Source organism: Sphingobacterium sp. NPDC055431, assembly GCF_053644255.1.
In genome coordinates this window covers 1-57,671 of sequence record NZ_JBSHLH010000015.1, presented here as the reverse complement: position 1 = coordinate 57,671, position 57,671 = coordinate 1, and the positions used below count along the sequence as shown (strand labels likewise).

The 57,671-nt window shown below is 37.7% G+C and carries 53 protein-coding genes and 1 tRNA gene (1 of these 54 running past the window's edge); 35 read left to right on the top strand and 19 right to left on the bottom strand.

Going from position 1 to position 57,671, the window contains the following annotated elements; translation table 11 throughout:
- The 3 genes from ACWIB3_RS13580 to ACWIB3_RS13570 all read right to left on the bottom strand — a co-directional run.
- Positions 1 to 953, bottom strand: partial view of a cytochrome ubiquinol oxidase subunit I gene (locus ACWIB3_RS13580; RefSeq protein WP_185217358.1) — the 5' portion only. 388 nt of this gene lie to the left of the window's left edge; 953 of the gene's 1,341 nt are visible here — the first part of the coding sequence; its start codon is at positions 951 to 953; its stop codon lies beyond the left edge, outside the window.
- A gap of 151 nt (positions 954 to 1,104) precedes the next feature.
- On the bottom strand, positions 1,105 to 2,427 hold the full coding sequence (locus ACWIB3_RS13575) for a DNA recombination protein RmuC (RefSeq protein WP_454291881.1): 1,323 nt from the start codon (positions 2,425 to 2,427) through the stop codon (positions 1,105 to 1,107).
- A 26-nt stretch (positions 2,428 to 2,453) separates the two neighbouring features.
- Complete coding sequence (locus ACWIB3_RS13570; RefSeq protein ID WP_254529004.1) at positions 2,454 to 3,641, bottom strand: formimidoylglutamase; 1,188 nt, start codon at positions 3,639 to 3,641, stop codon at positions 2,454 to 2,456.
- A 111-nt stretch (positions 3,642 to 3,752) separates the two neighbouring features.
- On the opposite strand from ACWIB3_RS13570, the gene ACWIB3_RS13565 reads away from it, so the two are divergent.
- Positions 3,753 to 4,718, top strand: coding sequence for an NAD-dependent epimerase/dehydratase family protein (locus ACWIB3_RS13565; RefSeq protein WP_185217361.1), 966 nt, complete (start codon positions 3,753 to 3,755; stop codon positions 4,716 to 4,718).
- Between the two features lie 23 nt (positions 4,719 to 4,741).
- On the top strand, positions 4,742 to 6,037 hold the full coding sequence (locus tag ACWIB3_RS13560) for an HAD-IB family phosphatase (protein WP_454291880.1): 1,296 nt from the start codon (positions 4,742 to 4,744) through the stop codon (positions 6,035 to 6,037).
- Between the two features lie 300 nt (positions 6,038 to 6,337).
- Here the strand turns inward: ACWIB3_RS13560 and ACWIB3_RS13555 are convergent, their stop codons facing one another.
- The 7 genes from ACWIB3_RS13555 to ACWIB3_RS13525 form a co-directional block, all read right to left on the bottom strand.
- On the bottom strand, positions 6,338 to 6,907 hold the full coding sequence (locus tag ACWIB3_RS13555) for a 5-formyltetrahydrofolate cyclo-ligase (RefSeq protein ID WP_454291879.1): 570 nt from the start codon (positions 6,905 to 6,907) through the stop codon (positions 6,338 to 6,340).
- Between the two features lie 71 nt (positions 6,908 to 6,978).
- Entirely contained in the window at positions 6,979 to 7,539 is a 561-nt protein-coding gene (efp, locus tag ACWIB3_RS13550) for an elongation factor P (RefSeq protein ID WP_454291878.1), read from the bottom strand.
- Positions 7,540 to 7,608: 69 nt separating this feature from the next.
- Positions 7,609 to 8,229 carry an ABC transporter ATP-binding protein gene (locus ACWIB3_RS13545; protein ID WP_185213900.1) on the bottom strand — a complete coding sequence of 207 codons (621 nt, stop codon included), beginning with the start codon at positions 8,227 to 8,229 and terminating at the stop codon, positions 7,609 to 7,611.
- A gap of 19 nt (positions 8,230 to 8,248) precedes the next feature.
- Positions 8,249 to 9,043 (bottom strand): acyl-ACP--UDP-N-acetylglucosamine O-acyltransferase, encoded by a 795-nt coding sequence (gene lpxA / locus ACWIB3_RS13540; RefSeq protein ID WP_185213899.1) that lies wholly within the window; start codon positions 9,041 to 9,043, stop codon positions 8,249 to 8,251.
- Positions 9,044 to 9,053: 10 nt separating this feature from the next.
- Positions 9,054 to 10,448 carry a bifunctional UDP-3-O-[3-hydroxymyristoyl] N-acetylglucosamine deacetylase/3-hydroxyacyl-ACP dehydratase gene (locus ACWIB3_RS13535; RefSeq protein WP_185213898.1) on the bottom strand — a complete coding sequence of 465 codons (1,395 nt, stop codon included), beginning with the start codon at positions 10,446 to 10,448 and terminating at the stop codon, positions 9,054 to 9,056.
- A 40-nt stretch (positions 10,449 to 10,488) separates the two neighbouring features.
- Positions 10,489 to 11,526, bottom strand: a complete 1,038-nt coding sequence (lpxD, locus tag ACWIB3_RS13530) for a UDP-3-O-(3-hydroxymyristoyl)glucosamine N-acyltransferase (protein ID WP_185213897.1) — start codon at positions 11,524 to 11,526, stop codon at positions 10,489 to 10,491.
- 21 nt (positions 11,527 to 11,547) lie between these two features.
- On the bottom strand, positions 11,548 to 12,810 hold the full coding sequence (locus tag ACWIB3_RS13525) for an HD domain-containing protein (protein WP_454291877.1): 1,263 nt from the start codon (positions 12,808 to 12,810) through the stop codon (positions 11,548 to 11,550).
- A gap of 653 nt (positions 12,811 to 13,463) precedes the next feature.
- Here ACWIB3_RS13525 and porX point away from each other — a divergent pair.
- The 6 genes from porX (at position 13,464) to ACWIB3_RS13495 (ending at position 18,722) form a co-directional block, all read left to right on the top strand.
- Positions 13,464 to 15,017: a T9SS response regulator signal transducer PorX gene (gene porX / locus ACWIB3_RS13520; RefSeq protein ID WP_185213895.1), complete on the top strand. Its 1,554-nt coding sequence runs from the start codon at positions 13,464 to 13,466 to the stop codon at positions 15,015 to 15,017.
- 12 nt (positions 15,018 to 15,029) lie between these two features.
- Positions 15,030 to 15,440: a tRNA (adenosine(37)-N6)-threonylcarbamoyltransferase complex ATPase subunit type 1 TsaE gene (tsaE, locus tag ACWIB3_RS13515; protein WP_185213894.1), complete on the top strand. Its 411-nt coding sequence runs from the start codon at positions 15,030 to 15,032 to the stop codon at positions 15,438 to 15,440.
- A gap of 63 nt (positions 15,441 to 15,503) precedes the next feature.
- On the top strand, positions 15,504 to 16,052 hold the full coding sequence (locus tag ACWIB3_RS13510) for an RNA polymerase sigma factor (protein WP_185217365.1): 549 nt from the start codon (positions 15,504 to 15,506) through the stop codon (positions 16,050 to 16,052).
- On the top strand, positions 16,049 to 16,795 hold the full coding sequence (locus tag ACWIB3_RS13505; RefSeq protein ID WP_454291876.1) for a hypothetical protein: 747 nt from the start codon (positions 16,049 to 16,051) through the stop codon (positions 16,793 to 16,795). Before ACWIB3_RS13510 ends, ACWIB3_RS13505 begins: the two co-directional genes overlap by 4 nt.
- Position 16,796: 1 nt before the next feature.
- Positions 16,797 to 17,615 carry an outer membrane beta-barrel protein gene (locus ACWIB3_RS13500; RefSeq protein WP_454291875.1) on the top strand — a complete coding sequence of 273 codons (819 nt, stop codon included), beginning with the start codon at positions 16,797 to 16,799 and terminating at the stop codon, positions 17,613 to 17,615.
- Between the two features lie 60 nt (positions 17,616 to 17,675).
- Positions 17,676 to 18,722, top strand: a complete 1,047-nt coding sequence (locus tag ACWIB3_RS13495; RefSeq protein WP_185213890.1) for an ABC transporter ATP-binding protein — start codon at positions 17,676 to 17,678, stop codon at positions 18,720 to 18,722.
- Positions 18,723 to 18,731: 9 nt separating this feature from the next.
- Here the strand turns inward: ACWIB3_RS13495 and ACWIB3_RS13490 are convergent, their stop codons facing one another.
- Both ACWIB3_RS13490 and ACWIB3_RS13485 read right to left on the bottom strand, forming a co-directional pair.
- Positions 18,732 to 19,598 carry an alpha/beta hydrolase gene (locus ACWIB3_RS13490; protein WP_454291874.1) on the bottom strand — a complete coding sequence of 289 codons (867 nt, stop codon included), beginning with the start codon at positions 19,596 to 19,598 and terminating at the stop codon, positions 18,732 to 18,734.
- A gap of 3 nt (positions 19,599 to 19,601) precedes the next feature.
- Positions 19,602 to 20,813: an alanine dehydrogenase gene (locus ACWIB3_RS13485; RefSeq protein WP_185213888.1), complete on the bottom strand. Its 1,212-nt coding sequence runs from the start codon at positions 20,811 to 20,813 to the stop codon at positions 19,602 to 19,604.
- 129 nt (positions 20,814 to 20,942) lie between these two features.
- Here ACWIB3_RS13485 and ACWIB3_RS13480 point away from each other — a divergent pair, with 129 nt between their 5' ends.
- The 4 genes from ACWIB3_RS13480 (at position 20,943) to ACWIB3_RS13465 (ending at position 25,149) form a co-directional block, all read left to right on the top strand.
- Positions 20,943 to 22,868, top strand: coding sequence for a polysaccharide biosynthesis protein (locus ACWIB3_RS13480; RefSeq protein ID WP_454291873.1), 1,926 nt, complete (start codon positions 20,943 to 20,945; stop codon positions 22,866 to 22,868).
- An 82-nt stretch (positions 22,869 to 22,950) separates the two neighbouring features.
- The gene (locus ACWIB3_RS13475) at positions 22,951 to 23,628 is read left to right on the top strand and encodes a tetratricopeptide repeat protein (RefSeq protein ID WP_185213886.1); all 678 of its coding nucleotides are present in this window, start codon (positions 22,951 to 22,953) and stop codon (positions 23,626 to 23,628) included.
- 170 nt (positions 23,629 to 23,798) lie between these two features.
- Entirely contained in the window at positions 23,799 to 24,287 is a 489-nt protein-coding gene (ribH, locus tag ACWIB3_RS13470; protein ID WP_185213885.1) for a 6,7-dimethyl-8-ribityllumazine synthase, read from the top strand.
- A gap of 142 nt (positions 24,288 to 24,429) precedes the next feature.
- On the top strand, positions 24,430 to 25,149 hold the full coding sequence (locus tag ACWIB3_RS13465) for a hypothetical protein (RefSeq protein ID WP_185213884.1): 720 nt from the start codon (positions 24,430 to 24,432) through the stop codon (positions 25,147 to 25,149).
- A gap of 57 nt (positions 25,150 to 25,206) precedes the next feature.
- On the opposite strand, the gene ACWIB3_RS13460 is transcribed toward ACWIB3_RS13465, so the two are convergent.
- On the bottom strand, positions 25,207 to 26,079 hold the full coding sequence (locus ACWIB3_RS13460; protein ID WP_454291872.1) for a LysR family transcriptional regulator: 873 nt from the start codon (positions 26,077 to 26,079) through the stop codon (positions 25,207 to 25,209).
- 87 nt (positions 26,080 to 26,166) lie between these two features.
- Here ACWIB3_RS13460 and ACWIB3_RS13455 point away from each other — a divergent pair, with 87 nt between their 5' ends.
- On the top strand, positions 26,167 to 26,883 hold the full coding sequence (locus tag ACWIB3_RS13455; protein ID WP_454291871.1) for a class I SAM-dependent methyltransferase: 717 nt from the start codon (positions 26,167 to 26,169) through the stop codon (positions 26,881 to 26,883).
- A gap of 105 nt (positions 26,884 to 26,988) precedes the next feature.
- Here ACWIB3_RS13455 and ACWIB3_RS13450 read toward each other — a convergent pair whose 3' ends face one another.
- Positions 26,989 to 29,475, bottom strand: a complete 2,487-nt coding sequence (locus ACWIB3_RS13450) for a beta-N-acetylhexosaminidase (RefSeq protein ID WP_454291870.1) — start codon at positions 29,473 to 29,475, stop codon at positions 26,989 to 26,991.
- 114 nt (positions 29,476 to 29,589) lie between these two features.
- Here ACWIB3_RS13450 and ACWIB3_RS13445 point away from each other — a divergent pair.
- Positions 29,590 to 29,661, top strand: a tRNA-Glu gene (locus tag ACWIB3_RS13445).
- On the opposite strand, the gene ACWIB3_RS13440 is transcribed toward ACWIB3_RS13445, so the two are convergent.
- Both ACWIB3_RS13440 and ACWIB3_RS13435 read right to left on the bottom strand, forming a co-directional pair.
- Positions 29,624 to 31,186 (bottom strand): recombinase family protein, encoded by a 1,563-nt coding sequence (locus ACWIB3_RS13440; protein WP_454291892.1) that lies wholly within the window; start codon positions 31,184 to 31,186, stop codon positions 29,624 to 29,626. The genes ACWIB3_RS13445 and ACWIB3_RS13440 overlap by 38 nt on opposite strands.
- A gap of 59 nt (positions 31,187 to 31,245) precedes the next feature.
- Positions 31,246 to 31,407, bottom strand: coding sequence for a hypothetical protein (locus ACWIB3_RS13435; protein ID WP_454291869.1), 162 nt, complete (start codon positions 31,405 to 31,407; stop codon positions 31,246 to 31,248).
- 489 nt (positions 31,408 to 31,896) lie between these two features.
- On the opposite strand from ACWIB3_RS13435, the gene mobA reads away from it, so the two are divergent.
- From mobA to ACWIB3_RS13395, 8 genes are all read left to right on the top strand, one after another.
- Complete coding sequence (mobA, locus tag ACWIB3_RS13430) at positions 31,897 to 32,331, top strand: conjugal transfer protein MobA (RefSeq protein WP_454291868.1); 435 nt, start codon at positions 31,897 to 31,899, stop codon at positions 32,329 to 32,331.
- 4 nt (positions 32,332 to 32,335) lie between these two features.
- On the top strand, positions 32,336 to 33,598 hold the full coding sequence (gene mobB / locus ACWIB3_RS13425; protein ID WP_454291867.1) for a conjugal transfer protein MobB: 1,263 nt from the start codon (positions 32,336 to 32,338) through the stop codon (positions 33,596 to 33,598).
- 73 nt (positions 33,599 to 33,671) lie between these two features.
- Positions 33,672 to 34,226 carry a TetR/AcrR family transcriptional regulator gene (locus ACWIB3_RS13420; RefSeq protein ID WP_454291866.1) on the top strand — a complete coding sequence of 185 codons (555 nt, stop codon included), beginning with the start codon at positions 33,672 to 33,674 and terminating at the stop codon, positions 34,224 to 34,226.
- A complete protein-coding gene (fabF, locus tag ACWIB3_RS13415; RefSeq protein ID WP_454291865.1) occupies positions 34,226 to 35,470 on the top strand; it encodes a beta-ketoacyl-ACP synthase II in 1,245 nt (414 codons plus the stop codon). Before ACWIB3_RS13420 ends, fabF begins: the two co-directional genes overlap by 1 nt.
- Before the next feature lie 154 nt (positions 35,471 to 35,624).
- Positions 35,625 to 36,002, top strand: coding sequence for a nuclear transport factor 2-like protein (locus tag ACWIB3_RS13410; RefSeq protein ID WP_075168334.1), 378 nt, complete (start codon positions 35,625 to 35,627; stop codon positions 36,000 to 36,002).
- A 23-nt stretch (positions 36,003 to 36,025) separates the two neighbouring features.
- Positions 36,026 to 37,162, top strand: coding sequence for a tetracycline-inactivating monooxygenase Tet(X) (tet(X), locus tag ACWIB3_RS13405; RefSeq protein WP_410114064.1), 1,137 nt, complete (start codon positions 36,026 to 36,028; stop codon positions 37,160 to 37,162).
- 17 nt (positions 37,163 to 37,179) lie between these two features.
- The gene (estT, locus tag ACWIB3_RS13400) at positions 37,180 to 38,040 is read left to right on the top strand and encodes a macrolide hydrolase EstT (protein ID WP_104483794.1); all 861 of its coding nucleotides are present in this window, start codon (positions 37,180 to 37,182) and stop codon (positions 38,038 to 38,040) included.
- 147 nt (positions 38,041 to 38,187) lie between these two features.
- Positions 38,188 to 39,033: an RteC domain-containing protein gene (locus tag ACWIB3_RS13395; protein WP_286480946.1), complete on the top strand. Its 846-nt coding sequence runs from the start codon at positions 38,188 to 38,190 to the stop codon at positions 39,031 to 39,033.
- Positions 39,034 to 39,204: 171 nt separating this feature from the next.
- On the opposite strand, the gene ACWIB3_RS13390 is transcribed toward ACWIB3_RS13395, so the two are convergent.
- On the bottom strand, positions 39,205 to 39,390 hold the full coding sequence (locus ACWIB3_RS13390; RefSeq protein ID WP_286480944.1) for a hypothetical protein: 186 nt from the start codon (positions 39,388 to 39,390) through the stop codon (positions 39,205 to 39,207).
- A 152-nt stretch (positions 39,391 to 39,542) separates the two neighbouring features.
- On the opposite strand from ACWIB3_RS13390, the gene ACWIB3_RS13385 reads away from it, so the two are divergent.
- The 13 genes from ACWIB3_RS13385 (at position 39,543) to ACWIB3_RS13325 (ending at position 53,365) form a co-directional block, all read left to right on the top strand.
- Positions 39,543 to 40,091, top strand: a complete 549-nt coding sequence (locus ACWIB3_RS13385; RefSeq protein WP_286480939.1) for a DUF6922 domain-containing protein — start codon at positions 39,543 to 39,545, stop codon at positions 40,089 to 40,091.
- Positions 40,092 to 40,093: 2 nt separating this feature from the next.
- Positions 40,094 to 40,741: a nucleotidyl transferase AbiEii/AbiGii toxin family protein gene (locus tag ACWIB3_RS13380; RefSeq protein WP_454291864.1), complete on the top strand. Its 648-nt coding sequence runs from the start codon at positions 40,094 to 40,096 to the stop codon at positions 40,739 to 40,741.
- A gap of 171 nt (positions 40,742 to 40,912) precedes the next feature.
- Positions 40,913 to 41,128 carry a helix-turn-helix domain-containing protein gene (locus ACWIB3_RS13375; RefSeq protein WP_435659248.1) on the top strand — a complete coding sequence of 72 codons (216 nt, stop codon included), beginning with the start codon at positions 40,913 to 40,915 and terminating at the stop codon, positions 41,126 to 41,128.
- Positions 41,128 to 41,556: a very short patch repair endonuclease gene (locus ACWIB3_RS13370; protein WP_286480927.1), complete on the top strand. Its 429-nt coding sequence runs from the start codon at positions 41,128 to 41,130 to the stop codon at positions 41,554 to 41,556. The genes ACWIB3_RS13375 and ACWIB3_RS13370 overlap by 1 nt, the downstream gene beginning before the upstream one ends.
- Positions 41,557 to 41,565: 9 nt before the next feature.
- Complete coding sequence (locus ACWIB3_RS13365; protein ID WP_454291863.1) at positions 41,566 to 42,660, top strand: DNA cytosine methyltransferase; 1,095 nt, start codon at positions 41,566 to 41,568, stop codon at positions 42,658 to 42,660.
- The gene (locus ACWIB3_RS13360) at positions 42,647 to 44,281 is read left to right on the top strand and encodes a TIGR02391 family protein (protein WP_454291862.1); all 1,635 of its coding nucleotides are present in this window, start codon (positions 42,647 to 42,649) and stop codon (positions 44,279 to 44,281) included. The genes ACWIB3_RS13365 and ACWIB3_RS13360 overlap by 14 nt, the downstream gene beginning before the upstream one ends.
- Before the next feature lie 112 nt (positions 44,282 to 44,393).
- The gene (locus tag ACWIB3_RS13355; protein ID WP_454291861.1) at positions 44,394 to 45,557 is read left to right on the top strand and encodes a hypothetical protein; all 1,164 of its coding nucleotides are present in this window, start codon (positions 44,394 to 44,396) and stop codon (positions 45,555 to 45,557) included.
- A 2-nt stretch (positions 45,558 to 45,559) separates the two neighbouring features.
- The gene (locus tag ACWIB3_RS13350) at positions 45,560 to 49,162 is read left to right on the top strand and encodes an ORC-CDC6 family AAA ATPase (RefSeq protein ID WP_454291860.1); all 3,603 of its coding nucleotides are present in this window, start codon (positions 45,560 to 45,562) and stop codon (positions 49,160 to 49,162) included.
- Positions 49,163 to 49,525: 363 nt separating this feature from the next.
- Positions 49,526 to 50,083, top strand: a complete 558-nt coding sequence (locus tag ACWIB3_RS13345; RefSeq protein WP_454291859.1) for an Arm DNA-binding domain-containing protein — start codon at positions 49,526 to 49,528, stop codon at positions 50,081 to 50,083.
- A 190-nt stretch (positions 50,084 to 50,273) separates the two neighbouring features.
- On the top strand, positions 50,274 to 50,840 hold the full coding sequence (locus ACWIB3_RS13340) for a Crp/Fnr family transcriptional regulator (RefSeq protein ID WP_454291858.1): 567 nt from the start codon (positions 50,274 to 50,276) through the stop codon (positions 50,838 to 50,840).
- Positions 50,841 to 50,950: 110 nt separating this feature from the next.
- The gene (gene def, locus ACWIB3_RS13335) at positions 50,951 to 51,535 is read left to right on the top strand and encodes a peptide deformylase (RefSeq protein ID WP_454291857.1); all 585 of its coding nucleotides are present in this window, start codon (positions 50,951 to 50,953) and stop codon (positions 51,533 to 51,535) included.
- A 149-nt stretch (positions 51,536 to 51,684) separates the two neighbouring features.
- Positions 51,685 to 52,095, top strand: a complete 411-nt coding sequence (locus tag ACWIB3_RS13330) for a GNAT family N-acetyltransferase (RefSeq protein WP_454291856.1) — start codon at positions 51,685 to 51,687, stop codon at positions 52,093 to 52,095.
- Positions 52,096 to 52,519: 424 nt separating this feature from the next.
- Complete coding sequence (locus ACWIB3_RS13325) at positions 52,520 to 53,365, top strand: RteC domain-containing protein (protein WP_454291855.1); 846 nt, start codon at positions 52,520 to 52,522, stop codon at positions 53,363 to 53,365.
- A gap of 360 nt (positions 53,366 to 53,725) precedes the next feature.
- Here the strand turns inward: ACWIB3_RS13325 and ACWIB3_RS13320 are convergent, their stop codons facing one another.
- Both ACWIB3_RS13320 and ACWIB3_RS13315 read right to left on the bottom strand, forming a co-directional pair.
- A complete protein-coding gene (locus tag ACWIB3_RS13320) occupies positions 53,726 to 56,512 on the bottom strand; it encodes a PQQ-dependent sugar dehydrogenase (RefSeq protein ID WP_454291854.1) in 2,787 nt (928 codons plus the stop codon).
- Positions 56,509 to 57,258 carry a 3-keto-disaccharide hydrolase gene (locus ACWIB3_RS13315; RefSeq protein ID WP_454291853.1) on the bottom strand — a complete coding sequence of 250 codons (750 nt, stop codon included), beginning with the start codon at positions 57,256 to 57,258 and terminating at the stop codon, positions 56,509 to 56,511. Before ACWIB3_RS13315 ends, ACWIB3_RS13320 begins: the two co-directional genes overlap by 4 nt.
- Positions 57,259 to 57,671: the final 413 nt, after the last annotated feature.

Genomic DNA, 57,671 nt, shown 5'->3' with positions numbered 1-57,671 from the left:
TTTGTCGGATGGATATCTTCATCAAATTCATTGAGCCCTTGAATGGTGGCATCCCAACGTTGATGGGTCAGGAAACTCAAAACCTTAGGCACGGCGATCTTATTATCAAGTTTTTTGTTCTCCATATCCGGTTGCCCGATCAATATTATCTCAGAACCGCCAGTTTCGGTCTCAAAGATACCTTCCATGGCAGCAAAGGTAGCTGGCTGATGCTTTACCACATTCTTGGCCAACATATCACCGGTTGGAAAAGCCACTGCAATCGAGGCTATCAAACCAAAAACAACGCCTGTCTTTAAAAAGACCTTTCCATAATCCGCATGTAGATTGCTCAGCAGGTAAAACGCTCCTACTGCCGACACAAAGAATGCGGATGTCACCAATGAACCAGCTTGATTGTGCAGGTAAGAAGGTAACAGCCAAGGATTGGTAAATAGCGCAGAAAAGTTGTTGAGCACAAACTTTCCGTTTTCCAAAATCTCATAGCCGACCGGATGCTGCATCCAGGAATGGGTCGCCAATATCAAGTAACCTGATGCCCACGAACCGATAAAAACCATCAAACCTGCCACGAAATGGAGTTTATGTCCCAAGAGTTTCTCCCCAAAAATAAACATCCCAAGAAAGGAGGACTCCAAGAAAAAGGAGAACATCCCTTCCATTGCCAAGGTCTGGCCAATTATCCCACCAGTCAACTCCGAAAACTTCGCCCAATTTGTCCCGAACTGAAACTCCATCGGAATCCCAGTAACCACCCCCATCGCAAAATTCAGTGCAAAGATCTTCATCCAAAACTTGGAAGCATCATTATAGATGATGTTATTGGTCCTCAAAAATCTCCATTTGAAATAAACGATCATGAGTGAAAGACCCATGGTCAATTGCGGAAAGAGGTAGTGAAAGGTAATGGTAAATGCGAATTGCAGGCGGTTGTAGAGGATCATATCTTCCATTAGACAATCTGTTTTGTGGTCGAACTTTCCTTAAAATTAAGGCATTACAACTGCAAATCAAACAAATATTAATAAAATACCATATTTGCCTGAATTAAGTCTTTTTGATGAAAATTTCTTAGCTGAATACGTCAACAGGATTCCAGTGACGTTAATCTTCGAGGTATTTATCCCCTATTTGTTTATTGGCCTTAGCGCCAAGTGTCTTTAACTGTTCTATTTTCCGAATCACATTTCCAGAGCCTGAACTGAGCTTCTTCATGGCCTCATCATGCTTGTCAGCGGCTTTTTGGATCATCCCCTGAAGCTGTTCCATATCATTCAGGAAACCTACAAACTTATCATACAACAAACCCGCTTCCTTAGCGATCTCCAGGACATTCCTGTTCTGCCTTTCCTGTTTCCAAACACTGGCGATTGTCCTCAACGTGGCCAATAGAGTCGAAGGGCTCACGATCACCACGCGTCTATCCCATGCCTCACTGAAGAGTTCTGGTTTAAAGTTTACCGCTAGGCTTAAGGAAGACTCAATTGGGATGAACAGCAAAACAAAATCTGGCGATTGTATGCCATATAGCGAATGGTAATCCTTGGCCGATAGTTCCCTAACATGGTTCTCGATGGATTGTACATGCTGTTTAACAAATATTAACCGATCCTCCTCGGTATCTGCATTTACAGCTCGTTCATAGGCTACCAATGATAATTTGGCATCGACAATCAAATGCTTCTCATCAGGTAAATAGATCACGGCATCAGGTTGAAACCTTCTGCCATCAGCCTCCTGAACAGAAGCCTGAAGTTTATATTCTTGGTCCTTGATCAGACCCGAACGTTCCAATACTCGCTCTAAAATAACCTCGCCCCAATTCCCTTGCTTCTTATTGTCCCCTTTCAGCGCCCTGGCCAAGTTATTTGCCTCATCCTTGATCTGTACGCTCTGTTGCATCAATTGTTCCACTACGCCCTTCAGAACATTACGCTCAGCCGATTCCTGCTGATAGGACTTCTCCACCTTCTCCTCAAAGGTTTTGATCTTCTCTTTTAAGGGATCCAATACCTGCGAAATATTCTGCTGGTTCAACTGCGTAAACTTGAAAGATTTTTCTTCCAAAATCTTATTGGCCATGACCTGAAACTCATTGTTGAACTGGGCTTTCATGTTTTCCATTTCCTGCCTTTGCTCAGCAAATTTCTCCTGTTGGGCCTGTAGGTAAGCATTCGTCCCTTCCAAACTCCGCTCTATAGTTTGTCTCGCCAAGCATTCTTCCCGCAGTTCACTGGACAGGCGGTCTCGATCGGCAATCAAGATCTTTTCACGCTCCTGAATTTTGGCAAATTCCAATTGGAGGTCTTTGGTAGCATCCTGCAGCCTATTATGCTCTTCCCCAGACACAGCCCTTGCGTTGCGCCAAATAAGAAAGGCACAGATAGCAACAAGGACGATAAGGGAAACAAGATAGACGACTTCCACGCTATTCAGATTGATAAACTATATGATTACTGTAGTTTCTGATGGGTTTTCCACCATAGATCCGGCATTTCACCAGCAACTGCCATTTGATAATCTTCATAACGGCATGGCACTAGGTAAAAACGTTCATTGACAGATTTGGAGCCAAAGTATGGAACTTGCATCCACCAACGGTCAGACTTTTTGCTCTTCACAAAAACCAACTCATAATCCTCTGCTTCCAAAGTGGTTCTGTAGATAATATAATTAGATTTAGGATACATCGGAGCATCCTTTTTACGGCTATAGAACCCATCGATGAAACACCAGATCATCTGGGCGATCAGCATGCCGGTCTGGCCCATGGGATCAAAGGTCGGGTTGTATTCATAGATTCCAAAAGAACTGCATTTATCGGACATGCCAGCATATCTTGACAGTTGACAGGCCTCATCACCATATAATCCATTAGGACCTGCATTTGCATTTCCGCAAGCTTCTGAAGCACGAATGGCACCAATGTCAAAACTGACCATATCCGCCGAACGGATAATAGGCTCTGCTTGGTCCAGCTTGCCCGAAAAGCTTCCCAACCGCATCGCATTGAAAAACAATTTATCATACATATTGATCGACTCTTTGCTCACTAGATAGGTCTGAAAACCAATATTGCTAAGATTGAACAAATAATCTGGCTGATGTAAGATCAAATGGTTAAGATAGGTCTGTGAATTCAAAGGCATATCCTCGGCATTCTCCTGATCCAGATCAAACCTAGAATCGATGACCGCAACATCTACACGTTGCTCCAGATTCTCATACGAAGTATACTGCGCATAGGTCAGATCCTGTCCGCCGCCAATCAGTATAGGAAGGATATCTTTTTTCATCAATTCTTCCATTACCAATTTTACGGCCACGTAGGTGTCCTTTACCGTTGCTCCTGCTCTAATATTCCCCAGGTCGGCGATCTTCACGGTGTAATCCCCTTGATAGAGATCGTAAAGATGCTTGCGGACCATGTCCGGTGCTTTTTGCGTACCGTTGTTGTTGACTGCTGACCGTCCCTCTTCTACACCAAAAATAGCAATCTGCGGATAGCCCGTTTCCTCATCCCATTGCGGAAATACATCCGTATATTTTTCGATGGAATGACCGAATTGTGAGTTGTAATATTCTGTTGGAAGACCTAATTCTTTTAGGGAGATGGGTGATAAAAAATCAGCTAAAGTCATATTGATTGTCTAATTCCTCAAATTTTATTGAGTTTATCCTATTGTATTTAGCAAATATGCATTTATTAACTTACTTTTGAACTACATAATTTTTCAACAATAAGTTAGGAAGTGATATTAGTAACAGGCGGAACAGGTTTTTTAGGGTCTACGTTATTGCAGTACCTCATTGATGAGGGGCATAGTGTGATTGCTTTGAAAAGATCGACCTCCATTATTCCTGACCCCTTAAAGTCCTCATCACTCATCCAATGGGTGGATGCTGAAATAACAGATTATTTCGCCCTCGAAGACATTATCCCTAAAGTCGATCAAGTTTACCACTGTGCAGCCAAGGTTTCTTACCAAAAGGAAGATGCCGCTGAGATCATTGACACAAACGTTGAGGGTACCAAACACATTGTCAATCTCTGCCTGGAACACCAAAAAAGATTGCTCCACGTCAGTTCGATTGCCGCTTTGGGATTCAGCAAAAAAGGACTTCCGGTAACCGAAAATGACAAATGGGAATTTAACCCTAAGATCTCTAAATATTCTTTGGCGAAGTACGAAAGCGAGATGGAAGTCTGGAGAGGGGTCGCCGAAGGTCTGGACGCCGTAATTGTCAATCCTTCCGTTATCATGGGTATTGGCTGGGGCGAAAAAGGCTCCCGTGCCATTTTCAACATGGTAAATAAAGGTAACAAGATCTATCCTTTGGGTTCTGTCGGAATCGTCGATGTTTCCGATGTGGCAAAGATCATGATCCTACTGATGAATTCCGATATTTCCGGCCAAAGGTTTATCCTCAATGCTGAAAATATCAGTAACCAAGACTTGCTGACCAAGATCAGTGAATTGATGAACAAGCCCGCACCACACATCAAGGCAACCTCGCTGATGCTTTCCGTAGCATGGCGTTTAGCAAAATTAGGTGCTGCGATCAGTGGGAAGAAACCTGCCCTGACCAAAGAGTCTGCTCGCGCAGCAAACAGTAAATTACAATACGACAATTCCAAAATAAAGGAAACGTTGGGCTATACATTTAAACCTCTGGATCAAACCCTAAGAGAAGTATGTGAAGCCTATTATTTATAGCAACAATCTAAACAAAACATACAGTGAAAAACTATTACATCATAGACTTCGATAGCACTTTCACCCAAGTCGAAGCCCTAGACGAATTAGCAAGGATATCCTTAGAAAACCATCCTGACCAAGAGAAAATTTACAACGAAATCGAGCGCTTCACCAATTTGGCTATGGAAGGCAAGATTTCTTTCCGTGAAAGCTTGGCTGGACGTGTAAGTTTATTGCAGGCTAATCGCCAACATTTGGACAAACTGATCGCTCATCTAAAAAAGAAAGTTTCCAAATCTTTCAGTAGAAACAAAGACTTCTTTAGGGAGAATTCAGACACCGCTTGGATCGTTTCCGGTGGATTCAAGGAATTTATCACCCCTGTAGTCAGTCCGTACCATATCAAAAAAGAAAACATCTACGCCAATACCTTCAAATTTGACGCTGATGGGAATATCATCGGTTATGATGAAGCCAACCCCCTATCGGATGAAGGAGGAAAGGTAAAGCTCTTAAAACAGCTCAATATCGAAGGTCGGATCTTTGGAATCGGTGATGGGTATTCAGACTTCCAATTAAAAGAATCAGGCTTGATCGAAAAGTTCTATGCCTTTACCGAGAACATTTCCAGGCAATCGGTAACTGATAAAGCGGATCATATCGCACCAAGTTTTGACGAATTCCTATATGTGAATGACCTCCCTAGAGCTATCTCCTACCCAAAGAACAGAATCTTATGTCTTATTGTAGGGGATGTTCCTGAAATTGCTGCGCATATCTTGAAAAGAGATGGATTCTCCATCCGTGTCAAGGAGACATTGGAAGAGAAATATGTGAAGGACGTTGGCATGTTATTATTGGGTAACGGAGAAACCATAGCAGATGATGTACTATCAAGAGCAGATAAATTAAAGACCATCGGCTATCTAGGCGATGTGAAGGGACATATCTCAAAAGCTATCTGTACGGAAAAAGGAATTGTGGTTTTTGATGACAAAAAGAACAAAAAACGAAATGCGGAATTTATCCCTCGCCGTATGGCTGACTTCATCAACAATGGTGATACAGATCAAAGCAGGAATTTCCCTAACCTAACCCTACCGGGCTTAACAAGGGCGCACCGTCTACTGCACATCCATAAGAACGTCCCTGGTATCATGGCGCAGATCAACAAGATCTACGCGGAAAATAATATCAATATCTTTTCTCAATTCTTGATGACTAGAGGTGAAATAGGTTATGCGGTTACAGATATCGATGCTGCTTACGATAAACAAATGCTTAGGCAATTGAAGCAGGTCGATAACACCATGAAATTTAGGATTTTATACAAGTAAAGAAAGTTTTTGTCTAAAAAGCATGGATAAACTAATGTTTTGGGTTTGCCAAAACCGAATGCCGACAATAGCATTACAGGGAGTAAATAACGAAAATTGTTTATTTAGCTTTTTAGACAAACTTTCTTTTATTTTCAGGAAACAACAGACTGAAAATGCCTAGGAGTTCCATCTCCATATTTTCCATTCAAGCCTAGGCTCAAATTAATTTTTGCTATCTATTATTATTTTTAACGCTGTTGCGTATTATAAAATTGTATTTATGTTGCTATTTTTTCTATTAGAGAAAATAAAAGCTTCTTAAAAACAATAAGTTTTTCCGGGAGTAAAAACCAACTCTATAGGAACATCCCATTCCCCAATATCTTCGATTAAATCCACTGGAGGAAAGTAGGAAATCCCTGTCCTTAGGACCGAAGCATTACAGCTGGCAAAAAAACGATCATAAAAGCCTTTACCATAGCCTATCCGATTCCCAAAATGATCCACGACCAACAGGGGGGCCAAAACAGCTTCAATTTTTCCGGTTTCAATTTCTATTGCCCCTTCTGGCTCTGGAATCCCCCAAGCATTATGGATGAGCTGGGTGTCCGAATTAAAGATGAAATGTTTTAATTGATGGGTTTCAAAATCAGATTTTGAAATTACGATTTGGGTATGGGGATAATGCTCCCAAATCCAATGGATAAACTTGATCGTATCATATTCCTTGAATTTAGCGATGGCCAGGTAACAATGCAAGTAGGTTATCTTGGACCAATCGTAAGAGGTCAATTCCTGGAAGATCAACTGATCCAGCTCAGCCACTTCGGCCGCGGTCAGTTCATTCCGCTTTTGTTTATATGTTGCCCTTAAATCTGCTTTTTTCATGCTTGGATAAAAAAAACGGCCTTGAAGCATGGGAGCTAACAAGACCGAATAATCAACCTAAACCTAAGATCTTATTTTACACGTTCCATGTAATCACCGGTACGTGTATCCACTTTTACTCTATCTCCTTGATTAATGAACAGAGGAACACGGATCTCTACGCCAGTCTCTACAGTAGCATTTTTCAATGCGTTCGTCGAGGTATCACCTTTCACTGCAGGCTCTGTATACGTAATTTCCAATTCCACACTTGCAGGAGTTTGGGCCATAATAGCCTCTTCACTCTCAAATGCCACGATAACGTTCATTCCTTCTTTTAAGAAACGGGCTGAATCACCAAAAAGAACTTTTGGAATATTGAATTGCTCGTAAGTCTCGTTATCCATCACCACGAAAAATTCCCCGTCCTCATATAAATATTGGTAGTCATTGGTCTCTACTCGAGCAATTTCCACCTCTTCATCTGTTCTAAATCTGTATTCTACTAATTTTCCAGTCTTAACATTACGCATTCTTGCTTGATAGAATGCACGCAAGTTTCCTGGGGTACGGTGAGTGTATTCCTCTACCGATACTAATTCCCCATTGAAACGAAGTATATTTCCACTCTTAACGTCTGAAGCTTTTGCCATATTTTTAATAATTTCTTTCGCAAAAATATAAAATCTCTTCCATGTTTCCAATGAAAGACCAGTCCTTCCTTACTTATAGCTCATGATCTGCAATTGCTCATCACAGAAGTTATATTCATGCTCTTGATTGGATCCGATTACAAGGATACGATCGGTCTTGGTCTTTTCGATCAAGTTCAGGTACCATTGTTCTCCCTCTTTATCTAGATTGCTTGTAGGTTCATCCAAGAATAGCAATTTACTTTGAGAACAACAAGCCAAAATCAATTTAACCCTCTGTTTCATTCCCGATGAAAAATGTCGGATGTCTTTTTCAAAGGTATTTTTCGCAAAGCCTAAGGTATCTTTGATACGAGCCATATCATAACCCGGAAGGTAATCCTTGAACTTGAAATGAAATTCCAACATCTCATTCAACGAAAATTCCTCGATCAACTCAACATAGGGCGCAGCAAGGCTTATCTTTTGAAAAATCTGCTCTATTTGCTGTTCCTGACCTCCTTCTTCAAACTTTAGTGTTCCTTCGCTTGCCGTTAGTGCGCCGGTGATCACTTTGATGAGGGTAGATTTCCCCGATCCATTCGGACCTAGGATAGCATAGCTCTTTCCAAAAGAAAAGGTATAATCGAGATGTCTGAAAATCCATTCCCTATTATACCTCCTACCAATATCTTGTAAAATTATATTCAAATAGTCGTATTGTTTAAATTTATATTCCAGATCGGCCTTGACCAAATCCTTTGACAACTCCTCGGTTAGATGCTCTTACAAAACCAAGGATCTCATCCCGTATTTCAGTAGCCTTAAATTCTGCCTCGACAATATCCAATGCCTTACCTAAATTACTGTGCTGCACAAAAAGTACCCTATAGATCCCTTGGATCTCATTGATCTGTTCGTTGGTATAGCCTCTTCTTCTCAATCCCACAGAATTGATACCAGCATAGGAAATAGGCTCCCTTGCAGCTTTTATATAAGGTGGGACATCCTTTCTGACCAAGGTACCACCCGTAACAAAGGCATGTGACCCGATCTTACAGAACTGATGTACGGCAACCATACCCGCCAAAACGACATAATCGCCTACGGTAATGTGTCCAGCCAAGGTACTTGAATTTGAAAAGATACAGTTATCTCCTACAAAACAATCATGGGCGATATGGCTGTATGCTTGAATCAAACAGTTCTTTCCGATTACGGTACGGTATCTGTCCTTTGTTCCTCTATTGATGGTCACACACTCACGGATGGTCGTATTGTCGCCAATCTCAGCCGTCGTGATCTCACCTTCAAACTTTAAATCCTGAGGTTCCCCAGAGATAACAGCTCCAGGAAAAATCCTGCAATTTTTCCCAATTCGTGCACCATTCATAATGGTTACATTCGAGCCTATCCAAGTTCCCTCGCCTATCTCCACATCCTTATGGATGGTAGAGAACGGCTCAATAACCACATTCTGTGCAATCTTTGCCTCAGGATGTATATATGATAATGGTTGAATCATTCTTATTTAATTATCCTTTGACCTTTACTATCTGGGCCATTAATTCTGCTTCACTTACCACCTTGTCACCTACCATACCAACTCCTTTCATCCTCGCAATTCCTCTTCGGATTGGCTCCAATAACTCACAAGTGAAAATTACGGTATCCCCTGGCACTACTTGGTTCTTGAATCTCGCATTCTCGATCTTCAGGAACAAGGTCAACCAGTTTTCTGGGTCTGGGACAGTATTCAACACCAAGATCCCCCCTGTTTGGGCCATTGCTTCAATTTGCAATACCCCTGGAAATAATGGTGCGCCTGGAAAATGACCCATGAAAAGATCCTCGTTCATCGTTACGTTCTTCAATCCTACCACGTGGGTCTGCGACAGTTCCAGGATCTTGTCGATCATCAAGAATGGCTGACGATGTGGTAAAATATTCATGATTTGAACCGTATCGTAAACCGGAGGCGTATTCGGGTCATAAACTTTTACATTCTTTTTGTTCTTTTCACGCTTGATCTGCCCTTTTATACGTTTGGCAAATGCTACGTTGGCCGCATGTCCAGGACGCGCTGCCATAATATGTCCTTTTATAGGTTTCCCTACTAAAGCCAAATCACCGATCATGTCCAACAGCTTATGTCTAGCTGGCTCATTTTGGTATCGCAAGGATATATTGTTCAAGATACCCTCTTGTGCCACCTCAACACGTTTATGGAAAAGATCCTGCAATTTGTCCAATTCACCTTCCGATACTTCCTTATCTACTATAACGATCGCATTGGACAAATCGCCACCCTTGATCAAGTTTTGGCTTACCAATGCCTCTAATTCATGTAAGAAACAAAATGTACGGGATCCAGCAATCTCCTTGCTGAATTCATCCAAGTCACTGATAGAAGCATGTTGACTGCCCAATACTGGGGAATTAAAGTCAATCATACAGGTGATGCGGTAGCCATCAACTGGCATCGCAACAATCTCTACCTTGTTCTCTGGATCGGTATAGTGAATATTATCAGTTACTTCAAAGAAATCACGGTCTGCATCCTGATCTTGAAATCCAACCTCTTGGATCTTCTCGATAAAGATAGCCGAACTTCCGTCCAAGATCGGCACCTCAGGAGCGTCGATCTCAATCAATATGTTATCTAATTGCAAGCCTACCAATGCTGCCATCAAATGTTCGATGGTACTTACAGAAGCGCCGTTTTGAGAAATTGTAGTTCCCCGCGCAGTGTTGCTCACATTATCAACATCTACACTTACAATTGGTTGACCCTCTAAATCTACTCGTTTGAATTTGTACCAGTGGTTTTCTGCAGCTGGTTTCAAAGTCACATTCACTTGTTTACCAGTATGAAGACCCACGCCCGAAAAATGGACGTCAGATTTAATGGTTCTCTGTTTTACATTCATATCTAACATTAGTATTTTGCAAAAAAATTATCTTGTAAAGTTAGCTATTATTTTTTTCATTTAATTGCTTTTCTAACTCCGCAATGCGTTTTTCAAGCTCTGGAAGCTTGGAATAAAGCACCTGCGAACGCAGCTCATTGCTGTATGGAAATGCTGGGCTCCCTCCCCATTTCTTATTCTCTTCCAATATCGATCGGTTAATTCCAGATTGGGCCTGAACCTGACTGCCCTTGGCAATGCTGATATGACCAACCACACCTACCTGGCCCCCTAATACCACATTCTCGCCAATCTTTGTGCTTCCGGATATCCCTGTCTGCGCAGCGATAACCGTATTTGACCCTACCTCCACATTATGGGCAATCTGAATCAAGTTGTCCAATTTCACACCTTTCAATATGCGGGTAGAACCTAAGGTTGCTCTATCGATAACCGTATTCGCACCAATCTCTACATCATCTTCTATAATGACATTCCCAATCTGAGGGATCTTCTCATAAGACCCATCTTCTTTGGGTGCAAATCCAAAACCATCACTCCCTATGACTGATCCAGCATGGATGATGACCCGGTTTCCAATGATGCAATCTTTATAAACCTTTACCCCAGGCAGTAAAACACTATGATCTCCAATCTTTACATCATCAGCAATATACACTTGAGGATAGATCTTCACTTGGTTGCCAATCACTACATTCTTTCCGATATAGCTGAAAGCTCCTATATATGGATTTTGACCTATGCTTGAACTTTCATGGATAAAAACCTGCTCATCGATTCCACTTCTTTCATTCCTCATCTCATCGTACAGCTTCAACAATTCCGTAAAAGCAGTATATGCATTCTTAACTCGGATAAGAGTGGCCTTCACTGTTTTCTGCAAGGCTAGATCCTCATTGATCACGATGATCCCTGCATCTGTATCGTATATAAAGTGTTCGTACTTCGGATTCGCCAAAAAAGTCAAGCTCTTAGGACCAGCCTCCTCAATTTTGGATAACTGATCGACTAAGGTTTCAGGATTCCCCTCTACCTGTCCTTTTAATAAGGTCGCTATTTGTTCCGCGGTAAATTGCATTAAGTAATACTTGTATTTTAATTATATGTTAACTATCATTTGTTGAACAGAAGAAACCTGTCCTACCTCCTTAGGATAGGTAATGGCATATTTCTCCACTCTTCTAGATAATGATTCAATATTTGATAGATCTGAAGCTTCAGCTATATCCAATAATTGCCCATCTTTCATCATCACGCATATTTTGCTCTCCGATGAATCGTAAGCATTATTTCCAATAACCTGTTGATACAACAAATAATCGAGATCGCCTTCATTCACGTCAAACCGCTCTTTCAGTCTTCCCTTCAATTCCGAAACATATTCTTCAGAAAATGGCGTATTGCTTAATTCCGTGCGGAACAGTTCTCGTCGAACAAGCTTTGAACACAACATACTCAGTATCTGGTCGTCATGATCAGCCCAAATCTTGATCGCTGATAAAATATCCGTGTCATCTAAACGAGTAAACCATTCTAAATGCGACTCATTCGCCAGAAATGTTTCCCTGTCGATTTTGTTGTTCAGGAAATGGTCCAATGCCGGTGTTGCAAACAATTTCACCCCTTTGTTGCTCAATTCCTTTGCCCTTGCAAGCGCCTTGATCAACATCTGCTCGGCCGTGATCACTGTTTTGTGCAGATAAACCTGCCAGTACATCAATCTCCTAGCAATCAGGAACTTCTCTACCGAATAGATCCCTTTTGCCTCTACCACCAGCTCATCATCTTTTACGTTCAGCATTTTGATGATCCTATCAAAAGAAATCACCCCTTCAGAAACACCTGTAAAGAAACTATCTCTGTTTAAGTAGTCCATTCTATCGGTATCAAGTTGGCTTGATACTAACTGGTGCAAGAATTTACGGTGGTATTGATCGTTGAAAATGGTAATGGCTAAATCTAGTCGGCCCGAAAATTCTTCATTCAACTTGTCCATCAGCAACGCTGAAATCAATTCATGCGACACGCCTTCAACCAAGGTATGTTCTAGCGAATGTGAAAAAGGGCCATGCCCTACATCGTGAAGAAGGATGGCGGCAAGTGCAGCTTCTTCTTCCTCTTCCGAAATCATCACATCCTTCCCTCGCAAGGTTTCAATGGCCAAGCTCATCAAGTGCATGGCGCCGACAACATGTTGAAAACGAGTGTGCAATGCTCCTGGATAAACCAAATGGGTCATGCTCACCTGCTTGATATAACGCAGCCTTTGTAAGTATGGATGTTGAATCAGGTCATAAATAAACCCTGACGGGATCGTAACAAAACCGTAAACAGGATCATTTATTATTTTCTTCTTGTTCAAATGCCTAAATAGTGATTAAAATCTAGTCTCACCCACATGTACTATACTGTATATTATGGCTAAGATACGGGCAAAGATACATACATGGTACTTAATAAATGTTAAAAAAAATCCAAAAAGAGGCAATTTGTCAGTAAATACCTAGAATCCATTACAACGATCCTAATATTTCAAGTACATTCCTGTAAAAATTTCAAAAAATAATCCCTCAACATCCTGCTCTTTCCTTACCCAATCAAAAGATTATCAAGGCAAAACAATCGATACAGTAGCCTAAATACTGGAAATTATCACCTTTCCTTCTTTACAATGAATCCAAATGATCGCTTTGTCACAAGACCTAATTTTTTTTCCTTAATCAGAGGCTGAATCCTCTTGATCGGCCCAAAATCCAATTGGATTCAGAGATATTTCTGACCATGGTCTTCGGACCTGGCTTTGACCTCGTTCGAGACACATTCGGAAAATTCGGAATGTGTCTCGAATGAGGTCAAAATATAATCCAAAATTGAAAGCCTTTTGGACAGCCTCCCATCTGCGGATAAAACCTGGCATTAATTCTTCTCGATAGATCGATTCGCTAAGATTAATAACGAAAAGACAACGGCAAATCCCTTTAAAAGCTGTAAATTAGCTTTTCTAAGGATTGATACATGCAGAAAATACATATACTTTGGGCTGATGACGAGATTGAGTTCTTGAAACCGCACATCTTGTTGTTGGAACAGAAAGATTATAAGGTAAAGACCGTTAATAATGGTTCTGATGCTGTTGAGGCTTTTCAAAACGAACCGTTTGACTTAGTTTTCCTCGATGAAAACATGCCGGGTTTAACAGGTCTTGAAACGTTGGACAAGCTTAAGGCCATCAATCCCTCCATACCGACGGTTTTGGTCACCAAAAACGAAGAAGAACACTTGATGGAAGATGCCATAGGTGCCAAAATCGACGACTACCTGATCAAACCCGTTAACCCAAAACAGATCCTATTGACCATTAAGAAGTTCACAGAAAACAAACGCTTGGTTTCTGAACGCACTTCCATGGCCTATCAACAGGATTTCCGTGAGTTGGGCATGCGCATGAACGACAACCTCAACTTCCAACAGTGGGTAGATGCCTATAAAAAACTACTCTATTGGGAACTCTCCTTAGAAAAACTGGAAGATGCAGGCATGCATGAAATCTTAACCATGCAAAAATCGGAGGCAAATCTGCTCTTTTCGAAATTCATTGAAAAAGAATACCTCAGTTGGATAAAAAATCCGGAAAACGGACCGATCTTATCCCATCAACTCTTCAAGAAAAAGGTATTCCCTAAAATGGAAGCTGAAAAGCCAACATTTTTCTTCCTGATCGATAACTTAAGGTACGATCAATGGAAGGTAATCAATGAGGTGATGACCGATTATTATCGGGTGGAAGAAGAAGATAGCTATTATAGCATCCTTCCTACTGCAACACAATATGCCAGAAATGCCATCTTTAGTGGATTGACCCCATTGGAAATGGAAAAACGTTTTCCGAAAGAATGGCAGAACGATGATGATGAGGGCGGTAAAAACCTTTATGAAGATGTGTTTTTAGCGGATCAGATTAAAAGAGTCTATCGTAAGGATATCCGACATAGCTATACCAAGGTCATTACCATGGATCAAGGCAAGGACGTACTGGAAAACATCAACAAATATATGTTGAACGACCTGAATGTCCTGGTCTACAATTTCGTGGATATGCTATCTCATGCCCGTACGGACATGGCCATGATCAGGGAATTGGCCAATGATGAGGCAGCATACCGTTCATTGACTTTATCTTGGTTTGAACACTCCCCATTATTAGATGTTCTAAAATGGCTTTCGCAAAAGAATGTCCGGGTGATCATCACAACGGACCATGGAACCATCCGTGTCAAGAAACCTAGCAAGATCATTGGCGATAGAAATACCAACACTAACTTAAGATATAAGCAAGGTAAAAACCTGAATTATATCGACAAGGATGTATTTGTGATCAAAAATCCATTGGAAGCTCAGTTACCAAGGGTCCACATGAGCTCAACCTATGTTTTTGCCAAAGAAGACACCTATTTTGTCTATCCGAACAATTACAATCAGTTTGTACATTATTTCAATGGTACCTTCCAGCATGGAGGGATATCCTTGGAAGAAATGATCATTCCATTCATCACGTACAGTCCTAAATAACAAAACAGTAAAATGGAATATAGAGTTGCGAATACAGAAAGCCTACCTGCAGCTGCAGCATGGCTAATTGAAAACGCAGGTGATAAAAGAGTGTTTGTTTTTCAAGCGCCAATGGGAGCTGGGAAAACAACCTTTATCAAGGCTATCTGTGCCTACCTACAGGTAGAAGACAGTACATCTAGCCCTACATTCTCCATAGTGAATGAATACCATTCGGAGAACGGGCCAATCTATCATTTCGATTTCTATCGATTGAAAAGCGAACAAGAGGCTTTTGATCTTGGATATGAAGAATATTTCTATTCTGGGGATTATTGTTTTATTGAATGGCCGGAGAAAATCCCGAATCTAATTCCGGAAGATGCTGCCGTCGTAAAAATAGAAGTTACTGAAGATCAGAGTCGAACTATTATTATGAAATAAATTTTATTTCCGACGCAACCCTTTTAGGCTGAAGGGCGTCTTTACAATAAACCAGATCACAAATTGGAGCCTAATAAAGTTATACATATATGGGAGCGGTGCAAGTCCAGGGAGCGGCAAGCTCAATCGGAACTGTATCATTACTTTTCAGCTAAAATGTATGCTTTATGTTTAAGGTATGCAAAGGATCAAGATGAAGCAGCTGACATTTTACAGAACGGTTTCATCAAGGTATTCAATAAGTGTGAGCTCTATGAGGGCAAAGGTTCTTTGGAAGGATGGATACGTCGCGTTATGGTCAATACAGCCATTGAAAGTCACCGCAAGAATAAGGTGCGCTTTCTGTCAACGGATGAACTCAGCGGAAAGGAATTGGAAAAAGCAGGGTCCTTTTCGTTAAATCATTTGGACTACAAAGATTTGCTGGCATTGATCAAAAAACTCCCATTGGGATACCGTACCGTATTCAACCTGTATGCCATAGAAGGCTACAACCATAAGGAGATTGCAGAAATGCTAGACATCAGTGAAGGCAGTTCAAAATCTCAACTTTCAAGGGCCAGGCTTTGGCTGAAAGAGCGCATTCAAAAAATGGAGGAATTAGGAATATGAAAGATCAAGAAATAGATAAATTGTTTTCAGATGGTCTTCGAGATCAGGAAACTACCCCACCGGCATCGATCTGGAAAGGAATAGAGTCAAAACTTGACGAAGAAAAAACCGTTCCTTTCAAAAGGAAAAACAATCTTTATGTCTGGATGATTGCAGCTTGTCTGACTTTAGCCTTAGGAATATCCTTAAAAATGTTCCTTTTCCAAGATAACTCAGCAGAAAAAAAACTTGCTCAAATAGCGCAACATGAGGACAAACTGATAAACGATAAGGAGACATCAATTTCAGAGGATTTAATTCCTGTAGAAAAAGAAAGTAAGGAAGTACCAGTTTTGTTAACCTCGAATCAGCCTAGCAAAATTAAGGAGGTTCAAAAGAAACAAACTAAAACTAAACCAATAATTCAGGCTAAAGACACGGAACGAGAAGACATGATTGTCCCCTCGCAGGAATTAAAGCTTGTAACGGCAGTTGAAATTGATGATATGGAGCAAGAACCAAACGAATTAGCTACAGTTGAGGTGGCTCCGATCCAACCTTTGGTCAACATCATTGAGCACGAAGAAGTCATGTATGCCGAGGTAAAAAAGGAACCTAAGAAAAAACAGACCATCTTCACCAACATCCTGAATACCTTGTCAGACAACCTTAACCCTTCTTCTAAGGCGGTAAGATTCAGTTCTGACGAAGAAGGAACCATTAGTGTAGATTTATTTAACAGCATCGCAAAAACCAGAAGATAACATGAAATTTAGAATTTTTTCAACACTCATCTTTGCATTAGGCTTGATTAGCTTTTCTGCATCTGCCCAAGAAAACAATGAAAAAGAGAAGAAAGACAGTACGGGAAATACCCATAATAGTAGCTACGATTTCTCTTTTACCCTAGGAAAAGAAGACAAAGAGAAAGGGGATTCGAGTAAAAAAGAGATAAAATATCCAAGGACTTATGGTGGATTGACCTTCACCCGAGTTGATTGGGGATTCTCAAGGCTTTCCGATGATGGTAGTTTCACCTTGTCAGAGCAAAACCAATTCTTGAGCTATAAAAAAGCTTCCAACTTTGGGTTTGATATTGCACAATTTGGGGTAAGGTTCAACGATAACTTCAAGGTTTACCTTTCGGCAGGTTTTGAATGGAATTACTGGCGTCTTAAACAGAATGTTCTACTTCTGGAAAACGTTTCACCATTAACCTACGAGCCTTTGGATAGCGATGCAAATTATTCAAAAAATGTTTTTACTTCCACGTATTTGCGCCTTCCACTTTCATTTGAACTGAGAAGTAGACAGCTAAGCAATGGAAAAAGAGTAAAACTTGCGTTCGGGGCGATGACAGGCGTATTATTGAAGGGAACACAACGCTTGAAGAGCGACGACAACGGAAAGCAGAAATTTAAGGATACCTATAACTTGCAGACTTTTCAATATGGCCCATTTGTGCGCATTGGATATGACGATTTTGGCTTGTTTGCCAAGTATTATATGAACAATCTGTTTGAAAAAAGCCCAGCCCAAGAGGGTGTCAAAAACATCGCTTTTGGATTGACTCTAGGTTTTTAATAGAAAAAACGATTCGTAAACTGTATTTTTGTGTCGGGTTCAAAAGATCCGACACTTTTTATGGCTCAACAATCTAACTCTTGTCAATATATTTTTTCTGATGTTCAAAAACCTAATCTTCCCTTAATTCATGGGGAGAATGTTTCTGCTGTTTTTGAAGGAAACCTTATCGTTACTGCGGTAAGTCAGGTGAATTTTGGCATTGAAGAGGGCAAGATCACAGCCATCATCGGCGAGTCAGGAAGTGGAAAAAGCACCTTGCTAAAGTTGATCTATGGACTATTGGAACCTAATACCGGCGAAATAAGGTATAGAGGTTGGTTGGTGCCAACCCGAAAAGACAAATTGATCCCGGGACATGATGCCATGAAATTGGTTTCTCAGGGATTTGATGATTTGAACCTTTATGCCAAGGTATGGGATAATGTAGCCTCCCAACTCTCCAATACCAACCTAGAGCTGAAGGCAAGAAGGACACAAGAGGTTTTGGAACAATTGCGCATTGATCATCTTGCGCAAAAAAGGGTTGCCGATCTCAGTGGAGGTGAAAAGCAGCGCGTTGCTATTTCCAGGGCATTGATCAATGATCCTGAGGTCCTATTAATGGATGAACCCTTTAACCAAGTGGATGCTGCATTCAGGGATGAACTGCAACAGGATATACAGAACATTGTCAAGAACACTGGATTGACCGTCATTTTGGTTTCACATGATCCAGCAGAAGTGTTGGCCATGGCAGACTATCTCTTGGTGATGAAAGCAGGTGAAATAGCCGACTATGGAAATCCAAAAGAATTGTATGCTACCCCGAATACGCCATATACAGCTAGATTATTGGCAAAAAGCAATGTATTGACCGTTGCTGCAGCCAAAAATCTAGATATTGAAACCAATTCCTTGATCTCAATCCTTCAGGAAAACATCAGCTACGAATTCAATGCGGACGGAAAGTTCTGGATCAAGGATATTAAATTTAGAGGTTTCTATAATGAGTTGGTCCTTGGAAATGACGAGTTGACCCTACATATGGTACAGTTTCCAAAGGTAGAGATCAAAAAAAATACGAGAATCAATATCCTCGTATCTACATATCATCAGTTTCAATAGAAACTGGGTTTATTTACTTACGTTCAGCAGCCATTCCATCATAGCAGCAAACCAATCCCTGTTATCCGTTTTATTGATCAGGCCAAATCCATGACCACCTTCTTCGTAGGTAAAGATTGGGTTCGGAATATTATACATGCCCAAAGAATCCTGATATCTATAACTATTTTCAATCGGTACTACCTTATCATCTTTGGCACTCATTAGGAAAGTAGGCTGATTGTTTTTGTCCACTTGTTTTTCCATAGAGAACAGTTCTACATCTTCTGCTGTGAATTCAGGACCTATCAGGTTGTTTTTGGAACCTTGATGGGTAATGGTAGAATCCATGGAAATAACGGGGTAACACAGAACGGAGAAATCGGGCTTCAGGTTTGCCTGCTCCAAAAACTCAGTTTGCGGGCGATCGTATAGATTTGATAAAGTTGCTGCCAAATGCCCTCCTGCAGAGAAGCCAATAACTACTACTTTTTTATTGGGATTTTCAGATCTGATCTGTGCTATGGCATACTGTGCATCTTGAAGCGGACCAAAACGTTTATCCTCCATAGTGGCAACTTTAGGAAGCCTATAAAAAAGCACGTAGGCTGAATAGCCTAGGTCATTTAGCCTCTTAGCTACATCATGACCTTCGTGGTTGATCGCCACTCCAGCATAACCACCTCCTGGAATCACCAAGAACACGAGATCTTCTTTTTCTTGATCGGCTTTATGGACATATAATTTCGGTTTATCCAATTCTTCGAGGGAATCCACAGGTAATTTAGATTTGGGAATTTCCTCGTTTCCATACAGATACCTCATTTGCCCCGTATCTTGGGCCTTCGTATGCCATGCAATCATGCTTAAAATAAATAGGATTAGATATTTTCTCATCGTTTATAAATTCGCCATGACGATTAGGTTCAGGTCCTTGCAAGGCAACTGGAACTTCTCGCTCATGTCTTTGTTAGTTAGGTTTCCGTGATATAAATAGATTGCACTGCGAATGCCTTGGTTTGCCCAGATCATATTATTCATTCCGCCGGCTTCGCCAATTTCGATCAATATTGGAGTAAAGATGTTCGTTAAGGCATAAGTAGCGGTTCTGGCCACCCTAGAAGCGATATTAGGCACACAATAATGGATGACATCATATTTTCTGAAGGTGGGTTTATCATGGTTGGTCACTTCGGATGTTTCAAACACCCCGCCTTGGTCGATACTGACATCTATCAAAACCGAATTAGGTTTCATTTTGGATACCGTGTCCTCAGATATCAAACAAGGGGTTCGACCGTTTCTCGCCCTGACCGCACCAATGACAACATCACAGGTACGTACTGCCTTATTAAGAACAATAGGTTGAACCACGGAAGTGAATACACGACTGCCTACATTACTCTGTAAGCGTCTCAGCCTATATACAGAGCTATCAAAGACCTTGACCTGTGCACCCAGTGCAATAGCAGTCCTTGCTGCAAATTCACCCACCGTGCCGGCGCCAATGATAACCATTTCTGTTGGTGGAACACCAGTGACTCCACCCAACATCAATCCTTTTCCATCAAAAACATTGGATAGGTATTCTGCTGCAATCAGAACGGAGGTCGCTCCGACGATTTCGCTCATTGCACGGACAACGGATAGATGTCCGCCCTCATCTTGTAGATATTCGAAGGAAAGCGCGGTAATCTGCTTTTTCATCAAAGCTTTCAGGACTTCAAGCTTCATCAATGAAGGTTGCTGGGAACTGAACAGCACCTGTCTGTTTTTCATGAGCTCCACCTCTTTCAAGGTCGGGCTGGAAATCTTTATGATCAGGTCAGCTTTATAAACTTCTTTTTTGTCGTATACGATACGAGCTCCTTGCTCACTATAGTGATGGTCCTGAAAGTTGGAAGCATCACCAGCTCCCGTTTCAATAATGATTTCATGACCATTTTCAACCAACAATCCTACAGATAGAGGGGTTAGTGCAATTCTGTTTTCTTGGAAGGTATTTTCTTTAGGGATACCGATAGTTAGACTACCTTTTTTTCTGTCTTTCGAAAGCATAGCTTCCTTAGGTTGTAGTACTCCTTCTTGAGCTAATTTTGATACATTTATCATTTACGTAAATATAATGCAAGTTAAAAATACGCAATAATATTTCAACAAATAAAGCTTAAACGATTATATTTGGTTAAAATTAAAATAATAAACTATAATAATCGTAAGTTTACAAACTAACCCGTTACGATGAGAATAATTAAGCCGTTGAATCACATCAAGATAGTTCCTAGATGGATTATTTTTATGTTTGACATAGCCGTATCAGCCTGTGCCTTCTTACTTGCATTTACCCTTTACAACAACTTCAACGTAGATTCTTTCTCAAAAACGGACTTCTCAATTGAGTTCTTATTTTGCATGACTTTAACTGCCATTTCCTTTATGGTATTTAAGTTATATAGTGGAATTGTCAGGTATACCTCTGCGGTAGATTCTATCCGTATTTTATCGACGATCGTATTCACTTCGATCATCATGTTTATCGCTAAGTTAATCTTTATCGCGTTACAAATACATATCAACATTCCGACAAACCTGATCATCATTTATGCTCTATTTGCCTTTACGGGTTTAACCACATACCGTACCTGTATCAAAATCTTCTTTCAGTACACGAAATCTACGAGAAATGGCCGTAAAAATGCCATCGTATATGGCGCTGGGGATTTAGGTATAGCTGTTAAAAGAACTTTTGAGCATGATTTCCGTTCTGAAAAGACCATCGTAGCCTATATAGACGATAATGAAGAAAAAATTGGAAAATCCATCGATGGGCTTAAGATCTATGGTTCTAAGGATTTCACAAGGGCCGTCCATAAATTTGGCGTTGATGAATTGATCATTGCTTCTTCCAATATTGATATTGATATCAAGAACAACATTATTGATCAAGCATTGGAACATAATATCACGGTCCTGACCTTGCCTCCGGTAAGCAAGATTATCAATGGTGATCTATCCCCTGCACAGATCAAACAGATAAAAATTGAGGATCTATTGGAACGGGCGCCGATCCAGATTTCCAATGAAAAATTAATGGATCAATTACGTGGGAAACGCGTATTGGTTACAGGTGCTGCAGGTTCAATCGGAAGTGAGATCTCTAAACAACTTGGAAAATACGAACCGCAAATGATAATTCTTTGCGACCAGGCAGAATCTCCTTTGCACAATTTACAGTTAGATCTCCAAGATCAATTCAAGAACCAGATCTATCATTCGTATATAGCAGATATCAGAAGTGAAGAACGGATGCGACTGCTCTTCGAGACTTTTAAACCGCATTATGTTTATCATGCCGCAGCATATAAACATGTTCCAATGATGGAAAACCACCCTAGTGAAGGGGTGAAAACCAATGTTTTCGGCACTTATCTATTGTCTAATTTGGCGGTTGAGTTTGATGTTCAAAAATTTGTTTTTGTTTCTACTGATAAAGCGGTTAACCCAACCAATGTCATGGGAGCAACCAAGCGAATTGCCGAAAAGTATGTTCAATCCCTGAACAACTTCCTGACGACTGTCAACGGTATCAAATCGACAAGGTTCATTACTACCCGATTTGGAAATGTATTGGGTTCTAATGGCTCGGTAATCCCAAGATTTAAGGATCAAATTGAAAAAGGTGGTCCAGTAACGGTCACCCATCCTGATATCACGCGATATTTTATGACCATCCCAGAGGCTTGTCAATTAGTGATTGAAGCTGGAAACATGGGGAATGGCGGTGAGATCTTTGTATTCGATATGGGCAAATCCGTAAAGATCGTCGATTTGGCTAAAAAGATGATCCGTTTATCAGGCTTTACCCCTATCAAGGACATAGACATCAAATTTACAGGGTTAAGACCAGGTGAAAAGCTCTATGAGGAGCTATTGAATGACCTTGAAAACACGATGCCTACGCATCATGAAAAAATCATGATAGCCAAGGTTCGTGAAAATGATTTTGAGTTAGTAAAAAATGAAATACACGTTCTATCCAAACAGCTGGACAGCAACAACAGCCTTAATATAGTGCGACAAATGAAAGTCATGGTTCCGGAATTCAAAAGTCAGAACTCCATTTATGAACAATTGGATCAGGAAACCATGGTCAATGTCAACCCGTAAGGCTGTTAAATATTTTTCCTAAATTATTGCAAGTATTCTTTAAAAGTGTATTTTTGCGTTCCGTAATCTATTAAAACTAAGAATGTCACAAAATAATCAAAACGGTTCTTCAGCGGTAAAAACAGGGCCGAAGAAATCATTTTTCCAAGAAAATGAAAAGAGTATCATCTTTATTGTAGCAGGTATCGTTGTATTGATCCTTCTATATTTTGGATACCAAAAACTATATCTGGCACCAAGAGCAGAGAAAGCTGCTAACCAAATGTACCAAGCGGAATATTACGCTACTATTGATTCGCTTCAGAAAAAAGCTATCGATGGTGATGGTTCATTCCCAGGTTTCAAAGAAATTGCCGACGAATATTCCAACACTAAATCTGCAAACGTAGCGAATGCTTACCTAGGTGGACTATACTTGCGTCAAAAGAACTTTAAAGAAGCAATCAAATACCTAGAACAATATACAGAGACTGGAAGTCAAGTATTGGACCCATTGGTTATCGGTCTTTTAGGTGATGCATATTCAGAAGAGAAAATCTATGATAAGGCGGCCAACTATTACAAAAAAGCAGCTGATAAGAGTGCTAATGCTTATACAACCCCAATCTTCTTAAAGAAATTAGGTTTGGTATATGAAGAATTACAGGATTACAAAAATGCTGAGGTTGCTTACCAAAGAATCAGAGATGAGTATCCTGAAAGCGCTGAATCTACAACTGTGGATAGCTTTATCGCTCGCGTACAGGCTAAACAACAGTAATAGTACTAAATCTAGGTACTAAGTATTTAGTAGTTAGTAATTAGATATTGAAATACTTTTAAGTAAAGGAATTAATACCAGGAGGTCAATAAGCATTGACGGAATACCAAAAATATTTTAATTAACTTTGAGGGCTACCTTTGGTAGCCTTTTTATTTTAATTTATATCTATGTCGAGTACATTAAAAAATCTATCTGATTTTTCCCATTTACAGGTGGGCAATGCTGAGAATCTGAAATTTGCGATTGTAGTTTCTCAATGGAATGCCCAAATCACAGGAGCTTTGTTGAATGGAGCATACAAAGGATTATTAGAAAACGGAGCGAAAGAAGAGAACATTGAATTAATTGAAGTACCTGGGAGCTATGAATTGATTTCAGGGAGCGACATTGCCTTGCGTAATCAAGAATTGGACGCCGTGATTACCTTAGGCTGTGTAATCCAAGGTGAAACAAGACATTTTGACTTTATCTGTGATGCGGTAGCCAATGGTATCGCGCAGGTAGGGATAAAATATAATAAACCGGTAATTTTTGGCGTATTAACAACAGACAACCAAGAACAGGCATTGGACAGAGCGGGTGGCAAGCACGGAAATAAAGGTGAAGAAGCTGCCATTACGGCAATCCAAATGGGCCTAATCCATAAAAACCATTAATGGTATTGTTTTTGATATCTAGGAGGTTATGAAACAAAATACACATACGGACCAGGCAACTCAATCATTCCCAATTTGATTTTGGGGTTGCAGCTTTATGCACGTAGTGAATTCCTCTCATATTATCACAAAATTCAGTATTATGAAACAACAGAAGAATATAGTTTTCTATATCTATTTAATATTTGCTGCCATCACTATTTCTCCAGCAGTCCTATTGGCTCAGTCCAATGGCATTGTCGATAAAATCTGGAATGCAGTAGGTGGTAAGAACAAATGGGAAACCACAAAGTATATTATGTTTACCGTATCGGGGAACAGCAAATACCCTGCTATCAGCGGAAACAGAAAGTTCTTATTGGATAAACAAACTGGGAATGTTCGTTTTGAAGGTACGCTGAACAATGAAAATGTAGTAGCATTGTTAAATGTTCAGAACCAAAAATTAAACCATGTATATGATGAAAATGGTGCTGAAATGGCCGTACAGACCTATAAGGAATTATTGCCTGATTTGATCGCTCAGTACAACATTGACTTGAAGGTGCTTTCTTTACCGATCACCATTATGTCGTCAAATATCAGTTCGCAGAGCAGCAGCAAGATCATCAATGCAGAGAAGCTTCAGAAATTGGATTTCTCAAATTTCTTAGGTAACTCCGGAAGCTTTTATGTCAGTGAAGAGTCTGGGCTGGTGAAACGTTTGGACTATGACAATAAGAGCTATTTGGTGAACGGCTATAAGGATATTGGTAATGGGTTGATCTTACCTACAACCTTTAAAGCGACTTCGGATAGCATTACCTATCAAAAGGTAGCTTCTTTTACAGAAATGGAACCAGAAAAGTTCAAATCCTTTTAAGGATCTAAAACTCAATCTAAAGGATATAATAAGGCCATTCAATAACTTGAATGGCCTTTATCTTTGAATCTTTATGATCCTTTCTATGATCTGCATCAAGCCTGTCCTGGAGTTATCCTGATGGTAGGCTAGATAAACATTGCTCTCCACTTTATGTTTCAGATTAGATGAGCTTAATACCGAAAGGTCTGACATGTCTTTAACCATACTCAATGGTGCAATGGCATAACCAATATTTAGCTTGACCAGTTCCAAGATAGCGTTCATATTGTTGCATTGATGCTTTACCTTGGGTTCAAATCCTAATTTATTGCAAAACTCTTCGCTGTGCCTAAAATACTCAGGAGCGTAATCTTGGTTAAAAGAGATATAATCCATTTTGCTTAATTGATCCATGGATGCTAGTCTATAATTATTGGCATTCCCCACGATACACAGTTCATCCTTGAACAATAACTTTTTGACCACAACTGCATTTGGGCTGTGGCTACGGATAATGGAAAGATCCAATTTACCACTTTCCAAAGATGCGATTTGCGATTGGCTGGAAGCCTCAATGAGATTGACCTGCAAATTTGGAAAGCTAATTTTGAGTTCTTCCAAGATTCTCGCAATAAGTCCCTTTGGTGTGGAGCTGATATAACCCAAACGCAGTTCACCTGACACCTGCTCATGGATCAGTCTGGTTGTATTCTTCACCTGTTCCAAATGATCGATCAATTCATTGATTTGCGCATAGAAGTACTGCCCTGCTTCTGTAAGTTCTACTTTTTTGTTGTTCCTGTGAAAAAGATCGACCTGCAATTCATTTTCGAGCTCCTTAATCTGCCTGCTCAGCGGTGGCTGGGAAATAAAGAGCCTTTTGGCTGCATTTCCAAAATGAAGCTCTTCTGCCAAGGTCTTGAAATAGAATAAATGTCTTAGCTCCATGATACCTAAAAAGTATTGTACTATGATAAAAATAGTATTTTTTAGGTATAACTGAATCCGATAAATTTGGATATAGAACAATAGATTATGGAAAAATCAACATTAGTAGAAATAGAACAGCGGTTTGATGCCGATGTGGAGCGTTTTGCAAATCTGGAAACCAGTCAGGCGAATACCATCGATGCAGTATTGAATATGGAATTGATTACCGATGGAATCAGGGATATGTATCCGAACCTCAAAAACATATTGGACATCGGCTGCGGTGCGGGTAACTATGCCATCAAGACCCTAATGAAAAGCAATAATAAGGTGAATGTTGATTTAGTCGACTTAAGTCAACCTATGCTGGACAGGGCAAAGCATAGGGTTCAAGAACATACTGAGGGCGAAGTTCAAGTTTTTAAGGGCGATTTTAGGTCCATTGATTTACCCAAGGGCAAATATGATGTGATCATTGCAACCATGGTCTTACATCATTTAAGGGATGATGAAGATTGGGAAAAGGCATTTATGAAACTCCATGGTTTGCTGAATGAGGGTGGAAGTATTTGGATTTTCGACATCGTGGAACAAAACAGTACTGAAATCCAAAAATTCATGTATAATGACCGATATGGAGAGTTTTTAGTGAAATTGAAAGATAAAGCCTATCAGGAACATGTTTTCGCCTATATAGAAAAAGAGGATTCTCCAAGGCCCCTACTCTATCAATTGCACTTGTTGGAGAAGGTAGGTTTTAAAAAGGTCGATATATTGCACAAGCATTTATGCTTTGCTTCGTTTTTGGGATTTAAAGGTTAAGAGATGTGAGATATGGGACAGTGGAAAGGCTTTTTCAGATAAGAAAGGAGAACATCCAAGGTTATAGGATTAATAGCCTTGGATGTTCTGCATTTTGATAGTATTTTATTGGGCTAGGTAGGTTGATACTCTTCCTATCCTGCCTTTATCGTCTACTACAGCCAAATTGATCTTGTCTCCTTTTTTGACCTGGATTCCATCTATAGGGAATCGCTGTGATCCTGAATTAGGTTCTGAACCATCAAGGGTATAGAAGATATCAAAGCCAGGATATTCAATATTTGCTTGGATTTTGTTCCCTTTTTGGACAACGCCTACGGAAGGTAATCTATAGTTGAACCCATCAGCGATCAGGTCCAGTTTCGGAAGTTCCTTCTTCCCTACTTTATTTACAAAATCGGAATAGCTTTGAGCAAAGGCCTTCTTATCAAATTTGGAATCCTCCTCCCACACTCTTTTAGGAGCCCAAGCGCGCTCAGACAAAGCATATAACCTTGGGAACAACATATAGTCCATGCGTTCTGGGGTCAATACGGTCTCTGCCCAAAGAGCGGCTTTAATACCTAAGAGATTAGATTTTCCTTTTTCGGTCAACCTTACCTTGGAAGCCAGGTATTTCGGTTCCAATTTCTTGCCAGGTTCCGTAATGGCCATATTGGAGAAAAAGTTCTCAGGCAACAATGAAAAGGAATGATAAAGATCGGATATTGCGGCCCATTTTAATCCAGGCTCCCTGAAATCACGGTCCCAGACCATATCCAGGTAGAGATTAGCTGCGCTGATGAACATGGTCTTGTATCCAGCATTGGCCAATTTATAGACTAAATCCTCATGGCCTCCCCCGATTACGTTGTTCCATACATCAAGATGCATATTGAGATGAGCCAACTCCTCATTGACTACCATTCCAGATCCTTTATTGACCATTCCGAACTCTTCCCATCCAGCCATGATCAACCCTTTGGAGGCACAGATTTCGTTGATCTTCTTGACGTAGTAGGGCCAAACCTCATAAACAGTTTTAAAGCCTTCTTTTTTCATCAGGGCCTGGATGGCCGGAGATTTCTCCCATGAACCCGCTGGAACCTCATCTCCTCCCAGGGAAACCACCTCTAACTTCAAGCCAACCTCATCATACATCTTCTTGATATCGTCCAATACAACGTCTAAAAAGCGGTAAACGGAAGGCAAGGCCGGGTTCATCACATTATCGTCCCAGTATTGCGCCGAACTGTATTCGGATTTGTCCTCGGCTTCGTAAAGTAAGAACTCTTCTGCTTCTTGGGTTTTACCAGCTTTCATTAACCTGTTGTACCGAGTTTCCATTGATTTGATGGCAGCTCGTGCATGACCTGGCGTTTCAATCTCTGGAATGACGGAGATATAGTTTGCCGCAGCATATTTCAATATTTCCTGAAATTGGGCTTTGGTCAAGAAATGACCTTCAGTCACGTTCGTTCCAGATCCATAGGCAGGTTGAATACTCGTCCCGTCCTGATAGAAAGGTGATCGTTGGGAGCCAATTTCTGTCAACTCCGGTAAGGATGGGATCTCTAATCGCCAACCTTCATCATCAATGAAGTGCAGATGGAGTTTGTTGACCTTCAATTGAGCCAATACATCAATGTATTTTTTGATGGTTTCAATACCCTTAAAATTACGGGCTATATCCATCATAAAACCACGGTATTCGAACCTAGGTTTGTCATTGACTTCCAAATACGGAAGGCTTACATCTGCCTTGCCCTTCAATTGTTCTGCAGTAAGCAAGGACTTGATGGATTGTAGAGCATAGAATGCTCCAGCTGGCTCGCTCGCTTCAATAGAAATGCCTCTGTTGTCTATTTTTAGATTGTACTCCTCATTAGCCATTCCTTTTTTATAGAGGATCTTGATGTTGGCATCCCCTTCATTTCCGTTGACAAAATGGAATTGGCTCAGTTGCTGAGCGAGTTCCTGGAAAGGCTTTAGAGCAAAGTTGAAATGTTCATGAATATAGTAACTGACATCGGAATTGAATTTATAAGACCCTTTACCTACTTTGATATGGGCAGGTGTGGGAAGAATCAACTGCTCACCCGAAGAGATCCTGGAAGCATTCTTTTCAAAGAGTTCGTTTAGAAATTTGTTCTGTTCCTCGGAACTGAGATGCAGCGGAATCACCTGCGGATGTCCGATATTGATGATTTCCTTGGGATTATCTCTGTTTTGAAGGTAAAAACCATTTGGAGTAAGGGAGGTATGCGTAATTGGATAGGGTGATTTATAATCGATCACCAAGGAGTCTTTCGCTTTGATGAAGGATTGATCCGAAAAATCGATGGAATATAAGTTTCCGTTGCGGTTGTGTATCGAATAACCATCCACACTTTTCTCTTCAATGGGATACATGGAATTGAACCAAAGGTTGTATCCTTTAAGGTTCAAATTCTGCATGTCATTGTTTTTTACAATGATCTTTAGTGCTAGATTATCTTTGGGGTTATAATTTTCATTGAAATCCCATTTTACTTCCAGATTATTCTTTTGGGCCTGCACTTGGCCTGCCAACAAAAGAACTCCGCAGAGACTTAGGGTTTTAATTAGTTTCATATGATGTAGTTTACAGCTTAAAAATAGCACCTTAAAAGGGAATCAGCAATTTTTATGAAAAATATTTTGTGTTAATAAAAGTAAATTCTATATTTGCACACCGGAAAACAAAACGGCCCGTTCGTCTAGGGGTTAGGACGCAAGATTTTCATTCTTGAAACAGGGGTTCGATTCCCCTACGGGCTACTAAACAGGACAAATGAAATTTATTTTCGTTTGTCCTGTTCTTATTTTGGGGTAATTCGTTGTTTATCTGAAAGATATGGTTAGCGATGATGTTCATTCGGGCGGTTCGATAAGTTTTTCCGTCAAACTCCAATTTTTCGGGGAATATCGAACCAATTATATCCCGCCTTGTGTTTATTTCGCCCTCGCTGTACATTTTGGGAATATTTTCTATGTAATTTAAAGCCCTGTCCAAAGACTTTTCTATATTGATTTTCTTGGTATCAGAACCGTCCTTGCTCAACTGTTCTTCCAAACTCTCAATTCGTTTTCTACACTCATCTTTGATTTCGAGGTATTCCTCATCATCAATAATTTCAGATAGCAGTTTGTTGCGTGCTACTGATAACCTTGCATTCAGTTTATCTATTTCCTGTGCAATCTGTTTCTTTTCGTCAAATGGATTATTCACGAATTTCTTGTAGTTGTCCAGCAACAGTTTTTTCACTATTTGAGAGGTACCGTTTAATGCAAACTGACGCATACTCTTTTCAAAAATATCATTGGCTAATTCAGCTTTTTGACGGAAGCCACAGGAGGAAACGCAATGGTAGTAGTAATAACGGCTTGTTCTTCCTTTGGAAGCACTTCCTGTCAGGTTGCGACCACATTCAGGACATACCAAGAAGCCACGTAAGGGCAGGTTCTCGTCTGAAAGTATTTTCGTATTGGGACGTTCTACTCTTTTGTTTCCGTCCAATATCAGTTGCACCCTATCAAAAAGTTCTTTAGAGATAAGCGGTTCGTGCTGACCTTGTACCAAATGTGCTTCTTCGTCCTTGAATTTGGCAATGAATATCTTGCCATAGTACAGCGGATTACGTATGGCTACGTGGAAAGCACTTCGACTTATAGTTGTCTTGTGTAACGTATTCATATTCTGCCGTACTTGGTCACAGGCAAACACGCCTTTTGCTATTTCGTTGAAAGCCCAACGCATAGCTGATGCTTCAGGTTCTTTTGGAGCAATGTATTTTCTTCCGTCCTCTTTGCTTCTGTTAATATATCCGAAAGGAGCTCTACCCATTAAACGCCCCTCTTTCCTTGCCCTACGCATACCGTAAAACGTATTTAATGCCCTGCGGTCATTCTCTACTTCGGGAGCGGACAGATATATCGCAAGCATCATCTTGTTTTCGGGAATAGAAAGGTCTAAAGGCTGTTCTACCGCCTGTGGATCTATACCAAGTTTGTTGAGTGTGCTAATCATCTGATAGGCATCACCTGCATTACGGCTGAACCTATCCCATTTGGTAAACAGAACAAGGTCAGTCTTTGAACTTTTCTTTTTAAGGCTGTTCAGCAATCTCGTCCATTCGGGTCGGTTAAAGGTTTTGGCGGAATGGTCTTCGTAGATAACCTGCCCGACAGCAATCTTATTAGTCGCACAGTACCTTTTCAGACGTTCCTCTTGGTCACGCTGTGAATATCCCTTGTCTGCCTGTTCGTCCGTGGAAACACGGATATATAAATCGGCTCTTTTCATAGCTAATCTTTTTGAGTGGGTATTAATGTTTTGTGGGATTAGCTAAAGTACGAAATAAATCATTCGGTATCAAAGCATTCACGGATAATTATCATTGTGAGGTTGTACAGAAACTCCATAATCAGTTCGGCTTTTTCCTGTTCCACATCAATACCTGCCTCACGGAGAAGCTCCATTGCTTCTTCGATCGGTATTTTCTCTATTTCCTTTCTCTCCTGCATTGCCTAACGTTGTGGTGTTACGGCTAAAGTAGTTAAGGAAATAGGTCAGGCTTAAAATGTTGCAGTCAGAGGTAGTATTTGGCGTTTAAAGGTAGTTTGTGCAGTTTTTACACTTCTCCAATCCGACTTACATAGTCAAGTTTTGGTCTAATATGGCTTGGCATCATTTGGCATTCAAAGGTTGCATTTGGCACTATGCTGTATGGCAATGGTTCAGGGTACATCTCTTTACTTTGTAAATGGATTATGGAGGTGTTTTAATCCGGAAAGCAACGTGTTTAGGAACAGAAAACGGAAGCAGTTTCGGACTGCTTTTTTCGGCTAACTCCAATCCGTTTGCAAAACGGATTTTTCTGAACTCCTGTTCAGAGCAAGTTATCTTTTGAGGTGCTCGAAATGAATTTCGGCACTCAAAAGTACTTGCCCTTGTAGGGGGCTGAAAACCGCTCCGAAGTCGCAGTTTTGGTTTAACATTAAAATGGATTTATTATGGAAGAAAAGAACAGTAAACAAATTAGGAAAACAGGTAGAAAACCGAAGATTGACCCTGCCGTACATCGGTATTCCATTAACCTGAATGCAGAGGTAAATGCCAAGTTTCTTGCCCTTTTTGACCAATCGGGAATGAACATAAAAGCACATTTCATTACGGCTTGCATCTTTCAGAATACGGTAAAGACCGTAAAAATTGATATGAATGCGGTAGAATACTACACAGGACTGACCAAATTTTTCGGTCAGTTTCGGGGAATAGCAACCAATTACAACCAGATTGTAAGATTATTGAACGCTAATTTTTCGGAGAAAAAAGCATCTGCATACCTCTATAAATTGGAAAAACAGACCGCAGGAATGAAAGAACTGTTGCTAAAGGTTTTAATTCTTACCGATGAATTTGAAAAGAAATACCTAAACAAAGAGTAAAAAAATGATTGCAAAAATCGGAAAAGGAAGCAATATGTATGGTGCTATTCTGTACAATCAGCAGAAAGTGGACAGGGAAAACGGAGCGGTTTTGTTGTTGAACAAAATTCCTGACACCATTGACGGAAAGTATTCCGTAGCTTATTTCCATAAATGTTTTGAACCGTACTTGTCTGCCAATATCAAAACGGAAAAGACAGTACGGCATATTTCGTTGAACCCCGACCCGAAAGACAAGGTAAGCGATGAGCAGTTTACGGAAATGGCACAGGAATATATGGAACGTATGGGTTACAAAAATCAGCCTTTTATCGTTTTCAAACATACAGATATTGACCGCACACATATTCATATTGTTTCAACCTGCGTGGGTATTGACGGAAAGAAAATTCCCGATGATTACGACCACAAACGCTCGATGGCAATCTGTCGGGATTTGGAGCAGAAATACAACCTACACAAAGCCACCGAACAGGAACAGAAACAAGCCGATAAGATTTTCAAAAAGGTAGAACAGCAGAAAGGCGATATTAAAAGTCAAATGGCTTCGGTAGTACGGCATCTGCCAAAATATTATCAGTACACAAGTCTTGGAGCATACAACGCCTTGCTTTCATTTTTTAATATTACGGCAGAGGAAATAAAAGGAGAACGGAACGGCAAGCCTGTACACGGATTGGTATATTTTGCACTGAACGGCAAGGGAGAAAAGGTAAGCAATCCGTTCAAATCATCGCTATTCGGGAAAGATGCAGGGATTGCACAGCTTCAAAAACACTTTGAGCAGTCCAAAGAGAAAATGAAAACCAACCCTGCAAGGTCTGTTTTAAAGAATACCGTTGAACTGGCTATGCACACCACAAACAACGAAAGGGAATTTAAAAAGCAACTTGCAGAACAGAGCATACATACTGCTGTAAGGCGTAATGACAACGGACGGATTTACGGCATTACCTTTATTGACAACGGTAGCCGTACCGTTTGGAACGGCTCACAGTTAGACAGAAATCTATCAGCCAATCTGTTTAACGAATGGTGGAACAACGGAAACAAACCCGAATTGAAAACACAGCACATCTCTATTTCCAAACCGAATACAATAGACGATTTGCCAGCGAAAGACCTTTTTGAGTTTATTCCACAAGAACATTCGGCTAATTTCGATATGGGATTGTTTAGCCTGTTACCCGATGCACAAGGTGTGGATTACGAAGAAGAACAGTTTGCCAAAAGAATGAAGAAAAAGAAGAAACGCAGGAGGTTGTAGTACAACGGAAAATCTGTTTGAACAAAAAAAGTTAATCTACCTATTAGTAGATAGAAATTTATATCTTTGCTTTATGGAAACAAAAGAAAAAATAGTAACCGAAGCCATAGCATTTATCACGACAAGAGGAACAAATGCTTTTAGTTACAAGGATATATCTAAAGAAATTGGTATTAAAACTTCTTCTATCCACTATTATTTTCCGACAAAAAATGATTTGATTGTAGCTGTTTTAGAACATGTTATTCAAAAAAATAAAGAAGATAGAAAGCGAAACAATTACAGCAATATGAAATCGGCTTTAAGAGGTTATATAGATGAACATATCTTAATAAGAGAGCAAAATAAAGTCTCAGTAATTGCTGCATTAGCGGCAGATATAAACACTTTAGAGCCTCAAATCAAAGCGATATTAAACAACTATATAGAAGAAGAGATAGATTACTTAGCACAAATTCTGAATAAAGGAGAAAAAGAAAACTTATTCGTTTATAAAGCAACTCCACGTATTCAGGCTTTAATGATATTGACAAATTTATTGGCTATTTCAAGAATATCGATGATAACGAAGGAAATATATTTTGAAGACGTAGCCCGACAAATAATAATTGACATAGAGAAAAAATAATGAAAAGAGTAGTAGTTACAGGGCTTGGAGCATTAACGCCCATTGGAAATAATGTAGACGATTTTTGGCAGTCGCTTTTAACAGGCGTTAACGGAACTAACCCCATTACAAAATTTGACACATCAAAATTCAAAACAAAATTTGCTTGCGAACTCAAAGGCTTTGACCCATTAAACCATATTGAAAAAGCAGAAGCAAGAAAATACGATTTGTTTACGCAGTATGCTTTAATTTCCGTTGAAGAAGCCGTTAAAAATGCCAACATTAATTTTGAAACGCTGAACAAAAACCGTATTGGCGTTATTTGGGGGTCGGGAAATGGTGGTATCGGCACATTTCAACAGCAGGTAACTGAATTTGCGCAAGGGGACGGAACACCACGTTTTAGCCCTTTCTTCATCCCGAAGATGATAGTCGATATTGCTTCGGGCATCATCTCGATAAAATATGGGCTTCGGGGCATAAATTTTACAACTGTTTCAGCTTGTGCTACTTCCAATACCGCAATCATTGATGCCTTTAATTATATCCGTTGGGGCAAAGCAGATATGATAATAACAGGCGGTTCGGAAGCGCCTATCAACGAAAGTGCCATTGGTGGTTTCAACGCGTCAAAAGCATTGTCAACCTTAAATGAAAATCCGCAAATGGCATCACGTCCTTTTGACATCAACAGAGACGGTTTTGTTATGGGCGAGGGAGCAGGTGCAATTATTTTGGAAAACTATGAACACGCTATAAAACGAAATGCTCCAATTATTGCCGAGATTGCTGGCGGTGGCATGGCTTCAGACGCATATCATTTAACTGGTACGCACCCAGAGGGAGAAGGGGCATATTTAGGTATGGTTTTAGCATTGGAAGACGCAAATATTTCCGCCAATGAAATAGATTATCTGAACACACATGCTACATCAACACCACAAGGCGATATGAGCGAATTAAAAGCAATAGCAAGACTTTTCGGCAGACAAGGCAAATTAAATATTAGTGCGACAAAATCAATGACAGGACATCTGTTAGGTGCTGCGGGGGCTATCGAAGCAATCGCTTGTATTAAAGCTGTTCAGAATAACATTGTTCCGCCAACAATCAATTCGGTAGATATTGAACCTGAATATAGGGATATATTTAACTTGACGTTACACCAATCACAACAACGGCAAGTGAATTACGCAATGAGTAATACTTTTGGTTTTGGCGGACACATTGCCACAAGTATTTTTAAAAAATATGCTGAATAGAGAGTAGGTGCTAACTTCGGTTTGCTCGTGTTGGCGCTAAATCGAAAGTTCAAGTATCCCAAAATGTTCCTTCGTATAGAAGTTAAAAGTTGGCAATTATCGTAGAACAACCTACAGACAACACAAATATGTAACCGATAAATAATTACAAAATATGACCGACAGAGTAAACATCATCAATAACTACATCGATGGATACAACCAATTTGATATTGAAAAAATGGTTGCAGACCTTGACGATAATATTGTTTTTGAAAACATTCAAAATAATGAGATCAATTTATCGCTGAAAGGGTTAACAGCGTTTAAACAACAGGCAGAAACAGCGAAAACATACTTTGCAAAGAGAACACAGACAGTTAAATCGTTTAGGCATTTTGACAACAGCACTGAAATAGAAATTGATTATATAGCAATTTTAGTAATTGACTTTCCGAACGGCTTAAAAAAAGGGCAAGAGCTAAAGTTATCAGGAAAATCCGTGTTTGAATTTAAAAAAAACAAAGTGATTAAATTGACAGACATTAGTTGACATTAAAACCAGTGAACAAGAATATGACTTTACTAAAACATAAAAAAATTACAATAATTGGTGCCGGGCCTGTTGGATTAACAATGGCGAGATTGTTACAGCAAAACGGCGTGGACATTACAGTTTACGAGAGAGACAAAGACCAAGATGCAAGGATTTTTGGTGGGACACTTGATCTGCACAGGGATTCGGGACAGGAAGCAATGAAAAGAGCGGGATTGTTACAAACTTATTATGACTTAGCTTTACCAATGGGTGTAAATATTGTTGATGAAAAGGGCAATATTTTAACAACAAAAAATGTAAGACCCGAAAATCGTTTTGACAATCCTGAAATAAACAGAAATGACTTAAGGACTATCCTATTAAATAGTTTACAAAATGACACCGTCATTTGGGATAGAAAACTTGTTACCCTTGAACCTGATAAGGAGAAGTGGATACTAACTTTTGAGGATAAATCGAGTGAAACAGCAGATCTGGTTATTATTGCCAATGGTGGAATGTCTAAAGTAAGAAAATTTGTTACCGACACGGAAGTTGAAGAAACAGGTACTTTCAATATACAAGCCGATATTCATCAACCAGAGGTGAACTGTCCTGGATTTTTTCAGCTATGCAATGGAAAGCGGCTAATGGCTGCTCATCAAGGTAATTTATTATTTGCGAATCCCAATAATAATGGTGCATTGCATTTTGGAATAAGTTTTAAAACACCTGATGAATGGAAAAGCAAAACGCAGGTAGATTTTCAAGACAGAAATAGTGTCGTTGATTTTCTCCTGAAAAAATTTTCCGATTGGGACGAACGCTACAAAGAACTGATTCGTTTGACATCATCTTTTGTAGGGTTAGCGACACGAATATTTCCCTTAGATAAGTCTTGGAAAAGTAAGCGTCCATTACCCATAACGATGATTGGAGATGCTGCTCATTTGATGCCTCCTTTTGCGGGACAAGGCGTAAACAGCGGGTTGATGGATGCCTTGATATTGTCGGATAATCTGACCAATGGGAAATTTAACAGCATTGAAGAGGCTATTGAAAATTATGAACAGCAAATGTTTGCTTATGGAAGAGAAGCACAGGCAGAATCAATAATAAACGAAACGGAAATGTTCAGTTCCGACTTTTCGTTCCAAAAACTAATGAATCTATAAAACAGAAAGGCGAGGAAATGAAAGAGAAAATAGTTAAAAAAAACGAAATAAGACTTTTTACCGAAAGTTTTGGATGTGAAAAAAATCCGGCAATACTCTTGATTGCGGGAGCAACGGTATCCATGTTGTATTGGGATGCTGAATTTTGCCAGAAATTATCTGAAAAGGGATTTTTTGTTATTCGCTATGACAATAGGGATGTAGGAAAATCTACTAATTACGAACCAGGTTCAACCCCCTATGATATTGTTGACTTAACCCATGATGCTATTTCAATTTTGGACGGCTATAAAATAGCTAAAGCCAATTTTGTGGGGATTTCACTGGGCGGACTGATTTCTCAAATAGCATCAATAAAATATGCAGACAGAGTAAATTCAATAACACTAATCTCATCAGGTCCTTGGGGCGACTCAGACCCCACAATTCCTGAAATGGATACGCGTATTTTAGATTTTCACGGAAAAGCTGAAACCGTAGATTGGACAAATGAAGACAGTGTGGCAAATTATTTAGTTCAAGGTGCTGAATTGATGAGCGGTAGGAAACAATTTGACAAACAAAGAAGTGAAAAACTGATTAGAGCCGAATTTAAAAGAGCTAATAACTATATAAGTATGTTCAATCATGCGGCATTGCAAGGTGGTGAAGAATACTGGAACAGATTGAGCGAAATCAATCAACCAACCTTAATTATACACGGAACGGACGATAAAATATGGCATTTTAAGAATTCAGCAGTTTTCCTTGAAAAGATAAACGGCTCAAAACTAATAACGCTTGATGGAACCGGACACGAACTACATTTCGAAGATTGGAATAAAATTATTGATGGAATAACGCAACATATAACAAATAACAAAAGAATGAACGAATAAGGGTATTATGTATTTCCACATCAACGGTTTAGAGATTGAAGCTAATATAAATATGTTCTTTGAATAACATCTTTTGGTGTTTTTAATAATCATACTACGCAATATTCTTTTTATAAAAGTAAATATTGTAAACAAACTAAATACGAAATGGTATCTTCATTAAATCATATTATCTCAGAGGTACAGCGAAAAGAAAATGCCATTTCGCTGTCTGCGCCTAATATAATTGATGAAGCGCACCAAATGACTATATACCTAAAAGAGTATTTATGGTCAATAAGAGAGGATATTATAAAGCAGGGTTTTAAAAACCATTGGGAGGAAATCAACTTCTTTCGCAACATTAAGCCATACATCCTCTCCAAACTCATTTACCACAATAAGATCTTTCGCATACAGACAGCTTGTCCTGTTGAAGGAGGAAAAATGTACACAAGTTATTTTTCAGAACAATTGCAAGAATTAAAGCAGGAATACAGAGAACATATCTACAATTCAGATTTTTACAGATATTATCGCTCAGGAAGAACTGACCGTGATGAAACCTATTTTAGGTTAGGCAACATTAATTTCCACGATGGTCTGAATAGTTTTGTATTTGAAATTGACCCGCTGTTTTCTACCTATTATGATAATAAAGTGGCTCGGATAATAGCCAACGAGCTACTTTATACCTATATACTCCAAAAAATTAATGATGATGAAATAGCAGGTTCTCTTTCTGTAAGAGATATTTCATCTGATGCTATTCATTGGACAGATACCAAAAACGCCCTGATAGAACTGATTTATGCTCTTTATGCGAACGGTTCACTTTCCTACGGTAAAATAGGGATACGAAAAATCAGTTTGGTTTTAGAAAAACTGTTTCAGATTACCTTAGGAGATTTGCACAATTCTTTCCATAGGATGAAATACCGTGCCGGTTCCCGAACCGCATTTTTAGACCAACTGAAATCTTCTTTGGAAGAATATATGGGCAAGGATTTATAGAGGTATCAAAAACAAACAAAAAGGGAAACAAAGATAACGGATATAAGATAACTTCACACGCATAATGGCTTCGCCACCCTTCGGGATTTATAGTGCTTCGTAATCTAATATCCATTAGCAGAATGGCTTTCTTTTTTTTCTGTTTTTTTCTTTTGAAGTGAATTTTAAGAGTTATTCATCTTTGTTGGGTGTGGTCTTATCTTCAGAATCAATACTTTTATAGTACTCTTTCATTGTAGAACTCACAATTATTTCGACAATAAGATCTATCAAACGATCTTCTTTTTCCTTTTCCAACTTTTTATAAAGCGTGTCAATATCTTCAAGGCTCTGTTCAGGTGTTTTACCCTTTTTCATAACATCTTATTTTAGACGATAATTTAAAGAAAAACACAGGCTTAAAATTTTGAAATATAAAGCTTAATTGAAATATAACTTTGACAAAAGTTATTTTTTAAGCCGAAGTTATGTAGAGAATTTATCTCATTTTTTTCCTTTGTTAAATTGTTATGTCGACAAACAACAATGTAAGCAAAAATGTTTATATTTGTAATATGATTAGGCAATTTGAAAAATATAAAGGAATACATCCGGGTATTGTACTTGATAGAGAATTAAAAAAACGTTCTATCAAACAACGTCCTTTTGCTTTGTCTTTAGAGGAACATCCTCAAACGTTTAATGCCATTACCAAAGGTAAAAGAGGAATTAGTACGGCATTAGCGTTGAAGATTGAGCGAGAACTTGGTTTGGAAGAAGGTACTTTGGTGATATTGCAGGCATATTATGATATCCAAAAAATCAAAGAAAAAGAAATCCAAAATACTCCTGATCTGCATATCCTGAGTAAAGCTTTGTTTTGGGATACGGATATTCAACACATAGATTGGGATCGACAATACAGAGCTGTTATTCAACGTGTTTTTGAGCGAGGAAATGAGAATGACAAAGATGAGATCATTCGCTTTTATAGTGCTGAAAAAGTCAACCAAGCTTTGCAGGAGTCCAATATCCGAAACCCATATACTATATACAGATTCAATAAAACTACAGACTAATTATGATGTATTATAACACTGTCAATGATCTTTTAAAAAACACATTGATTACACTAATGGAGTCCTCTGTGTTTGAGTCTTTTCGTTTGGTGGGTGGTACAGCATTAAGTCTTCAATTAGGACATCGTTTGTCTGTAGATATAGATTTGTTTAGTGATGCCACATATGGTTCTATTGATTTTAAAGCTATTGATGAATTCATAGAGAAAACATTTCCCTACCACTATCATTTTTCAAATTTAGATCCGGCAATGGGTAAATCTTACAGTGTGGGCACAGATAAGGACAATGTAGTAAAATTAGATGTGTTTTATACGGATGCTTTTATACAATCTCCTTTGATTGAGGCTGCAATCAGAATGGCTACGACCGAAGAAATCATTGCTATGAAAATTGATGTAGTACAACGTATAGGTCGAAAAAAAGATTTTTGGGATTTGCATGAATTACTACAGAAATACAACCTTCCTACCATGCTTTCTCTCCATCAACAACGCTATCCTTATACACACGATGAAGAACTCATATTGAACAACCTCTCCAATTTTGAATTTGCCGATGATGATTTTGACCCAATCTGTTTAAGAGGAAAATATTGGGAGTTTATCAAGGAGGATATTGTTGATGCAGTAAAAGCGTATAAGCCCTAAGCCATATATTCCGAAAAGCATTTCCTAATGATTATTCCCGCAAGGATTATATAAAAATTTCATAATCAGTTCAGCATCTTCTTGAGTGATATTTATTTCAATCAGAATATTGGGTATACTTTATGTTCTTTATGCTTTTTTTGTATATTTTTGCCTAAAACACAAATAGTTTTGGCTTATAAAGAATTGAATAGAATTAGGATAGTTTTGGCAGAGCTAAATAAGAAAAATAAATGGCTCGCAGAAAAGCTTGGCAAGAATCAAGCAACTATTTCTCTTTGGTGTAATAATGCAAGACAGCCATCAATAGAAACATTGTTTGATATAGCAAAGGTTCTAGATGTGAATGTAAGAAAGCTTTTAGTATCGACAAAAAATGATGACTAATGGCGGATGTGCATTCAAAAGAAGTTAGGAGCTTTAATATGAGCCAAGTAAAAGGAAAGGATACGACACCTGAACTTTTAGTAAGAAGATTTCTTTTTGCCAAAGGTTTACGCTACAGATTATATGACAAAAAACTTCCGGGTAAACCGGATATAGTATTACCTAAATATAAAACAGTAATTCTGATACATGGATGTTTTTGGCATGGACACGAAAACTGTAAATATGCAACATTACCAAAAACAAGAGAAGAGTTTTGGCTAGAAAAAATCGAAGGAAATAAAAAAAGAGATAAGGAAAATATTGAAAAATTAAAAAATAAAGATTGGAATGTTCTTGTAGTTTACGGATGCGAACTAAAAAAGAATAACAAAGACCAAACTTTACAAAATATTTTAAGGAACATACAAGACCAATTTCGAAATTGATTTTGAAGTATGAAAAAGAAAAACGAACATATACATCATTCCAACAAATTAAAAGCAGTGGATTTCTTCTGCTCTGGTGGCGGTATGAGCTTCGGAATGCAGGAAGCAGGGATTCAGATTATTGCCGGAATTGACTTTGATAAAAATTGTAAAACTACCTACGAAGCAAATATAGAGGGAGCAGAATTTATACAGGCTGATGTATTCGACCTGAAAGAAAAAGAACTTGAAAAAAAATTGTCTTTAAAAAAGAATGATGATGAGCTTGTACTTATAGGTTGTAGTCCTTGCCAGTTTTGGAGCATCATTAATACAGATAAAACAAAGTCATCTAAATCAAAAAACCTTTTGATAGAATTCTCACGTTTTGTAAAATATTTTCGTCCCGGATATGTGGTTGTAGAAAATGTTCCAGGTGTTTTAAGAAGAAAAGAAGAAAGTGGTTTAGACGAGTTTATTGAATGGCTTAAAAATAACGGTTATGAAAATCCACACTTCAAAGTCCATAATGTAAATGATTATGGTGTTCCGCAAAACCGCAAAAGGTTTACACTAATTGCAACTCGTATTTCTCAGCATGAAATTAAGCCTTTGGAATTAGAAGGGAAAAAAGTTGTCGTAAAAGATGTTTTAGGAATAGACAAAGGGTTTCCTAAAATAGAGCCCGGACATAAGGATAATTCGGATTTTCTTCATACCGCTCCAAATATTAGTGACATCAATAAAAGAAGATTAAAAAAAGTAGAAAAAGACGGAGGAAACAGATTAGGCTTTGCAGACGATCCCGAGTTACAGTTAAAATGTTTTGAAGGAAAAGATGACTCTTTCAAAGACACGTTTGGACGCTTATGGTGGAATAAACCTGCTCCGACAATTACGACCAAGTTTTTCAGTATTTCTAATGGTAGATTTGTACATCCGGAAGAAGACAGAGCTTTGTCTATAAGAGAGGGAGCTACATTGCAGTCCTTTCCGTTAACCTATAAATTTAAAGGAACAAGTGTTGCAAATATCGCCAGAATGATTGGTAATGCAGTACCCCCCAAATATGCAACAGCTATTGGTAAAGCAATAATCCAAAGTACAGAAAATGAGCGAACCTAAACTATTTATGAAATTTGAGGCAAACACCATACAGCATCTTGGTGTTAAAATGTATTCTACAATGCCTCCAGCTTTAGCTGAATTAATTGCAAATGCGTATGATGCCTGTGCAACAGAAGTTCACATAAAATTGTATGACATAGACGAAAAAGTGGTTGTTGTTCAAGATAATGGTACCGGAATGTCTTTTGACGAAGTAAATGATTATTTTCTTAGAATAGGAAGAAACAGACGTGAAGAGAAACAAGAATCACAATGTGGAAGAATTCCTACAGGAAAAAAGGGCTTGGGTAAATTGGCTCTTTTTGGCATCGGAGATAAAATAAATATTCAAACTTTCCAAGAATCAGAAGGAGTTAGTTTTAACCTTAATTGGAATGAAATCTTAAAAACAACAGGCAAAGATTATGAGCCTGATTTTAATTTGTTAGAAAATAAGAATTCTGAACGAGGGACAACTATTACCTTAACTGAATTAAAAAGAAAAACCGGCTTTCCTTTACAAGATTACGCTGATAACATAGCAAAGTTATTTAATTTTCAGGATGATTTTATTATATACATATCATTGAATGATGATGATCCAATTAAAATAGATAGCAAAACAAAATACCAAAAAATTGAGCCAGAATTTAAATGGGAGATTCAGGAAATTATAAGTATTATCGAAAAAGACTATTCAGATAAAGGAAAGATTCAAGGTACAATAATTACCACCGAAAAGCCTCTTAAAGCAAACTTGAGAGGCGTAACACTTTTTGCAAATGGACGTATGGTTAATATTCCAGAATTTTTTGGACCTTCAGAATCCAGTCACTTTTATTCTTACGCAACAGGATGGCTGAATATTGACTTCATTGACAATTGGGAAGAAGATGTTATTTCAACAAACAGACAATCCATTGATTGGGAAAATCCCAAAACAGTTGAGTTAAGAGAATATCTAGCTTCATGTTTGTCTATTATCGAAAGACAATGGCGTGAATTTCGAAAAGACAAAAAGAAAAACGCTATTAGTGAAAAGGTAAATATTAATGTAGGACAGTGGATTGATCGTTTACCTGATAATGTACAGGATCAAGTCGAAACGATTGTTAATCTGTTAGATGACACTCCCGAATTATCTGAAAGCACACAACAAAAAGCCATTCAATTAATACATGGTCTTGTACCGGAATATGCAAATTTGCATTGGAGATATCTTCATCCTGAAATTAGAGGAGCGGCAGAAGAAGACTACAAGCGGAATGATTTTTACAGAGCATTCATAGAAGCGGTTAAAAGATATATTAATACAGTTAGAGCAAAATCAAAAAGTACAAACGCAACGGATCATGGTATGATGGGAGCTGAGTTTGGATTAGGTAGAATATTACAAGTAGCAGCTAAATTTAATAAACCAGACGGCTCTAAATTTCACGCAGATACATACAAATGTATTGAAGAGGGACAAAAATATTTATCTATGGGAATCGTCTCTGGAGCTAGAAATCCTATTTCTCACGAAGAGATAGGAGATTTACGAGATTCGAAGCTTTTTACGGAAAAGGACTGTCTAGATATGCTTAGTTTATTATCTCACTTATTTAAGAGGTTGGAAGATGCCGATCCTGCTCCCTGACGTTTTAATTTAGATACTAGGATTTTCTGAATTTCTAGTATCTAAAAGATTTGAAAAACCTTAATAGAAGCATATATTTTTCAATTATAATATTATTTGCAACGTCACTAAAATGAATGATTTTGATGTTATTATAGATAGGTTTTATTCTTCTCACACCTATGAGAATATGGAGAATTTATGTTCTCTGGTTAAGAACTCACAATTTGACGCAAATAAAATTGCAGAATTAACGAAGGTATTGGCTACAAGTGGAGAAACTTTAAAGTTCTCTAGTTACAATACAGCTGACATTCCGTCTACAGGAGGACCATCATCTTTATCTACGATTATTAGTCCTTTAATTCTAAAAGAGTATTTTGCAGTTCCCAAACTAGGAATCGTAGGAAGACCTGCCGGGGGTATTGATGTTCTAGCCCAAATAGAAGGATACAATCTAAAGCTTTCTAAAAAAGGAATCTATGAGATAATTGATAAAACACAATATTGTCATTTTATCTCAAATAATCAATTTGCTCCTTTAGACAGTGAACTTTTTAAATACAGAAGTGAAAATGGTTTCAAGAATGTTTCGGGATTAGTCATTGCTAGTTTATTATCCAAAAAAGTTGCTGTTGATATCAAAAATGTATGTTTAGATATTCGTTATTCACATTTTGGCAATTTTGGAAGTTCTTTGAAGGAAGCAAAAGAACTTTCAGATAATTTTAAACAAGTAAGTAATTTATTGGGAATAAATAGTACGTTTTATTTTTCAGATAATGCAAAGTTGTTTCAGCCGTACATTGGACGAGGAGAATCCTTATTGGCAATTTATGAATATTTTTCGGGTAGCAATAGCAATTGGCTGAATCATCATATTGAACATGAATGTAGCGAAATGGTTCGAAATCTTACAGATAAGAAGATAGAAACATCAAAGTTTAAAAGTATAATTATAAAAAACTTTACAGAAAATATCATATTTCAGGGAGGAAATATTACATCTTTTGAAAATGTCGCAAAAAATATAAAGGACTCTCATATATATGAATTCTCTGCTCAAAAGTCAGGGATACTGATAATCGATATAATGAAAATGAGAGATACCATCCTCAAAATTCAAAATAAATATAGAAACAAGGGTGATGAATTCCCTGACCCTTGCGGATTAGTTTTCTTGAAAAATCAAAATGAAAATATTGCTCAAAATGAAACGGTACTGACTTTCAGAGTCCCTGAAAATGATTTAGAATATTTTAAAACCGAATTAAATAATTTTATTACAATAAACTAGGAATGGATAAATATTGTTGTTTTAACTGCCCTCAAAAAGACTATTCTGAAAAAGAACTGTATGACAAATGTCCTAAATGTGGGATGAATTACGGATTTCCCCTTGATTTTCTTCCTACAGAGGTAAATGGATTTAAATTAGAAAGATCCATTGCGAGAGGATTTTACGGAGCAACATATATAGCGACTTCAAAAGAAAGAATTCCCAAAAAGAGAGTATTAAAGATTATTCCGAAAGGAATTTATGAATTATTCGGCAAGAATTTTGAAAATGAATGTAACCAACACTCACAGCTTGAAAATGAGCATATAGTTGAGATCCATGATTATTTTGATGAAGATGTTGATTTTAACGGGACTATTATTCCTTGCCACGTTTGTATACTTGACTACGTTGATGGAAGCCCGCTAAAAAAAGAAATGGAATCAGATATTTCTATTGAAAGATTGACTCAAATAGTAATAGATTTATTAGAAATCCTTGAAGTATTAAAAAATAACGGAAAGAGCCATAATGATTTACATCCGGGAAATATTTTGGTTTCAAATCTTAGTCAAGGAACCAAAAGAGTTGACCAGATAGACAATTCAGTCAGATTAATCGTTATAGACTTAAATTCAACTTCTGACGGAACACAAAGTTCAGAGACAAGATTGGGAGACATAAATTGGATAGGGAAAAGCATTCAAGATTTGTCTAAACGTTTTATAGAAAGAAAAGAAGAAAACCAAGAAGAACTAACTGATAAAGAAAGTAGGATTCTCTCACATTTTGAAAATTACGGTAAACTGTTAAGTCAAAAAGTAATTAGTACAAGACTTCCTAAGTTTGATGATCTTATTTATGATATAAAAAGTACCTATCGTCATGTTGTAGATCCGTGGAATGAAACCTTTACTCTCAAAAGTTTTGATTATGCATACAACGCACAGTCATTAAAACCAAATTATGTTCCTGCAATATTTGTGGATCCTGATAATAAATTTTTTAATGAATCTGTAAAGCCCGGACCCCTTATTATTTATGGAATGAGAGGTTGTGGAAAAACTATCTTATTATTAGGGCTAACTTTTTATTCTCGTATCAGCTCGTCAAATTCTGATGAATATTCGGATAGGGGCTCTGCAGGAATCATTGAAAGAATTGTAAATGATGGATTTATAGGGCTATATATCAATGCAAATAAATTATTAGATGTTGTCGGTAAAAAGGATGAGAAGATATATAAGCCACTTGAAAGAATATATTTAAGATTTTCCTTAGAAGCGTTGAGAACTTTAAGAACATTGAAGAAAATAGAAGACAATTCCGTTTTAGATCTTTATTATGAAATCTTGACTAGCGAAATAAACTCAAAAGTTAGTAATCTTGATATACCTGCAATCAGTTCTGATAAAGAGTTAGAGGATATTTTAATTAAGAAAATCAATTTATTGGAGAAAAATGAAGGGAATGAAATTTCAATTTCTACCGCTGCACCTGCAACATTTGAAGATCTCTCTACAGCTATTACAAATTGTAGCCCGATATTGTTAAATCATAAGATTTATTATTTGTTAGACGATGTTTCTACCAGATATCTGAATCAGGAAAATATAATACAGATCATATCAACATTTATTTTCCAAAGTTCAAAATGTGCCTTTAAAATCACTACAGAGGCACAGACTTTGAATGCTATTCTTTTTTCTCCAGGAAATCAGGAAAAAACCAGAATAGGAAGGGACTTGCAAACCTTTGATTTAGGAAATTTAGTGAATGAACAAATTAGAAATAATAAAAATTTTGTAGTTGATATCCTTGAAAAAAGAAATAAACTCATTTCTAAAGATTCTAATGGTTATCCTCATCCGGGAAATCTTTTAGGGGATATTTCACTTAAAGAAATTGCATTTAATATAACTCAGACAGGTGCAAATAAGAAAAACAAAAAGCAGTTCTATCATGGTGTCACAATGCTCTCTAAAGTCTGTGTGGGGGACATTGGAGATATCATACACATTTATAATCTGATGTTAGAGGAATATAAGAAAAGCCCTCACACACCTTTAAAGGTAGAACTACAAAACAGAGTTTATCAAAATGTTAGTGCAAACAAATTGTTTGATTTAGATCGAAATAAGAATGACTTGAAAGATTTCGCTTTAACTTTTGCGAAAGCTTCGTATAAGCTACTCATGGAATCTAAAGACTCTGAAAGACTCAGACAGTATAATTCTATTTATGTAAAGATTACTTCTGGAGATCAAGAATTTCAAATTGATAAATTGAGAAGTTTAGTGGACGCAGGAATTTTTATATATGATGGCAGCCCTCAAGCTCCCAGAACAACTGGAAATGATACTAATCCATTATTACAATTCAAATTAGCTTTTAGAAAATTATTAGGTTTAACCAACTTTATAGGTATTTCCCATTCCGATAGATTTGAGTTAAGCGGTCCTGAATTGGAGACATGGCTTAGAAATCCACAAGAAGGAGAAAGTATATTATTAAAAAATAAGATTATAGAAGACGGAGATTCTGATGAAGCCTCTTATGGTTTTAATGAAGTTAATAGAAATACAGGCTCTCAAGCTGATTTAGATTTTACAGTTTCTAAGCCTGAAAATAAAGAAATTGAAAATTTCTTTATTTCGGAAAATCAGATTATCATGAGTAAAAGCCCTTTTAAGGATAGTCTGATTAATGATTGCAAACAGTATGTTTTGGGAATAGGTTTCGAGGACAGAACTTATGAATCATTAAATAAGATTATTAACAACCCAAATATTTCCAAAATATATGCAATAAGGCATAAATTAGAAGAAGGAAGGTATAATGACATCAAACAAATTTTAGATCAATCAAACAAAGATATTTTGATACTAGACATAGACGAAATTGAAAAGATTGACTATTCATTAAAGACCATAATTGACGTGTCTGGTTTGTCCAAATCTATGATATTCCGCTTGCTGATTAAAGCCAAGAAGAATATAAATAAGATTATTGTGTTGGAAACTGAAGCTGAGAGTTTATCCCCTTCAGAAGAAGATTTAAAAGAAATCGTAAACACACAGGAACAGGCAACAGAAATTTTGAAAATTGTAACAGAAAGTATTGAATTAGGAGAGTTGAAGCCCTACTCTATTGAAAATATATATTCAACAGATACAGATGAGTCCAATTCTCGTGTAATACTGTGTTTTAGTTCTTCAAAATTTGAAAGAATGTTGACATTTTTAGATCAGAAGCAATATGATAAAATATTAATAATCAATCCTAATAAAGAAGATTACAGAAGCCAACTGGCAAGGTTATCCACTAAAGTAATTCAGGATAAATATTCATCTCTTGAAACAGAAGTTATTGATATAGATACCGATAACCAAAATGAAATTTTAAAAGTCATGACAGCTTTATACCAAAAATACTATTTACAAGAGGGATGTAATTTTGATATTGCATTGACAGGATCTAAAATTCAAACCGTTTGTGCTAGTATTTTTGCAGGTTTAAATAAGATTAATAATAGTTGGTATATAAGTCCTAAAGAGTGGAAATCTAATGCGTTTTCTTCTGGAATTTCAGATACATTTATTTATTCTGTTAATGATTTTTAATACGGATCTATTTATCAACATTAAGATTTTCTACGTATTTCATAATGTCTAACCGTTCCAAATCTTCCAAAAAATGTTTCGAGATTTGTTCGGGTTCGGCTACCAGATCGAAGATCAAAACATACAAAAGCTTGCAAATTGAACGTTTGCAGGCTTTTTTGTTTTTACGGCAGGTCAAAATGTTCAGAAATTCGCAAACTTTTAGTGAGTCATTCAGTGAGTCATTCAGTGAGTCATTAAATTTGATTGAAGTACTCACTGAAACGTATTCAATTCATTGAATTACAACATGTTATATATTCGAACATCTTGATGTGTTTTTGCTGCAAGGCTAATTTTGTTACACATTTTAAATGTTAAATCATGAGTACAAATTATTCCTTGCTCTTCTACTTGAAGAAACTAAAGAATTATGTCAGTGGAGCTAAGCCCATTTACATGAGAATTACGATCGATGGATCAGTATGTGAAATCTCCACAGGAAAGAATTGTGACCCCAGTCGATGGAATTCCAAAGCAAATCGATCGAAAGGTAATACCGAAGAATTAAAGACTTTAAACAGCTATTTGGAAACATTGAATCTGAAAGTTGCCGCCAACCACCTTGAAATCTTGAAAATGGGAGAAATCCCTACCATTGAACTTCTTAAATCAAAAATTACAGGGAAGACAGAAAGTCAAAGGACGTTATTATCGGTTCTAAAGGAACATAATCTTAAAATGAAATCTTTGCTCGGCAATGGATTTCGGGAAAATACCTTAAAGGGCTACAAGACGACCTATTCGCATCTAGAAAGCTATATTACAAAACTATTTTCAACTGCAGATATTGAACTTTATAAAATTGACCATTCTTTTGTAGTAGGCTATGACAACCTTCTACCAGCAAGTGGAGAATTTTTTTTAGTAGCAAAGACCTGAAAAATACGAAAGAGAATACTTCCTTGCAACTGTGATGTAGTGATATAAAATGGCTGAAAGCAATGTTTTTACTGGTGTTTTACCGTAGATTAACAAAGTTATGAGATATCCGCACAAAAACCGGTTTATTATAAAAACACTAAATTTGTATTTTCTTTTTCAAAAGACGGACTAAAAAGAGAATATTTTTATGGGACACATCAGAGAATACTACGAGCGGATAATAAAATTACAGGAAACAGAATGGGAGTTTATAGCTTCCCACTTTGATAGGAAGTTTTTTGCCAAGAACGAAATCATCACACCGCGTGGCGAAACAGAAAACTATCTTTTCTTTGTGGAAACAGGCATCGTTAGGTTTTATATTCCCCATGATGAAAACGAACTGACTTTTAATTTCTGTTTTGATAAAGAATTTACCTGTGCTTACAATTCATTCCTGACCCGGACGCCATCTGAATACGAATTGCAGGCATTGACGGAAACCGTGGTTTGGCAAATATCTTATGATGATTTGCAAAAAGTGTATGCGGAGACCAAAGCGGGAAACTATTTAGGGCGTTTTGTGTCGGAGAAACTGTTTTTACAAAAAAGCAAAAGAGAATTATCGCTTTTAAAACATACGGCAAAAGAAAGGTATCTAAACCTGTTCAATGAACAACCTGATATTTTAAAATTTATTCCGTTAAAATACGTTGCTTCCTATATCGGGATAACGCCACAGGCGCTGAGTAGGATTCGTAGACAAATAGTATAGCAATCTGAAATGTCGTTGAAAATCAACGAAAAACCTGCGTAAATACTTAACATAGGTTCATTGCCTACCATGTTTATTCTTTGGAAATTTGTTGAAAAACCCAAAGAATAATGAAACGATCCATCTTAGCATACGGACACCATATCTTAAAACAGAAATGCAACGACATCGAAAAGGATTATCCTGAATTGGATAAATTAATTGCCGATATGTGGGAAACGATGGAAAATGCCAATGGTTGCGGATTGGCATCACCACAGATAGGACTTCCGGTTAGATTGTTTATCGTGGACAGTAAATCAACTTTTGATAATCTCGGAGAAGAAGACAGAAAGTTTTATTTCCCCCAAGATGATAAAGGCATAATGGAAACTTTCATCAATGCCAAAATCATCCAACGGTCTGAAGAACTTTGGGAAGACGAAGAGGGCTGTTTAAGTATTCCAAATTTATTCTACAAAGTAAAGCGGAATTGGGCGATAACGATTGAATATTATAATCGGAATTTTGAAAAGCAAATCCGTACATTCAGTGGAACGACCGCGCGAATGATACAGCACGAATACGACCATACTGAGGGAGTTCTCTATCTCGATTATCTCAAGCCTTTAACAAAAAGGCTTATGGCTTCCAAACTTCAAAAAATCCTAAAAGGTCAAATTGTACCAGCCTATCCCATGAACTTCATACGATAGAAAAAGCAACCATTTTAAACATACTTACTTATGATAAATATTAGAAAAGCCGACATAGATGACGTGATAACTATTTCAAAATTGGGACGTATAACATTTTCAGATGCGTTTGAGTCTTTTTCAACGACAAGAACGAACTGTTGGATTACTTGGAAGACATTTTTTCGGAAAAAAGGATTCATGACAGTATACTAAAAGCGGAATCCATTTATTGGATTGCTTTCTACGATAGCATTCCTGTTGGTTATGCGAAAGTTAAACTGGACTTCACAATCCAATTGATAATCCCACCAAAAACGTGCTATCTTGGTAAGATTTATGTCGTAAAAAAATTTATAAGCAAAGAAATCGGTAAAGAACTGCATAAAATTTTAATGCAAGAAATAATTGCTTTGAAATATCAGCGTATTTGGCTCTCTGTATTAAAAGAGAATCAAAAGGCAATAAATTTTTATCACAAAAAGGGCTATCAGATAATAAGTCAGTATTCACAAAACATTGGTTCTCAGGAATTCGACTTTTTTGTAATGGCACTGAATTTAGACGAAAAAGCTACATGAGTTTGCATACGGGGGCGCTGTTTGTAACTTCTATTTTGTCATTCACCCTTGAGATAAATAAGTTGCTATTGAAGTTGTTTCGGAACCCCGGTCTGATAAACAGAAACATGAAAACAGTAGAAAATTTTAGCACAGTACAACACTGTCTACAAAATTAACTTCGACCTTGAAGACGAAGAAAATATCCTTAGGATTGAGGCTAATAAAATTGAGGTTGAAACTGCCGATATAATCAAGTATATAATTGAATTGAGGTATAACTGTAAGCGAATAGAACAACTTTTAGCGAATTCTTATGTAATAATTTTCAAAGAAATATTCAACAGATTGAAAACTGATACCCCGTAACAATGCTTGTTGGGTTTGTCAGTGATTACAATGATGAAAGTTGTCTATTAGAAAATAAGACATTAGACAAAGTGAAATGACATCTTCATTAAATCATATCATCTCGGAGATACAGCGAAAAGAAAATGCTATTTCGCTGTCTGCATCTAATGAAATTGATGAAGCATATCAAACGACGATATACCTGCAAGAATACTTATGGTCAATAAGAGAGGATATTACCAAGCAGGGCTTTAAAAACCATTGGGAGGAAATCAATTTCTTTCGCAACATTAAGCCATACATTCTCTCCAAACTCATTTACCACAATAAAATATTTCGCATACAGACAGCTTGTCCTGTTGATGGAGGAAAGATGTACGCAAGTTATTTTTCAGAACAATTAAGGGAATTAAAACAGGAATACAGGGAGCATATCTATAATTCCGATTTTTACAGATATTACCGTTCAGGAAGAACAGACCGTGATGAAACTTACTTTAGGTTGGGCAACATTAATTTCCACGATGGACTGAATAGCTTCGTCTTTGAAATTGACCCTCTGTTTTCAACCTACTATGATTACAAAGTGGCTCGGATAATAGCAAATGAGCTACTCTATACCTACATACTCCAAAAAATCAATAATGATGAAATAGCAGGCTCTCTTTCTGCAAGGGATATTTCATCCGATGGTATTCTTTGGACGGACAGTAAAAATGCCTTGATAGAACTGATTTATGTGCTGTATGCGAACGGCTCTCTTTCATACGGTAAAGTAGGAATACGAAAAATCAGTTTGGTTTTAGAAAAACTGTTTCAGATTACCTTAGGGGATTTACATAATGCTTTCCATCGAATGAAATATCGTGCCAATTCACGAACCGCATTTTTAGACCAACTGAAATCTTCTTTGGAGGAATATATGGACAAGGATTTATAGAGTTATCAAAACAAACAAAAAGGGAAGCAAAGATAATGGATAACGATAACTGCGCACGCATAATGGCTTCGCCACCCTTCGGGACTTACAGTGCTTCGTTATCTTATATCCGTTAGCATAAAGGCTTTCTTTTTTTTCTGTTTTTTTCTTTTGGAATGAATTTTAGTTTTTAATATTCCATAGCAGTAACTTCCGCACTTAGGGAGGTTAGCCTTTCTAAATCCTCAAGAAAATGTTTCGAGATTTGTTCGGTTTCGGCTACAGAAAAAAGCGACTTGAAAAGGTCGCTTTTTTGGTTTAATAGCTATTGTGTCAGGTGTTACTTTTATTTAACTTTCAAGACCCCTGATAAACAGTATATCAAATCTGAAACATTATTCCATTTATTTCAATGGATATGTCTTTTGCTTTATTAATATCTAAATAAATTTCTGTTTTTACATTTGACGAATCAATAGGGATATCTACCCATACTGTCCCTGGTTCAAGTCTTTCAATATTTTTGTTTTGTCCAATATGTTCTTTATTTGAACCTCCTGTCCTGATTTTAAATGTCCCATTTGGCAGCTTGATAGGACTCTTCAGTGGTAATTTAATTTGAATTGCTTTTATATTGGATAAATCAATTACTCCTAGGTTCACCACAGAATTTTGACCCTTGGGAAAAATTGTAGTCGCATTTTGATCAATCTGATGGTTAACCTCTAAACCTTGTCCCCCTTCGATTTGATAAGCTGGGATATAGGGATTCCTAAGGTACACTGATTTATAATCAGTTAAGGAAGGTATTTCCCCATTTCCTTTATCAGTATAAGAACTCCGAACCAGTACTCCATCATTTGCTATATTAGTCCTGCCCAATAAATTATTCAAGTTTCCTTTAGGGGCATTTTTATCTAAACCTTTTTGAGAACTCAATATATAGTCTACTATATCTCCAACATCTTCTTTTGACATTGAGGGATGCGGAGGCATCATTTCTTTACCTCCCCATTTGCCTGCACTCCCCATTAGGACGCTATTTGTCAACTTCTCTCTTGAATCTCCTTTACCTTTATACCTTTTAGAAATCTCAACATAAGATGGCCCCATTAATTTTTCATTTTCAGCATGGCATGATTTACAGTCACTTTTTAAGATAAGATCATTAGCAATGATTTTTTTAATTGGAGAATTTACATTTGTTGCATTTAGCTTATCCTTAATTAAATCAAAATTAATATAATCAATATATTCTGCATTAACATTTAAGTTTGAATAATCAATTCCATTGCTTCCTTCATCTTCCTTATCCATAACAGTAACTTCATAATTCACAATAGTATTAGGAAAAAAGAAGGTTTCATTAGATTCTCCCAAACTTAAATTAATTGAAGGAGGAGCATTACCTACTTGAATTTGTATTTTTTCAGTTCCTGTATTTCCTTGTTCGTCAACTACCGTAAGCTTTGCTACCCATTTCCCTTTTTGGTCTAATTTTACATCAATTTTTTCCCCTTGGTGCTTACTTACCACTTTTCCTGAAATCAATAATTCCCAGTGATACTCTAGGTGATCATTATCATAATCCTCTGACTTCTCTGCAGACAAGGAAAGATTAAAAGGAACTTCACCGGCTGCTTTTGAGGGTGTAATTCTTGCGATAGGATTTCTATTTCCTTTTTGGTATGTAATTTTCAGCAATCTCGCATCCGCATTTTTCTTATAGGTACCTCTTCCATATTCTAGTACAAACAAATCGCCATTTGGACCAAATTTCATGTCGATGGGACCATTTAGTTTCAGTTTTTCTAAAAAGGGCTCCATGTTTAGGAATTTTCCATTTTTATCAAATGTTACTGCAAAAATCCAACCTCTGGTCCAATCTGTAATAAACCATTTCCCTTCGTAATAATAAGGAAAGCTATTTTCACGTCCTTGAAAATCATTTTTTCTATAAACAGGTCCACCAACCGCACTATTACTTCCACTTCCCAAGAGCGGAAAATCTTCAGATGCCATTTGAGGATACCAGATGAAGGCAGGCTGAGCTTCTGGCAAGTCAATGATGCCGGTATTATTAGGAGATAAATTTTTCAGTTTTTCAGGAATAAACTTTTCTAAAGGCTTATTATTGGCATAATCAAATCTCCAATAGGGCTGTTGATTAGCAACAATATATGGCCATCCAAAATTTCCAGGTCCTCTTGCAATATTGAATTCATCGTAGGATTTTGGACCATACCCAATTGAATCTTGGATTCCTGTTGGTCCAACTTCTCCCCAAAACAACCACCCCGTTTCAGAATCTATACTTAATCTCCATGGATTACGATTACCCATCGTATATATTTCAGGACGTGTATCTGCTGTTCCAATGGGAAATAAATTTCCTTGAGGTATGGAGTATGTACCATCATCATTAGGATGTATCCTCAATATCTTCCCTCTTAAATCATTTGAGTTTGCTGCAGTCCTCTGGGAATCATACAAGGATCTGCCCGACCTTTCGTCCAAAGGTGAATAGCCTCTAGGATCATTAGGGGTATTATCTCCTGTCGATAAATACAAATTAGCATCTTGGTCAAACAACATTCCTCCCCCTAAATGACAGCAGGAAATCCGCTGATTAGGAATCTCAAGGAGAACCTTCTTACTGGCCATTACTAATTGGTTATTCTTAATTTCAAACCGAGCTAGAATACTGTAATGTTTTAATCCTTTCGGAGAATAGTAGAGGTATATCCAACCATTGCTTTCAAAATTTGGATCTACAACCCCTCCAAGCATACCATCCTCACCTGATTCACTTAATACCTTTCCATTTTCATCATAATAACCAACACTTACTGGAATATGCCCGATTGGTATCACCTTATTAGTTTTCGAATGAAATAAACTTATCCTACCTTTTCTTTCAACAAAGAGAATATCTCCATTTTTCAAAATATCCATCTGAATCGGTTCATCTAAATTTACAGCTAGGGTTTCGATGATAAACCTATTTTCCTCAGGTTTCTGATTTTCATTTTCACTTGTATCATTACATGAAACTATGGAAACCAAGGACATGAATGATACAATAACAATGAAAGAAAATTGAACTATTTTATATCCAAGATTATTTAAGGCACCCTCGATATACTTCCAAATTTTGAAAACGATCATAATCTTTTAAGTAATATGGTTTTATATTCAATTTTCATTGGTGGACCAATGTGAACTTGAACCCCTAATAACCCTTCTTTTTTTAGATATTTCTCATCATCATCAGTAACACTGCTAAAAAGCTTACCATTGACATAATGTTCTAACACATTTCCTTTTGCTACAATCCTCATTTCATTCCAACCATTCTGCTTGACTAGTCTTTTCAACTTTTCAAGATCAGGCTCAGAATTAACTACCTTAGTTGGTAGCCATACATTATTTGATATGTTATCCTGTAATGACCCTTGACTAGCACTTAATTTAACTTGATCACCAGGTTTGGCAATAGTAGTTCGGATTCTTTCTTCATAGTTCATTCCCATATATTGAAGTTTTCCGTCGATATCTGCCTGATAGCCTTTTAGGGCATAATCTAACCCTTCAACTTCCTCACTCCGGTAATTTATCCCACTATTACCCTCACTAGAAACTTTAAAAACAACCTTTAATTCAAAATCTCTGACTATTCCTTTTCTCCATATTAAGAATGAATTTCTATTCAATAGAGTTTCTGGAGTAACCTCTCCTATGATAGTTCCATTTTCTACTCGCCAATAAGTTGGATCACCTTCCCAGCCATCTAAGTTCCTTCCATTAAATAAGGAGACAAAGCCGTTTTGATTCTCAGCTAATCTTTGAAAATCTTTACAAGAAATAATAAACAGGACACATGAGTACAATAGGTATCGAAATATAGTTTTCATGGATGAATAATTTTAAAATTTTTATTTATATATGATTAGATACAGCTCTTGGTAAAAACTTACTTTAGCAAATGGACTTGATTTAATTAGATATTTTTGTAATTATAATTTTGGTTATGCAGTAATTCCATTTTCAAACTATACTTATAAGACTCAATATTATATCAGATTTCTAATCTTTGATGCTGCCAATAGAAATTTACTTTTGATTTTAATTGGCATTTAATCTGTTAGCCATTTCATTTTTATTTCCACCCAATCAGTTTCAAAAAAATCAATATGGACTAGTGGAAGAATTGCTTTATTAAGGAACTTTAAAGGCACTTTTACATCCACCTCTGATTAAAAGTAACTGGTCAACATTGTTTAGGTTTCGGTTTATATTATTTGTTGTTAACAATAAATATAATCCG

Coding starts and splice junctions, on each gene's coding strand:
- ACWIB3_RS13570 (WP_254529004.1), bottom strand. CDS start 3,641: ATGACTTTAGCTGATTTTTTATCACCCATCTCCCTAAAAGAATTAGGT.
- ACWIB3_RS13380 (WP_454291864.1), top strand. CDS start 40,094: ATGATGTATTATAACACTGTCAATGATCTTTTAAAAAACACATTGATT.
- ACWIB3_RS13370 (WP_286480927.1), top strand. CDS start 41,128: ATGGCGGATGTGCATTCAAAAGAAGTTAGGAGCTTTAATATGAGCCAA.
- ACWIB3_RS13555 (WP_454291879.1), bottom strand. CDS start 6,907: ATGAAAAAAGCAGATTTAAGGGCAACATATAAACAAAAGCGGAATGAA.
- ACWIB3_RS13410 (WP_075168334.1), top strand. CDS start 35,625: ATGACCGACAGAGTAAACATCATCAATAACTACATCGATGGATACAAC.
- ACWIB3_RS13315 (WP_454291853.1), bottom strand. CDS start 57,258: ATGAAAACTATATTTCGATACCTATTGTACTCATGTGTCCTGTTTATT.
- ACWIB3_RS13440 (WP_454291892.1), bottom strand. CDS start 31,186: ATGAAAAGAGCCGATTTATATATCCGTGTTTCCACGGACGAACAGGCA.
- ACWIB3_RS13395 (WP_286480946.1), top strand. CDS start 38,188: ATGGTATCTTCATTAAATCATATTATCTCAGAGGTACAGCGAAAAGAA.
- ACWIB3_RS13360 (WP_454291862.1), top strand. CDS start 42,647: ATGAGCGAACCTAAACTATTTATGAAATTTGAGGCAAACACCATACAG.
- lpxD (WP_185213897.1), bottom strand. CDS start 11,526: ATGCAATTTACCGCGGAACAAATAGCGACCTTATTAAAAGGACAGGTA.
- ACWIB3_RS13450 (WP_454291870.1), bottom strand. CDS start 29,475: ATGAAACTAATTAAAACCCTAAGTCTCTGCGGAGTTCTTTTGTTGGCA.
- ACWIB3_RS13350 (WP_454291860.1), top strand. CDS start 45,560: ATGGATAAATATTGTTGTTTTAACTGCCCTCAAAAAGACTATTCTGAA.
- ACWIB3_RS13325 (WP_454291855.1), top strand. CDS start 52,520: ATGACATCTTCATTAAATCATATCATCTCGGAGATACAGCGAAAAGAA.
- def (WP_454291857.1), top strand. CDS start 50,951: ATGAAACGATCCATCTTAGCATACGGACACCATATCTTAAAACAGAAA.
- ACWIB3_RS13345 (WP_454291859.1), top strand. CDS start 49,526: ATGAGTACAAATTATTCCTTGCTCTTCTACTTGAAGAAACTAAAGAAT.
- mobB (WP_454291867.1), top strand. CDS start 32,336: ATGATTGCAAAAATCGGAAAAGGAAGCAATATGTATGGTGCTATTCTG.
- ACWIB3_RS13500 (WP_454291875.1), top strand. CDS start 16,797: ATGAAATTTAGAATTTTTTCAACACTCATCTTTGCATTAGGCTTGATT.
- ACWIB3_RS13455 (WP_454291871.1), top strand. CDS start 26,167: ATGGAAAAATCAACATTAGTAGAAATAGAACAGCGGTTTGATGCCGAT.
- ACWIB3_RS13535 (WP_185213898.1), bottom strand. CDS start 10,448: ATGAATGTAAAACAGAGAACCATTAAATCTGACGTCCATTTTTCGGGC.
- ACWIB3_RS13490 (WP_454291874.1), bottom strand. CDS start 19,598: ATGAGAAAATATCTAATCCTATTTATTTTAAGCATGATTGCATGGCAT.
- tsaE (WP_185213894.1), top strand. CDS start 15,030: ATGGAATATAGAGTTGCGAATACAGAAAGCCTACCTGCAGCTGCAGCA.
- ACWIB3_RS13435 (WP_454291869.1), bottom strand. CDS start 31,407: ATGCAGGAGAGAAAGGAAATAGAGAAAATACCGATCGAAGAAGCAATG.
- ACWIB3_RS13340 (WP_454291858.1), top strand. CDS start 50,274: ATGGGACACATCAGAGAATACTACGAGCGGATAATAAAATTACAGGAA.
- ACWIB3_RS13385 (WP_286480939.1), top strand. CDS start 39,543: ATGTCGACAAACAACAATGTAAGCAAAAATGTTTATATTTGTAATATG.
- ACWIB3_RS13475 (WP_185213886.1), top strand. CDS start 22,951: ATGTCACAAAATAATCAAAACGGTTCTTCAGCGGTAAAAACAGGGCCG.
- efp (WP_454291878.1), bottom strand. CDS start 7,539: ATGGCAAAAGCTTCAGACGTTAAGAGTGGAAATATACTTCGTTTCAAT.
- ACWIB3_RS13495 (WP_185213890.1), top strand. CDS start 17,676: ATGGCTCAACAATCTAACTCTTGTCAATATATTTTTTCTGATGTTCAA.
- ACWIB3_RS13485 (WP_185213888.1), bottom strand. CDS start 20,813: ATGATAAATGTATCAAAATTAGCTCAAGAAGGAGTACTACAACCTAAG.
- estT (WP_104483794.1), top strand. CDS start 37,180: ATGAAAGAGAAAATAGTTAAAAAAAACGAAATAAGACTTTTTACCGAA.
- porX (WP_185213895.1), top strand. CDS start 13,464: ATGCAGAAAATACATATACTTTGGGCTGATGACGAGATTGAGTTCTTG.
- ribH (WP_185213885.1), top strand. CDS start 23,799: ATGTCGAGTACATTAAAAAATCTATCTGATTTTTCCCATTTACAGGTG.
- ACWIB3_RS13390 (WP_286480944.1), bottom strand. CDS start 39,390: ATGAAAAAGGGTAAAACACCTGAACAGAGCCTTGAAGATATTGACACG.
- mobA (WP_454291868.1), top strand. CDS start 31,897: ATGGAAGAAAAGAACAGTAAACAAATTAGGAAAACAGGTAGAAAACCG.
- ACWIB3_RS13420 (WP_454291866.1), top strand. CDS start 33,672: ATGGAAACAAAAGAAAAAATAGTAACCGAAGCCATAGCATTTATCACG.
- ACWIB3_RS13355 (WP_454291861.1), top strand. CDS start 44,394: ATGAATGATTTTGATGTTATTATAGATAGGTTTTATTCTTCTCACACC.
- ACWIB3_RS13465 (WP_185213884.1), top strand. CDS start 24,430: ATGAAACAACAGAAGAATATAGTTTTCTATATCTATTTAATATTTGCT.
- ACWIB3_RS13480 (WP_454291873.1), top strand. CDS start 20,943: ATGAGAATAATTAAGCCGTTGAATCACATCAAGATAGTTCCTAGATGG.
- fabF (WP_454291865.1), top strand. CDS start 34,226: ATGAAAAGAGTAGTAGTTACAGGGCTTGGAGCATTAACGCCCATTGGA.
- ACWIB3_RS13505 (WP_454291876.1), top strand. CDS start 16,049: ATGAAAGATCAAGAAATAGATAAATTGTTTTCAGATGGTCTTCGAGAT.
- ACWIB3_RS13365 (WP_454291863.1), top strand. CDS start 41,566: ATGAAAAAGAAAAACGAACATATACATCATTCCAACAAATTAAAAGCA.
- ACWIB3_RS13320 (WP_454291854.1), bottom strand. CDS start 56,512: ATGATCGTTTTCAAAATTTGGAAGTATATCGAGGGTGCCTTAAATAAT.
- lpxA (WP_185213899.1), bottom strand. CDS start 9,043: ATGATTCAACCATTATCATATATACATCCTGAGGCAAAGATTGCACAG.
- ACWIB3_RS13460 (WP_454291872.1), bottom strand. CDS start 26,079: ATGGAGCTAAGACATTTATTCTATTTCAAGACCTTGGCAGAAGAGCTT.